Consider the following 57,671-nt stretch of genomic DNA (forward strand, 5'->3'; position numbering starts at 1 on the left):
CTCGCCGAACGCGTCCGGGGCACGATCTCGCTCGCCGACGCCCGGGTGAAGAGCGCGACGGCCGTACCGGAGGAGGAGCGGCGTGGGCGCGACCCCGAGGACATGGAGCGTGAGGCGGCCCGGATCCGTGAGCAGGAGATGGAGCTGACGGCGGCCCTCGAAGCCGCGGAGCACGCCCTGGAGGACACCACCGCGCACCGTGCCGATCTGGAGCGGGAGTTGGCCTCGGAGGAGCGCAGGCTCAGGGACGCGGCCCGTGCCATCGCCGACCGGCGCGAAGGGCTCGCCCGCCTCAACGGACAGGTCAACGCGGCCCGCAGCCGGGCCGGTTCGGCTCAGGCCGAGATCGACCGGCTGGATGCGGCGCGGGACGAGGCGCAGGAGCGCGCGGTCGCGGCCCAGGAGGAGTACGAGCAGCTCAAGGCCGAGGTCGAGGGGCTGGACGCGGGGGACGCGGAGCTGGCGGACCGGCACGAGGCGGCCAAGCGGGAGCTCGCCGGAGCGGAGGCCGACCTGAGCGCGGCGCGCGATGCGCTCACCGGGGCGGAACGCAGCCGCGCGGCGGTCTCCGCACGGCGCGACGCGCTGGCGCTCGGCCTTCGGCGCAAGGACGGCACCGGGGCGCTGCTCGGCGCGGGCGACCGGCTCGCCGGGCTGCTCGGACCGGTCGCGGAGCTTCTGACGGTGGCCCCGGGGCACGAGGTCGCGGTGGCCGCCGCACTGGGCGCGGCCGCCGACGCCGTCGCGGTGACGGATCCCGGCACGGCGGCGGACGCGATCCGCCTGCTGCGCAAGCAGGACGCGGGGCGCGCGGCTCTGGTGACGGGAGGAACAGGGGGCGGGCAGGTACCCGCGCAGGGCACGGAGCCGCAGGCCGAGCCCGGCCGTGGGTCCGCGGGCCAGCTCCCCGGGCAGGCGTCCGGCCGGTCGGCCGGGCAGGTATCAGGACCGGAGCACGGCCCCACGGCCGGCACCGAGCACGGTGCGGCGGCATCCGCGGCCCCGGCCCTCGTCACCGGGGAGTGCACCGCGCCTACCGTCGCCGGCCTGGTGCGGGGCCCCGCCGAACTGATGGTCGCCGTGCGGCGGCTGGTGCGCGACATGGTCGTCGTCGGGACCCTGGAGGACGCCGAGGAGCTGGTCGCCGCCCACCCAGGGCTGGCCGCCGTCACCGCCGACGGCGATGTGCTGGGTGCCCACTTCGCACACGGCGGATCCGCGGGCGCGCCCAGCCTGCTGGAGGTCCAGGCGTCCGTCGACGAGGCCGCCGCCGAACTGGCCGAGCTCGATGTGCGCTGCGAGGAACTCGCATCGGCCCAGCGCGCCGCCGCGGCACGCCGCAGCGAGGGCGCGGCCCTGGTGGAGGAGCTGGGGGAGCGGCGCCGGGCCGGTGAGCGGGAGAAGTCCCAGGTGGCACAGCAGCTCGGGCGGCTGGCCGGGCAGGCCCGCGGCGCCGCAGGGGAGGCCGAGCGGACGACCGCGTCGGCGGCCAGGGCCCAGGAGGCGCTGGAGCGTGCCACCGAGGAGGCCGAGGAGCTCGCGGAACGGCTGCTGGTCGCCGAGGAGACCCCGGTCGACGAGGAGCCCGACACCTCCGTACGCGACCGGCTCGCCGCCGACGGTGCCAACGCACGCCAGACCGAGATGGAGGCCCGCCTCCAGGCGCGTACCCATGAGGAGCGGGTCAAGGCGCTCGCCGGGCGGGCCGACGCACTCGACCGCGGGGCCAGGACCGAGCGCGAGGCGCGCGCCCGCGCCGAGCAGCGCCGCGCCCGGCTTCGCCACGAGGCCGCCGTGGCCACCGCCGTGGCGTCGGGCGCGCGGCAGCTGCTCGCCCACGTCGAGGTCTCGGTCGTACGGGCGGACGAGGAGCGCGGCCGGGCCGAGGCGGCGAAGGCCGAACGCGAGCGGGACCTGACGGCCGAACGCGGACGCGGCCGCGACCTGAAGAGCGAGCTCGACCGGCTCACCGACTCGGTGCACAGGGGCGAGGTGCTCGGGGCCGAGAAGCGGCTGAGGATGGAGCAGGTGGAGGCCAAGGCACTGGAGGAGTTCGGAGTCGAGCCGGCCGGCCTGGCCGCCGAGTACGGTCCGGAACAGCTGGTGCCCCCGTCCCCCGCGGCGGAGGGTGAGGAGCTGCCGACGGATCCCGAGCATCCGCGCAATCAGCCGAAGCCGTTCGTCAGGGGAGAACAGGAGAAGCGGCTGAAGGCGGCCGAACGGGCGTACCAGCAACTCGGGAAGGTGAATCCTCTCGCGCTCGAGGAGTTCTCGGCGCTGGAGGAGCGGCACAAGTTCCTCTCCGAGCAGCTCGAGGACCTGAAGAAGACGCGTGCCGATCTGATGCAGGTGATCAAGGAGGTCGACGAGCGGGTGGAGCAGGTGTTCACGGAGGCCTTCCGGGACACCGCACGCGAGTTCGAGGGCGTGTTCTCCCGGCTCTTCCCGGGCGGCGAGGGCCGTCTCATCCTCACCGACCCGGACAACATGCTGACGACCGGTCTGGACGTCGAGGCCAGGCCGCCGGGCAAGAAGGTCAAGCGGCTCTCCCTGCTGTCCGGCGGCGAGCGATCCCTCACGGCCGTCGCCCTGCTGGTCTCCATCTTCAAGGCCAGGCCGAGTCCCTTCTATGTCATGGACGAGGTGGAGGCTGCGCTCGACGACACCAATCTGCAGCGCCTGATCCGGCTCATGGAGGAGCTCCAGGAGAGCTCCCAGCTCATCGTCATCACGCACCAGAAGCGGACGATGGAGGTCGCCGACGCGCTCTACGGCGTCTCGATGCAGGGCGACGGCGTCTCCAAGGTGATCAGCCAGCGGCTGCGCTGAGCTCCGCGTACCGCGGCTGATGGGTGGTCACACCCGTCCCACCCAGGCTCCGGTCCTCAAGTGGTGGCCGCCGGGAAGTTGTGCGCCACTGGGAGGGCTCATCCCCCACACCTGACGTTGGCGGCCAGGTAACAGGAGTTCATGTGACCAGCACGGCGAACGGACCGGAGTCCGGAGCGCGGGAGGCCCACCCGGACCATCTCGGCCATGTCATCTTCATCACCGCGGCCGCAGCGATGGGCGGTTTTCTCTTCGGCTACGACAGTTCCGTCATCAACGGCGCCGTGGAAGCCATCCGCCACCGCTACGACATCGGGTCGGGGACGCTCGCGCAGGTGATCGCCATCGCACTGATCGGCTGTGCGATCGGTGCGGCCACGGCCGGACGGATCGCCGACCGGATCGGCCGTATCCGCTGCATGCAGATCTCCTCGGTGCTGTTCACCGCCAGCGCCATCGGATCCGCGCTGCCGTTCGCCCTCTGGGACCTCGCCATGTGGCGGATCATCGGCGGCTTCGCGATCGGCATGGCCTCGGTCATCGGCCCGGCCTACATCGCCGAGGTCTCGCCGCCCGCCTACCGAGGCCGGCTCGGCTCCTTCCAGCAGGCTGCCATCGTCATCGGTATCGCCATCTCGCAGCTGGTCAACTACGGGATCCTGCAGATCGCCGACGGCGACCAGCGCGGCAAGATCGCCGGCCTGGAGGCCTGGCAGTGGATGCTCGGCGTGATGGTCCTGCCTGCCATCCTGTACGGGCTGCTGTCCTTCGCGATCCCCGAGTCGCCGCGCTTCCTGCTCTCCATCGGCAAGCGTGAGCGCGCCCGGAAGATCCTCGAAGAGGTCGAGGGCGAGAACGTCGACCTCGACCGGCGCGTGGAAGAGATCGAGACGGCCATGCGCCGTGAGCACAAGTCCAAGTTCAGCGACCTGTTCGGGAGACGCTTCGGCTTCCTGCCGATCGTCTGGGTCGGTATCGGGCTGTCGGTCTTCCAGCAGCTCGTCGGCATCAACGTGGCGTTCTACTACTCGGCGACGCTGTGGCAGTCCGTCGGCATCGACCCGACCGACTCGTTCTTCTACTCGTTCACCACGTCGATCATCAACATCATCGGCACCGTGATCGCCATGGTCCTGGTGGACCGGGTCGGCCGCAGGCCGCTCGCGCTCATCGGATCCACCGGTATGGCCATCGCCCTGGCGTTCGAGGCCTGGGCCTTCTCGGCGGACCTGGTCGACGGCAAACTGCCCACCACCCAGGGCACCGTGGCCCTGATCGCGGCCCATGTCTTCGTGCTCTTCTTCGCCCTGTCGTGGGGTGTCGTGGTCTGGGTCTTCCTCGGCGAGATGTTCCCGAACCGGATCCGGGCCGCCGCGCTGGGTGTCGCCGCATCCGCGCAGTGGATCGCCAACTGGGCCATCACCGCGAGCTTCCCGAGCCTGGCCGACTGGAACCTCTCGGGCACCTACATCATCTACGCCTGCTTCGCCGTGCTCTCCATCCCCTTCGTGATCCTCTTCGTGAAGGAGACCAAGGGCAAGGCGCTGGAGGAGATGGGCTGACGCCCGCCGCCCCGCTGCCTCCCCGTCCGCCGGCACGGGGTCAGAAGCGGGCCGTCGCGCCCGCGGTCCTGTCCGCCGGGCGCGGCAGCACCGCGTACGCCCCGGCGGCGACCAGGATCGTGGCCGCCCAGCCGAGCCCGTGACCCCCGACCCAGGAAGCGGCGAGCGGGCCGGTGAACCACTCGACGTCGGTGAACAGCAGCCCCGTCACGAGTGCCAAGGCCCAGGCGCCCATGGCCGGCCGGCTGAAACCCCGGGTGTACCAGTAGCCGCTGCCGGGAGAGGTGTCCATGAGGGCCGCCGGGTCGTACGTACGGCCCCGGAGCATGTCCACGCCGAAGACCCCGATCCAGGCGGAGAACGTCACCCCGAGCAGGGTCAGGAACGAGAGGAAGGTGCCGATGAAGCTCGTCGCCACCATCATCAGCGTTCCGCCGAGCAGCAGGCTGATCGTCGCGTTCACACCCACGGCCCAGGCACGGGGGATCGCGAAGCCGAGCGTCTGCGCGGTGAAGCCCGCGGAGTACATCGACATCGCGTTGATCAGCACCATGCCGACGACGGCGAGCAGGAGATAGGGCACCGCGATCCACCGGGGGAGCAGGTCGCCGATGAAGGCCACGGGGTCCTTCGTGACAGCCAGGTGGGGTGAGCTCACCGCCATCACCGCCCCCATCATCACCATCGGTAACACCGTGACCAGCGCCCCGCCCACGGCCGCGCCGACCATCGCCCGGCCGGAAGCGGAGCGCGGCAGATAGCGGGCGAAGTCCGGGGCGGAGGGAACCCAGCTGATGCCACCGGCCGCCAGCGGCCCGATCCCCGCGATCATCATCGCCGCCGTACCGGGCGGCCTGCCCAGGACGGTTTCCCACGGGGCCGAGGCGATCAGATCGGCCAGGACCAGGACACTCGCGACCCCGAAGAGCAGGACGGAGATCCGGGAGGACAGCCGCAGCGCCCTGATCCCGATCCCCGACACGAGGAAGCCGGTGGCTACGAAGGCCGTCAGCGTCACCAGGACCAGGGTGTGGGTACGCCGGGCATCGAACAACAGATCGAGTGCCGCCAGCAGTGCGTAGGAGCCGGTGACCGCGTTCACGGTCTCCCAGCCCCAGCGGGCCACCCAGAGCAGGGCTCCGGGGAAGAGATTGCCGCGCTGTCCGAAAACCGCCCTCGACAGCGCCATGCCCGGCGCCCCGCCCCGCCTGCCCGCGATCGACACCAGACCGACCAGTCCGAACGAGACCACGGAGGCCGTTGCCGCCACGACCAGCACCTGCCAGAAATTCAGCCCGTTGAAGACGGTGAGCCCGGCTCCCACGGTCAGCAGCAGCACCGTCATGTTGGCCGTCACCCAGGTGGGGAACAGGGCGCGGACCCTGCCGGTGCGCTCGGCGTCGGGGACGGGTTCCAGGCCGCGGTTCTCCACGGGCAGCAGCGTACCTTTACCCCCAAACGTGGCATACCGACCCAACGGCCGACACCCTCCGCTCTTCGCAGCCGCGCCGGACCTCGGCCGTGGCCGATACTGGACGCGTTATGGAAATCGTCATCCTTGCTGTAGTCATCGCCCTGGTCGCGGTCGGCCTGATCAGCGGGCTCGTGGTCAGCAGCCGCAAGAAGAAGCAGCTGCCGCCCGAGGCCCCGTCGAGCACGCCGACCCTCACTCCTCCCGCCGAGCCCCACGTCGGCGAGGAGGCCGAGACGCCGCGCGACGAAGCGCGGCGCACCATCGAGGAGGTCGGTCTCCCCGGCGAGGGGACTCCCGTCGGGGAGACCCCCGTCGTCATCGAGCCGGAGATCCCCGAGCTCGAAGTCCCCGAACCCACCGCGGGCCGCTTGGTGCGGCTCCGCGCGCGGCTCGCCCGTTCACAGAACTCCCTGGGCAAGGGGCTGCTCACGCTCCTGTCCCGAGACAACCTCGACGAGGACACCTGGGAGGAGATCGAGGACACCCTCCTCACCGCCGATGTCGGCGTCGCCCCCACCCAGGAGCTGGTGGAGCGGCTCAGGGAGCGGGTCCGTGTACTCGGCACCCGTACGCCCGACGAGCTGCGCACCCTGCTCCGCGAGGAACTCGTCACCCTGCTCGGCCCCGACTTCGACCGCACGGTCAGGACGGAGGGCGGCGAGGAGACGCCCGGCGTCGTGATGGTCGTCGGGGTCAACGGCACCGGCAAGACGACCACGACGGGCAAGCTCGCCCGGGTGCTCGTCGCCGACGGCCGCAGTGTCCTGCTCGGCGCGGCGGACACCTTCCGCGCCGCCGCCGCCGACCAGCTCCAGACCTGGGGCGAGCGCGTCGGCGCGCGTACGGTGCGCGGTCCCGAGGGCGGCGACCCCGCGTCGATCGCCTTCGACGCGGTGAAGGAGGGCATCGCCGAGGGCGCCGACGTGGTGCTCATCGACACCGCCGGCCGGCTGCACACCAAGACCGGGCTGATGGACGAGCTCGGCAAGGTCAAGCGGGTCGTCGAGAAGCACGGGCCGCTCGACGAGGTCCTGCTCGTCCTCGACGCCACGACCGGACAGAACGGTCTCGTCCAGGCCAGGGTCTTCGCCGAGGTGGTCGACATCACCGGCATCGTCCTCACCAAGCTGGACGGCACGGCCAAGGGCGGCATCGTGGTCGCGGTCCAGCGCGAGCTGGGCGTCCCCGTGAAGCTCATCGGCCTCGGAGAGGGGCCGGACGACCTGGCCCCGTTCGAGCCGGGCGCCTTCGTCGACGCACTGATCGGCGACTGACCGCCGGCTGACCGGCGCTCCGGCCCGGCTCAGGCGTGAAGGGCGGTGGACCCCCGAGGGGGTTCACCGCCCTTCGGCGTTCACCACCGGTGGCATATGTAGGCGAGGGTGCCCAGCAGCAGCCGCGCCTGCGGGGGAGCGGCGGCGGTGTCCGGCACCGGCGCGCGGAGCCAGCGCACCGGGCCGAGGCCCCCGAGGTCCGACGGCGGGGCGGTGACGTAACCCCCGCGGCCCAGGGCCCGCAGATCCAGGTGCGCGTCGTCCCAGCCCATCCGGTAGAGCAGCCCCGGCAGCCCCGCAGCGGCGCCGGGTGCGACGAAGAACTGTGTACGGCCGGACGGCGTCACCGTCACAGGCCCCAGAGGCAGCCCCATCCGCTCCATCCGCACCAGCGCGCGACGGCCGGCGGCCTCGGCGACGTCCAGCACGTCGAAGGAGCGGCCGGTGGGGAGCAGCATCGAGGCGCCCGGCACCTCGGCCCAGGCGTCGGCGGCCGTGCCGAGCGTGGCGCCGGGCGGCACCTCGCGGGCGAAGTCCAGCGGATGGGCGCCGGGGGCGGCGCACCCGGTGTCGCCGCACGAGCAGACGCCTGCCGCGGCACGCGCGCCCGGAGCCACCGCCCAGCCCCAGAGTCCTGTGTATTCGGCCACCGCGGTCGCCCCGGCCGTGCGCCCGCGGCGCCGCGTGCCTGACCGCATCTCCCGGATGCCGCCGATCGTGAAGCCCATGCCCCCTCCAACGGGTCCGACTCACCGGTGGTTACGACCCCGAGCACCGGTACGCCCTCCGTGCGCCGCGGATCCGCCGGCGCACGGGGTGGCGACGCAGGGGGTACACGGTGAACCGCACGCCCCTGAATGCTTCAGTCCGCCTGCTGCCGATCACGGCCTGTCAAGTGAATCGCGCACTGCGCCGAACGGGTTCATCCGAAGGGGTGGCGAATGGTGGCGTTTCCGCAATGGCCCTCGCCGCGACGGTGATCGTAGGATTACCGTGGGTACCCGAAGCTGCAATTGCACCTGCAGTTGAGTATGCCTCGGGCAAACCGCCGATCTGTTCGATGGTGCACAACGCGGGTACGGGCAGCGGCGGGGCACGGCATTCTGATAGAGGTTCGCGCGACAGATTTCAGAGGGATGGGGGGCGTTCCAGTGAGTGGCAGCGGCGCAGGCGAGACGAATGCCGGGAAGCGCCCCAACGGGCAACTGGGTTCGTGGTTCGTGCGGAGCGGCTGGTCCAAGGGCGAGCTCGCCCGCCAGGTGAACCGGCGCGCCCGCCAGCTGGGTGCCCACCACATCAGCACCGACACCTCCCGGGTGCGCCGTTGGCTCGACGGCGAACAGCCCCGCGAACCCATCCCGCGCATCCTGTCCGAGCTGCTCTCCGAGCGCTTCGGTACCGTCGTCTCCGTCGAGGACCTCGGACTGCGCACCGCTCACCAGGCGCCTTCGGTGGCGGGGGTCGACCTGCCCTGGGCGGGCCCGCAGACCGTCGCGCTGCTCAGCGAGTTCTCCCGCAGCGACCTCATGCTCGCCCGGCGCGGCTTCCTCGGCAGCTCCCTCGCCCTGGCCGCAGGACCCACCCTCATCGAGCCCATGCAGCGCTGGCTGGTGCCCGTCGCCCGCCCGGGGGAGCCGGAAAGCGCGCTGCCGGCCGCAGGCAGCCGCTCCTCGCGGCTCTCGGGGCCCGAGCTCGACCTGCTGGAGTCCACCACCGCCATGTTCCGCCAGTGGGACGCCCAGTGCGGCGGCGGGCTGCGCCGCAAGGCCGTCGTCGGCCAGCTCCACGAGGTCACCGACCTGCTGCAGGAGCCGCAGACCAGGGCCACCGCCGGGCGGTTGTTCCGCTGCGCGGCCGAACTGGCCGAGCTGGCGGGCTGGATGAGCTACGACGTGGGGCTCCAGCCCACCGCCCAGAAGTACTTCGTGCTCGCCCTGCACGCCTCCAAGGAGGCCGGCGACAAGCCGCTGGGTTCGTACATCCTGTCCAGCATGAGCCGACAGATGATCCACCTCGGCCGGCCCGACGACGCGCTCGAACTCATCCATCTCGCCCAGTACGGCAGTCGTGACTGCGCCACCTCCCGGACCCAGGCCATGCTGTATGCGATGGAGGCGCGCGCCTACGCCAACATGGGCCAGCCGAGCAAGTGCAAGCGAGCGGTCCGGATGGCCGAGGACACCTTCGCCGACGCCCTCGTCGACGACGAGCCCGAGCCCGACTGGATCCGCTTCTTCTCCCATGCCGAGCTGCACGGCGAGAACGCCCACTCCTACCGTGACCTGGCCTATGTCGCGGGCCGCAGCCCCACCTACGCCTCGCTCGCCGAGCCCGTCATGGCCCGCGCGGTCGAGTTGTTCGGCGAGGACGAGGAGCACCAGAGGTCCTACGCGCTCAATCTGATCGGCATGGCCACGGTGCACCTCATCAAGCGTGAGCCCGAGGAGTCGACGGTTCTCGCCACCAGCGCCCTGAAGATCGCCAAGAAGGTCAGGTCGGAGCGCGTCAACACCAGGCTCCGCAAGACCGTCGACACCGCAGCCAGGGACTTCGGGGACGTTCCCGAGGTCGCCCAGCTCACCGACCTGCTCTCCGAGCAGCTCCCGGAGACCGCCGAAGCGGTCTGACCGGCACCTTCCGCCACCGGCCACGACGGCCGCCCCGTACCACCCGACTCGGCTCCCCCATCGCCAGGTCAGCGGGTCGCTGTCGTGGCCGGTTCACGTCCTCGGACGCTCCGGCCGCACCGTATGCGGCGCAGGCAGCATGGTAGGCAGCCCACCGGGTCCGACACCCGTGGTTCATGGCGACGTAACACGTACAGCTCCTTCGTCACTGCGGTGAAACATCGTGCGGCATCCGTGGAAACCGCGCTGCGGGAATCTCATGGCGCATAACCGGCCCGCACCTTTTCACCGTGGTCCCGCACCCCCGCACGTGGCCGCACCGACGACGAGGAGACGCCGATGCCCCCAGGCATCACGACGCTTGCCGCAGACGCCCCGCAGCTGTCTGCCGCCAACACAGGGTTCATGCTCATCTGCTCCGCGCTGGTGATGCTCATGACCCCGGGCCTGGCCTTCTTCTACGGGGGCATGGTCCGCGTCAAGAGCACTCTGAACATGCTGATGATGAGCTTCGTCAGCCTCGGGATCGTCACGATCCTGTGGGTGCTCTACGGATTCAGCCTCGCCTTCGGCACCGATGCCGGTTCCGTCATAGGCTGGAGCTCGGACTTCGTCGGTCTCAGCGGGATCGGCGTCACCGAGCTCTGGGACGGCACCACCATCCCGGTGTACGTCTTCGCGGTCTTCCAGCTGATGTTCGCCGTGCTCACCCCGGCCCTCATCAGCGGCGCACTCGCCGACCGCGTCAAGTTCACCTCCTGGGCCCTGTTCATCACCCTCTGGGTCACCGTCGTCTACTTCCCGGTCGCGCACTGGGTCTGGGGCGCGGGCGGCTGGCTCTACGAGCTGGGTGTCATCGACTTCGCCGGCGGTACGGCCGTCCACATCAACGCCGGTGCCGCTGCCCTCGGCGTGATCCTCGTCATCGGCAAGCGGATCGGCTTCAAGAAGGACCCGATGCGGCCGCACAGCCTGCCGCTCGTCATGCTCGGCGCCGCCCTCCTGTGGTTCGGCTGGTTCGGCTTCAACGCCGGCTCCTGGCTCGGCAACGACGACGGCGTCGGCGCCGTCATGTTCCTCAACACGCAGGTCGCCACCGGTGCCGCGGTCCTCGGCTGGCTCGCCTACGAGAAGATCCGCCACGGCTCCTTCACCACCCTCGGTGCCGCGTCCGGCGCCGTCGCGGGGCTCGTCGCCATCACCCCCGCGGGCGGCTCGGTCAGCCCGCTCGGCGCCATCGCCGTCGGTGTGATCGCCGGTGTACTCTGCGCCATGGCCGTCGGCCTCAAGTACAGGTTCGGCTACGACGACTCCCTGGACGTCGTCGGCGTCCACCTCGTCGGCGGTGTCATCGGCTCCCTCCTCGTCGGCTTCTTCGCCACCGGCGGTGTGCAGTCCGACGCCAAGGGTCTGTTCTACGGCGGCGGGCTCGACCAGCTCGGCAAGCAGGCCGTCGGTGTCTTCGCGGTACTCGCCTACTCCCTGGTGGTCTCCGCGGCACTCGCGTTCATCCTCGACAGGACGATCGGGATGCGGGTCAGCGAGGACGACGAGATCTCCGGCATCGACCAGGTCGAACACGCCGAGACGGCGTACGACTTCAGCGGCGCCGGCGGCGGCTCCGCCCCCCGCACCACGGCCCAGGCCGCAGGCTCGGCAGCGGCGACGACGAACAAGAAGGTGGACGCATGAAGCTCATCACCGCAGTCGTGAAGCCACACAGGCTGGACGAGATCAAGGAGGCCCTCCAGGCCTTCGGCGTCCAGGGCCTCACGGTCACGGAAGCCAGCGGTTACGGGCGTCAGCGCGGACACACCGAGGTCTACCGTGGTGCCGAGTACACCGTCGACCTCGTACCGAAGATCCGTATCGAGGTCCTCGTCGAGGACGAGGACGCCGAACAGCTCATCGACGTGGTCGTCAAGGCCGCCAGGACCGGCAAGATCGGCGACGGGAAGGTCTGGAGCGTCCCGGTCGAGACCGCGATCCGCGTACGGACCGGCGAGCGCGGCCCGGACGCACTCTGACCGGGCGGTTCCCGTGAACGGAAAGGCAGCTGGGTGACGAGCACCGAAGTGACCACAGATCCCGGGGACTCGGGACCCAGCTGCTATGCGGCGGCCCGGCTGCGTCTCCTCCAGGACGAGACGCAGTCCGGGCCGCCGCGCCGTGCCGCTCTGGCCCGGCTCACCGACGACTGGCTCACCGGGCTGTTCACCGCCGCCGCCGAGCACGCGGGGGTGCGCGGCGCGGCCCTCGTCGCCGTCGGCGGATACGGGCGGGGCGAGCTCTCCCCGCGCAGCGACCTCGACCTCGTGCTCCTGCACGACGGGACCGCGGACGCCGGAGCCGTCGCCACCCTCGCCGACCGCGTCTGGTACCCGGTCTGGGACCTCGGCCTCGCCCTCGACCACTCCGTACGCACCCCCGGCGAAGCCCGCAGGACGGCGGGGGAGGACCTCAAGGTCCAGCTCGGACTGCTCGACGCGCGCCCCGTCGCCGGAGACCTCGGCCTCGTCGCCGGGCTGCGGACCGCGATCCTCGCCGACTGGCGCAACCAGGCCCCCAAGCGCCTCCCCGCCCTCGACGAGCTCTGCCGCGAGCGGGTCGAACGCATGGGCGAGCTCCAGTTCCTCCTGGAACCCGACCTCAAGGAGGCCCGCGGCGGCCTCCGTGACGCCGGCGCCCTGCGCGCCGTCGCCGCCTCCTGGGTCGCGGACGCACCCCGCGAAGGCCTCGCCGAGGCCCGTCGTACGCTCCTCGACGCGCGCGACGCGCTCCACCTCACCACCGGCCGTGCCACCGACCGCCTGGCCCTCCAGGAACAGGACCAGGTCGCCGGGGCGCTCGGCCTCCTGGACGCCGACGCCCTGTTGCGCCAGGTGTACGAGGCCGCCAGGACCGTCTCCTACGCCACCGACGTCACCTGGCGGGAGGTCAACCGCGTCCTGCGGGCCCGCTCCGCACGGCCACGGCTGCGGACGATCCTCGGCGGCACCAAGACCGCACCGGAACGCACCCCGCTCGCCGAGGGCGTCGTCGAGGCCGACGGCGAGGTCGTCCTCGCGCGCACCGCCCGCCCCGAACGCGACCCCGTGCTCACCCTCAGGGCCGCAGCTGCGGCGGCCGAGGCAGGACTGCCGCTCTCCCGTCATCTCGTACGGCATCTGGGCACCGCGGCCCAGCCGCTCCCCGTGCCGTGGCCCGCCCAGGCCCGCGAGGAGCTCATCACCCTGCTCGGCGCGGGCGAGTCCACCGTCGGTGTGTGGGAGGCGCTCGAATCGGAAGGCATCGTCACCCGCCTGCTGCCCGACTGGGAGCGGGTCCACTGCCGGCCGCAGCGCAACCCCGTGCACACCTGGACCGTCGACCGGCATCTCGTCGAGACGGCCGTCCGCGCCTCCCACCTCACGCGCCGCGTCGGCCGCCCCGACCTTCTCCTGATCGCCGCGCTGCTCCACGACATCGGCAAGGGATGGCCGGGGGACCACTCCGTCGCCGGCGAGGTCATCGCCCGCGACATGGCCGCCCGCATCGGCTTCGACAAGCAGGACGTGGGCGTCGTCGCCACGCTCGTACGCCACCACCTGCTGCTCGTCGAGACCGCCACCCGGCGCGACCTCGACGACCCCGCGACCGTCCGCTCCGTCGCCACCGCCGTGGGCAGCGCCTCCACCCTGGAGCTCCTGCACGCGCTCACCGAGGCCGACGCGCTGGCCACCGGACCCGCCGCGTGGAGCGCCTGGCGGGCCTCCCTCGTCGCCGACCTGGTCAAACGCGTCGTCGCGCTGCTGGCGGGCGAGGAACCACCGGCGCCGGAACCGCTCGCGCCCAGCGCCGAGCAGGAGCGCCTCGCCGTCGAGGCCCTGCGCACCGGCGAACCCGTCCTGTCCCTGCACACCAGGACCGAGCCGGCCGCCGAGGACGGCGGACCCGAACCCGTCGGTGTCGAACTCCTCATCGCGCTGCCCGACCGCCCCGGCGTCCTGCCCGCCGCCGCCGGAGTGCTCGCGCTGCACCGCCTCACCGTGCGCGCCGCCGATCTGCGCGCCGTCGAGCTCCCCACCGAGCTCGGCGAATCGGCAGGTCTGCTGGTGCTCAGCTGGCGGGTCGCGGCCGAGTACGGCTCGCTCCCGCAGGCCGCCCGGCTGCGCGCCGACCTCGTACGCGCCCTGGACGGCTCCCTCGACATCCGGGCCAGGCTCGCCGAACGCGAGGCGGCCTATCCACGGCGGCGCGGGGTGAAGGCCCCGCCCCCCAGGGTGAGCGTCGCCGCGGCCGGCTCCCGCCTGGCCACCGTGATCGAGGTACGCGCCCAGGACGCCCCCGGGCTGCTGCACCGGATCGGCCGGGCGCTGGAGCAGAGCGCGGTACGCGTGCGCAGCGCCCATGTCTCCACGCTCGGGGCGAACGCGGTGGACGCCTTCTACGTCACGGACCGCGCCGGTGGACCACTGGCTCCGGAGCGGGCCGCCGAGGTGGCCGGGGAGGTCGAGAGGGCGTTGGGCTGAGCCCCTTCCCCCGGCCCGTTCGTCACGAGAATCGGGCGAGGGCTTTGTGTTCTCCGGGGTCCGGATACCCTGGAGAGCGACTGACCTGCCACGCCCCCGACCCTGAGGACCGACGAGCGCCGTGTTCGATACTCTCTCCGACCGCCTTAGCGCGACTTTCAAAAACCTCAGGGGCAAGGGCCGCTTGTCCGAGGCGGACATCGACGCCACGGCTCGCGAGATCCGTATCGCCCTCCTCGAGGCCGATGTCGCCCTCCCCGTCGTCCGCGCGTTCATCGCCAACATCAAGGAGCGGGCGCGCGGCGCCGAGGTCTCCCAGGCGCTGAACCCCGCCCAGCAAGTCGTCAAGATCGTCAACGAGGAGCTCGTCGGCATCCTCGGTGGCGAGACCCGGCGGCTCAGGTTCGCCAAGAACCCGCCCACCGTGATCATGCTCGCGGGCCTGCAGGGTGCGGGTAAGACGACCCTCGCCGGAAAGCTCGGCCTCTGGCTCAAGAGCCAGGGCCACTCCCCGCTGCTCGTCGCCTGTGACCTCCAGCGCCCCAACGCCGTCAACCAGCTGAGCGTCGTCGCCGACCGCGCGGGTGTCGCGGTGTACGCGCCGGAGCCGGGCAACGGCGTGGGTGACCCGGTCGCGGTCGCCAAGGACTCCATCGAGTTCGCCAGGTCCAAGGTCCACGACATCGTGATCGTCGACACCGCCGGGCGTCTCGGCATCGACGAGGAGCTGATGCGGCAGGCCGCGGACATCCGCGACGCCGTCAGCCCCGACGAGATCCTCTTCGTCGTCGACGCGATGATCGGTCAGGACGCGGTCAACACCGCCGAGGCCTTCCGCGACGGCGTCGGTTTCGACGGCGTGGTGCTCTCCAAGCTCGACGGTGACGCCCGTGGTGGTGCCGCCCTGTCGATCGCCCACGTCACGGGCAAGCAGATCATGTTCGCGTCGAACGGTGAGAAGCTCGAGGACTTCGACGCCTTCCACCCCGACCGCATGGCCTCCCGCATCCTCGACATGGGTGACCTGCTCACCCTGATCGAGCAGGCGGAGAAGACCTTCAGCCAGGAAGAGGCCGCCAAAATGGCCTCCAAGCTGGCGTCGAGCAAGGGCAAGGACTTCACGCTCGACGACTTCCTGGCGCAGATGGAGCAGGTCCGCAAGATGGGCTCCATCTCCAAGCTGCTCGGGATGCTGCCCGGCATGGGGCAGATCAAGGACCAGATCAACAACATCGACGAGCGCGACGTCGACCGCATGGCCGCGATCATCAAGTCGATGACGCCCAAGGAGCGCGCCGAGCCGACGATCATCAACGGCTCGCGCCGGGCCCGTATCGCCAAGGGCTCAGGGTCCGAGGTCTCCGCGGTCAAGGGCCTCGTCGAGCGGTTCTTCGAGGCCCGCAAGATGATGTCCAAGATGGCGCAGGGCGGCGGCATGCCCGGGATGCCGGGGATGCCCGGCTCGGGCGGCGGCCCCGGCCGTCAGAAGAAGCAGGTCAAGCAGGCCAAGGGCAAGCGCAAGAGCGGCAACCCGATGAAGCGCAAGGCCGAGGAGCAGGCAGCCGCGGCCCGCCGCGAGCAGGCGGCGCAGGGCGGCGCGTTCAACCTGCCCGCCCAGGACGAGAAGAACTTCGAGCTGCCGGACGAGTTCAAGAAGTTCATGGGCTGACAGGCCTGCGAGCAGACGGACGAAAGGGCGCCCCGCCGGGGCGCCCTTTCGTCGTCCCGGTGGGCGTCACGTCACGCACACCAGGTAGCGGAAGACATTCGGCATCCAGACCGTGCCGTCGGGCCGTAGGTGCGGATGGAGGGCCTCCGCGACCTCCTTCTCCACCTGGGCGCGGTCCGTCGCACGTATCGCCGTGTCGAACAGGCCGGTCGACAGCAGGCCGCGCACCGCGCTGTCCACGTCCGCGTAACCGAAGGGGCAGGACACCCGGCCCGAGCCGTCCGGCTTGAGCCCGGCCCGCGCCGCGACCTCCTCCAGTTCGTCCCGGGGCGTGGGCCGCCAGCCGCTCCCGGAACGCGGGGTGCGCGCCGACTCCGTGAGCCGGGCGGCCACCCTCAGCACCGGAGCCGTGGCGCACCGCTCCGGCGGCCCCCAGCCGGCCAGCACCACGGTGGCCCCCCGCACGGCCAGCGGCACGGCGGAGGCCAGTGCGCGCGCGAGCCCGTCGGAGTCCCCGGCGGCGCAGCCGATCGGCTGGAAGGCGGTCAGCAGGTTGTACGGAGCCTCGCCCTCGGGGGAGGCCGCCGCGACACTGCCGAAGAGCCTCGCCCGCGGATCCGTTCGGCAGGGGTCCGATTCCCCGTCGGCGTCGGCGTCGGCGCACAGGCGCGCGCGGGCCAGGGCGAGCCGTTCGTGGTCGGTGTCGACGCCGGTGACGCGCGCCCCGCGTGAGGCCGCGATCAGCAACGCGAGCCCGGAACCGCAGCCGAGGGAGAGCATTCGCGTACCGCCTGCGACTTCGAGGCGCTCGTACACCGCCTCGTACAGCGGTGCCAGCATGCGCTCCTGGATCTCGGCCCAGTCGCGGGCGCGGGAACCGGCCTCCACCGGGGCGGACGGATCCGCCTGCCTGTGGTGCCGGACGAGCGTAGGTGTCATGGAATGCGCCCCAATCCGCCGTGAGGTCGGTCGTGCCCGAGCCAGGTCCCCCATGTCCTTGTGCTGTGTGTGCGCCCACAGCCCCCGTATGTCAGAGAACTCCGCATCGGCGGTCCCGTCCAGAGGCCGGACAGGGTGGGACGGTATTGCGTGCGTGCTCCGGTTCGCCCGCCCCCGGCGTCGTGTGCGCGGAGCGGACGCCGGGAACAGCACGCCTGCTGCTCGCTTCCTCACAGTCTTACCCGACACGCGGGGCGCAGCATGTCGAGCGCCCCGGGCGGGGCCAGGACCGGTGCGAGGCCGCCGCCCCGTGCCGGGTACTGTCGCTCGCGGGGTGGCCGTCCACGCCGGTGCGTACGGGTTGCTACGTACCACCTTGGTGCGAGCTGTGAGACTTCTCCGCTGATCTGCGCACCCGCCCTCGTCCGGACGCATCAACGGCAACTGACTGGTACGTGCAAATTATTTGGGATGCCCCGGAATAGGAACACCAGGGCACTCAGGCTCGTTGACACGACGTGAGCACGACACCACCTGTACTTGCCGCAGAGCTGGCACAGGCGTGGGCCGACATTCAGCGGTACCACCCCGAGCTGCCCGATCTTGCCGCGCCAGAGTCCCTGATCGGAGAGTCCTCGTCCGCCTGTGGCGCCGAGCTCTCCTTCGAACGGCTGCTCCATGAGGCAGTCCACGGCATCGCCGCCGCGAGAGGTGTCCGGGACACCTCACGCGCCGGCCGCTACCACAACCGACGCTTCCTCGCGATCGCCGAGGAGCTGGGCCTCGATCATGCCGAGGAGCCCCACCCCAGCAGCGGATTCTCGCTGGTGACGCTGAATCCCGAGGCCAAACGCAGATACCGCCCGACGACGGAACGGCTGCAGCGGGCGCTCAAGGCGCACACCGTGGCCACCGCGGCGGACACCAAGCGGTCGTTCCGGGGTCCCGCCGCCCGGCACGGCTCCTCCGGAGGAGGGGTGCGGGTGAAGGCCGTCTGCGACTGCGGGCGCAACGTCCGCGTCGTTCCCTCGGTCCTCGCTCAGGCGCCGATCGTCTGCGGCGGATGCGGAAAGCCCTTCCGTATCCCGGAAGGGGCGGTCGTGGTGGGGTGACACGGTGTGGTGTGGCACAATGGTCAGCTGTACTCGACAGTCGCACAGGACCCCTCTCTCCTCCGGCTGACGCGTCCGTCGGGCACCCGAGTACCGCAACCCCACGTGGCATCTTTTGTGCCCAACCACGTCATAGACCAGGAGACACCACTCCCGTGGCAGTCAAGATCAAGCTGAAGCGTCTGGGCAAGATCCGTTCGCCTCACTACCGCATCATCGTCGCCGACTCCCGTGTCCGCCGTGACGGCCGGGCCATCGAGGAGATCGGCCTGTACCACCCGGTGCAGAACCCCTCGCGCATCGAGGTCAACGCGGAGCGCGCGCAGTACTGGCTGTCCGTCGGCGCCCAGCCGACCGAGCCGGTCCTCGCGATCCTGAAGCTCACCGGTGACTGGCAGGCCCACAAGGGCCTCCCGGCCCCGGCGCCGCTTCTGCAGCCGGAGCCCAAGGCTGACAAGCGCGCCCTGTTCGAGGCCCTGGCCACGGACGGCGACGAGGCCAAGGGTGAGGCCATCACCCAGAAGGCCAAGAAGTCGGACAAGAAGGCGGACGAGGCGGCTGACGCTGCCGCGTCCACCGAGTCGACCGAGGCCTGAGCGTGCTCGAGGAGGCTCTTGAGCACCTCGTGAAGGGCATCGTCGACAACCCCGACGATGTGCAGGTCGCCTCGCGTGACCTGCGCCGTGGGCGCGTGCTCGAGGTTCGGGTCCATCCCGACGACCTCGGTAAGGTGATCGGCCGCAACGGCCGCACCGCGCGCGCTCTGCGTACCGTCGTGGGTGCCATCGGCGGTCGTGGGATCCGTGTCGACCTCGTCGATGTGGACCAGGTTCGCTGAAGAGTTGAACACCGGCCGGGGCCGGGGAGGGCTTTCGAGCCGTCCCCGGCCTTTGTCGTCCGTACATGACAGCCCGCAGGGGCTGACAGCCTCCTCAAGTCGAAGATCACCGGGAGAAGTAGCGTGCAGTTGGTAGTTGCGCGGATCGGTCGCGCCCATGGCATCAAGGGCGAGGTCACCGTCGAGGTGCGCACCGACGAGCCCGAACTCAGGCTCGGGCCCGGGGCCGTGCTGGCCACCGAGCCCGCCCACACCGGGCCGCTGACGATCGAGACCGGCCGGGTGCACAGCGGCAGGCTGCTGCTGCGGTTCGAGGGCGTACGTGACCGTACGGGCGCCGAGGCGCTGCGCAACACCCTGCTGATCGCCGAGGTCGACCCGGCGGAGCTGCCCGAGGATCCCGAGGAGTTCTACGACCACCAGCTGATGGACCTCGATGTCGTCCTCGCCGACGGCACGGAGATCGGCCGGATCACCGAGATCACGCATCTGCCGTCGCAGGACCTGTTCATCGTGGAACGGCCGGACGGCAGCGAGGTGATGATCCCGTTCGTCGAGGAGATCGTCCACGAGATCGACCTGGAGGAGCAGCGGGCCGTCATCACGCCGCCGCCTGGCCTGATCGACGAGAGCGAGGCCGTGGTGGCCTCCACGCGGGACTCCGCCGACGCCGACGCCGACGCCGACGCCGACGCCGACGCCGACGCCGATGTCGATGCCGGCGACGGTGGGAAGGGCGAGGCGTGATGCGGCTCGACGTCGTCACGATCTTCCCCGAATACCTGGAGCCCCTGAACGTCTCGCTCGTCGGCAAGGCGCGCGCCCGGGGCCGTCTCGACGTGCGTGTCCACGATCTGCGGGACTGGACGCACGACCGGCACAACACGGTGGACGACACCCCGTACGGCGGTGGCCCCGGCATGGTCATGAAGACCGAGCCCTGGGGCGAGGCGCTGGACGACGCGCTGGCCGACGGTTACGAGGCCGGGGCGGGCTCCCCGGTGCTGGTGGTGCCCACGCCCAGTGGCCGGCCCTTCACCCAGGAGCTGGCCGTGGAGCTCTCGGAACAGCCCTGGCTGATTTTCACCCCCGCCCGTTACGAGGGCATCGACCGCAGGGTGACCGATGAGTACGCGACCCGGATGCCGGTCATCGAGGTGTCCATCGGCGACTACGTCCTCGCGGGCGGGGAAGCCGCCGTACTGGTGATCACCGAGGCCGTGGCGCGACTGCTGCCCGGCGTGCTCGGCAACGCCGAGTCGCACCGCGACGACTCCTTCGCGCCCGGGGCCATGGCCGACCTGCTGGAGGGCCCGGTCTACACGAAGCCCCCCGAGTGGCGTGGGCGCGGCATTCCCGAGGTGCTGCTCAGCGGCCACCACGGCCGGATCGCGCGCTGGCGACGGGACGAGGCCTTCCGCCGTACCGCTCTGCACAGGCCCGATCTCATCGAGCGCTGCGAGGCGTCGGGGTTCGACAAGAAGGACCGCGAGATGCTCTCCATCCTCGGCTGGTCCCCGGCGCCCGACGGGCGATTTTGGCGCAGGCCCGAGGCCGTGGAAGAATAGGGTCGCTGTACGTCCGGCGCGCGCCCCTGCCACAGGGGGAAAGCCGCCCGCCCGAGGTGACCAGCATCCGAACTTCGAACTTCACTCCCGTCGATGACCTGTGGCATCGGCGAAGAAAGCAGACAAGATGACTTCCCTGCTCGATGGCGTCAACGCCGCCTCGCTCCGTACCGACCTCCCGGCGTTCCGCCCCGGTGACACCGTCAACGTCCACGTGCGCGTGATCGAGGGCAACCGCTCCCGTATCCAGCAGTTCAAGGGCATCGTCATCCGCCGCCAGGGCTCGGGCGTCAGCGAGACCTTCACGGTCCGCAAGGTCTCCTTCAGCGTCGGCGTCGAGCGCACCTTCCCGGTGCACAGCCCGATCTTCGAGAAGATCGAGCTCGTCACCCGCGGTGACGTCCGTCGCGCCAAGCTGTACTTCCTCCGTGAGCTCCGCGGCAAGGCCGCGAAGATCAAGGAGAAGCGCGACCGCTGAGTCACCTCCGGCGTCCATGACATGGCCGGATAGGATTCGGCCCCGATGGACACGGAAGCACAGCACACGGAGCGCGATCGTTCCTCCGGCCCCGCAGACGGGGCGGAGGAGGGGTCGCGCTCCACGCATGTCCGAGACCGGCTGTCCGCGGCGGGCCCCTGGGGGCGGGCCGCCCTCCTGGGCGTGCTCTGCACCGTCGCGCTGCTGCTCCTCAGCGCCTTCGTGCTGCAGCCCTTCCTCATTCCCAGTGGCTCGATGCGGCCCACTCTGCGGGTCGGGGACCGGGTCCTCGTCAACAAACTGGCGTACCGTTTCGGCTCGGAGCCCCGGCGCGGCGACGTGGTGGTCTTCGACGGCACCGGATCCTTCGTGCAGGAGACGGGGCCCGAGGAGAACGCCGTCGGCGCGCTGCTGCACGGAGTGGCCGCGTCCCTGGGACTGGCCGACCCCGCCGGGTCCGACTTCGTGAAGCGGGTGGTGGGCGTGGGGGGAGACCGTGTGGTCTGCTGCGACAAGCGGGGGAGGCTCGAGGTGAACGGCGCTCCGGTGGACGAGGAGTATCTGTACCCGGGGGATCATCCGTCCGAAGTGGCCTTCGACATCGTGGTGCCCGAGGGCAGGCTGTGGGTGATGGGCGACCACCGGAGCAGCTCGCGGGACTCCCGGGACCACCTGGGACAGCCCGGGGGCGGCATGGTGCCCGTCGAACGGGTCGTCGGACGGGTCGACTGGCTGGGCTGGCCGCTCGGCCGGATCGGCTCCCTGGAGGGTACCGACGCCTTCACCGGCATACGGCCGGCGGACGCGGACCATGGGTAACCGGGGGCGCAGGCGGGGAGTACCGGACTCCGACCCGCCGCAGCCCAACGGGCCGGGGCCGGCCACGAGCCGCTCACTGCCCACGCGGGCGGAGCGCCGCAAACTGGCCCGCAAGGTGAAACGCCGCAGGCGCCGGTCAGCGATCAAGGAAATACCCCTCCTCGTCCTGGTCGCGCTGCTGATCGCGCTCGTACTCAAGACCTTCCTCGTCCAGGCCTTCGTGATTCCCTCCGGGTCGATGGAGCAGACCATCCGGATCGGTGACCGGGTGCTGGTGGACAAGCTGACCCCCTGGTTCGGGTCCGAGCCGCAGCGCGGCGACGTCGTCGTCTTCAAGGACCCGGGCGGCTGGCTCCAGCAGGAGACCGGCGACACCGACGACCCGCCGGCCGGCGTCAAACAGGTCAAGGAACTGCTGACCTTCATCGGACTGCTGCCCTCGGCGGACGAGCAGGATCTGATCAAGCGTGTGGTGGCCGTCGGAGGCGACACCGTGAAGTGCTGCGGCACCGACGGCAGGATCACGGTCAACGGCGTGGCGCTCGACGAGCCGTATCTGAATTCCGGCGATGTGCCCTCCACTCTCAAATTCGAGGTAAAGGTTCCGCAGGGCCGCATCTTCGTGATGGGCGACCACAGGTCGAATTCCGCGGACTCCCGCTTCCATCTCGACAAGCCGGGAAAGGGCACGGTGTCGGTGGACGAGGTCGTGGGGCGGGCTGTGGTGATCGCCTGGCCGTTCGACCATTGGACCAGGCTGAAGGAGCCCGGAACGTATGCCTCCGTTCCCGCGGGGAGCGTCGGGGCGACAGCTGCGGAAGCCCCGTCGAATAGTGTGTCCTCCCAGGATCTCAACGGAATGGTCCTGCTCCCGACCCCTGCGGAACTCCCGCTCGTTATGGGAGTGGTGGGCCTGCGCCGAATCGGTCGCAGGCGGTGGCACGGAGTGAGGAGTGGATGTGGGGGATTTGGCGGTCGGCGCACGATCCGGACACGAGGAACCCGAGGACCGGCCTTCGAGCGACGAGGTTCCGGTGGAGGCGGAGAGTGACGGCGAGTCCCCGGACGGTGGCAGTACAGCGGTGAAGAAGCCACGTTCCTTCTGGAAGGAGCTGCCGCTCCTCATCGGTATCGCGCTCATTCTCGCGCTGCTGATCAAGACGTTCCTTGTACAGGCCTTCTCGATCCCGTCGGACTCCATGCAGAACACCCTGCAGCGGGGTGACCGGGTCCTGGTCGACAAGCTGACACCGTGGTTCGGCTCGGAGCCGGAGCGCGGAGAGGTCGTGGTCTTCCATGACCCGGGCGGCTGGCTTGAGGACACCGCGACGCCCGACCCCAACGCGGTGCAGAAGTTCCTGAGCTTCATCGGGCTGATGCCGTCCGCCGAGGAGAAGGACCTGATCAAGAGGGTCATCGCGGTCGGCGGCGACACCGTCGAGTGCAAGAAGAACGGCCCGGTCATGGTCAACGGCAAGGCCCTGGACGACAAGTCGTTCATCTTCGAGGGCAACAGCGCCTGCGACGACGAGCCGTTCGGACCGATCCATGTGCCCGAGGGCCGGATCTGGGTGATGGGCGACCACCGGCAGAATTCGCTGGACTCCCGTTACCACCAGGAGCTGCCCGGCCAGGGCACCGTGTCCACCGACGAGGTGGTCGGACGGGCCGTGGTCGTGGTCTGGCCCGTCAACCGCTGGGCGACCCTTCCGGTGCCGGGCACGTTCGACCAGTCCGGTCTGAACGCCGCCGCCACGGCCGCAGTGCCGGGAGCACTGGGTGTAGCCGGCGCGCTGCCCCTCGTGTTCTGGCGTCGCCGCAGGCTGACCCGCGGGCATACCGCCGGGTAGGGTGCCGCTCGGATCAGCGATTGTCGATCTCCGATGGGGGAGCGCTGGGATGAGTGGATCAGGACGTCATGACGGCAGCGGCCGGCTCGGCACGAAGCTGTCGAACCTGGCCGTGGCCGTCGGCTGTGTGCTCTTCCTCGGCGGATTCGCCTGGGGAGCGGTGGTGTACAAGCCGTACACCGTGCCGACCGACTCGATGACGCCGACGGTGAACGCCGGTGACCGGGTCCTCGCGGAGCGGATGACCGGCGACGACGTGCGGCGTGGAGACGTGGTCGTCTTCACCGACTCGGCATGGGGCGATGTGCCCATGGTGAAGCGGGTCGTCGGAGTGGGCGGCGACAAGGTCGCCTGCTGCGACAAGGAGGGCAGGCTCACCGTCAACGGCAAGCCCATCGAGGAACCGTATCTGCGGGCGGACGGCGCGTCGCCGTTCGCCTCGATGGACGGCGGGTCCACGGCCTCCGTCCAGAAGTTCACGGCCGATGTACCGGGGGGCCAGCTCTTCCTCCTCGGGGACGAGCGCAGCACCTCCATGGACTCCCGCGTCCATCTGGAGGACCCGGGGCAGGGCTCGGTGCCCCGCAGCGCCGTCCAGGCGCGGGTGGACGCCATCGCCTGGCCCATGAACGGCATGATCGGCCGGCCCGACGCCTTCGCGTCGCTGCCGGGCGGCGTGTCGTCCGAAGGGCCGCTGCCGCTCCAGATCGGGGCCCTCGTGGTGGGAGTGGTGCTCATCGTGGGCGGAGCTGCCTACGGACCGCTGGCGGCACGCTCCGCGCGGCGGGGCAGTCAGGGGCGCAAGGGGCAGAAGGCGGCCGCCGGTGTCCGCTGAGATGCCCGGGGCGACCGGGGCGACCGGGGCGACCGGGGCCACCGAGACCCGCAAGGTCGCTCGTGTGGTGCTCCTGGACCCGGACGACCGGATCCTCCTGCTGCACGGCTTCGAGCCCGAGGACCCGGCCGAGAGCTGGTGGTTCACCCCGGGCGGGGGCCTGGAGGGCGACGAGACCCGGGAGGAGGCCGCCCTGCGTGAGCTCGCCGAGGAAACCGGGATCACGGACGTCTCGCTCGGTCCACTGCTGTGGACCAGGATCTGCTCCTTCCCGTTCGACGGGCGGCGCTGGGACCAGGACGAGTGGTACTTCCTGGCCCGTACCTCGCAGACGGCGACCGATCAGAAAGGCCTCACCGAGCTGGAGCTGCGCAGTGTCGCCGGTCTGAGGTGGTGGACTTCCGCCGAACTTCTCGCCACGCGTGAGACGGTGTATCCGACCAGGCTCGCCGGGCTGCTGCGCACGCTGCTCGACGAGGGTCCCCCGAGTGCGCCGCTGGTTCTCGCCCCCGAAATCGTCTAATCGGCCAGGGGTCGGTGGGGCTGACGCACAATAGGGGGACGCACGGCTGAAGGGGAACATGCCATGAGTGCCGAGGACCTCGAGAAGTACGAGACCGAGATGGAGCTGAAGCTCTACCGGGAGTACCGCGATGTCGTCGGTCTGTTCAAATATGTGATCGAGACCGAACGGCGCTTCTACCTCACCAACGACTACGAGATGCAGGTGCACTCGGTCCAGGGTGAGGTATTTTTCGAGGTTTCCATGGCGGACGCGTGGGTCTGGGACATGTACAGGCCCGCTCGGTTCGTCAAGCAGGTCCGTGTGTTGACGTTCAAGGACGTGAACATCGAAGAGCTCAACAAGAGTGATCTCGAACTCCCGGGCGGCTGATTCCCAGGCGGTTGATTCCCGCGCGGCTGATTCCCGGGCGGCCGATCCCCGGCCCGGCCCCCGACGCTTCGGGTCACTCGTCCGGGTGGCCGGGATGTTCACATCGGCCTGGTTGTCCACCAAGATCCAATAGATCGGCCGGAGCGCGTCACAGTCGGTGCCGGAGGTGGTGCCGATATGAACGCACGGGGGGCACTCGGGCGGTACGGCGAGGATCTGGCGGCACGGCTGCTGGCCGAAGCCGGAATGACTGTGCTGGAGCGCAACTGGCGGTGCCGCGCAGGAGAGGTCGACATCGTCGCGCGGGACGGCGACGCACTGGTCGTCTGTGAGGTGAAGACGCGCAGGGCGGGCGCCTTCGAACATCCCATGGAGGCCGTCACGCCGGCCAAGGCGGACCGGCTGCGCAGACTCGCCGAGATCTGGCTCGACCAGCACGGTGGGCCGCCGCCCGGCGGGGTCCGGATCGATCTCATCGGCGTGATCATGCCCAGGCGCGGCGCACCGGTCGCCGAACATGTGCGGGGCGTGGCCTGATGGGGTTCGCACGGGCGTGCTCGGTGGCGCTGGTCGGCGTCGAAGGTGTGGTGGTGGAGGTCCAGGCCGATCTGGAGCCGGGCGTGGCCGCGTTCACGCTGGTCGGCCTGCCGGACAAGAGCCTGGTGGAGAGCCGGGACCGGGTCAGGGCCGCGGTCGTCAATTCCGGCGCGGAGTGGCCGCAGAAGAAGCTCACGGTGGGACTGTCCCCCGCCTCCGTGCCCAAGAGCGGTTCGGGCTTCGACCTCGCCGTGGCGTGCGCGGTGCTCGGCGCTGCGGAGCGGATCGACCCGGCCGCCATCGCGGATGTGGTGATGATCGGGGAGCTCGGCCTCGACGGCAGGGTCCGGCCGGTGCGCGGGGTGCTGCCCGCGGTGCTCGCGGCGGCGGAGGCGGGATACCGCCAGGTCGTCGTCCCGGAGCAGACCGCGGGGGAGGCCGCCCTCGTACCGGGCGTATCGGTCCTTGGCGTGCGCAGCCTGCGCCAGCTGATCGCCGTCCTCGGCGACGAACCCGTGCCCGAGGAGCCGCCCGCCGGGCTGGGCCGCCCCGATGCGATGCTCGCCGGACTCATGGTGCCCGGAGCGGGCCTCGGCACGGGTCTGGCCCCGCTGTCGGCCGACGGCACGGCGCAGCGGCTCGATCTGGCCGATGTCGCGGGCCAGGGCCGGGCGCGCAAGGCCCTGGAGGTGGCCGCGGCAGGGGGGCACCATCTGCTGCTGTCCGGGCCGCCGGGGGCGGGGAAGACCATGCTGGCCGAGCGGATCACCGCGATCCTGCCGCCGCTCTCGCGGCAGGAGTCCCTCGAAGTGACGGCGGTGCACTCGGTCGCGGGCATCCTCCCGCCGGGCGAACCCCTGATCAGCAGCGCGCCGTACTGCGCGCCGCACCACTCGGCGACGATGCAGTCGCTCGTGGGCGGGGGCAACGGCCTGCCGAGGCCGGGAGCGGTGTCCCTGGCGCACCGGGGCATCCTCTTCCTCGACGAGGCCCCGGAGTTCTCCGGGCGGGCCCTCGACGCGCTGCGCCAGCCCCTGGAGTCCGGACATGTGGTGGTCGCTCGCGCGGCCGGGGTCGTCCGGCTGCCCGCGCGCTTCCTGATGGTCCTGGCCGCGAACCCCTGCCCGTGCGGGCGGCACACCCTGGCGGGTGCGGGCTGCGAATGTCCGCCGTCGGCGGTCCGCCGCTACCAGGCGCGGCTGTCGGGGCCGTTGCTCGACCGGGTGGATCTGCGGGTCGAGGTCGAGCCGGTCGCGCGGGCCGACCTGATGGGCGGCGGCCGAGGGGAGTCGTCGGCCGAGGTCGCCGCCCGGGTGCGGGAGGCCAGGAAGCGTGCGGCCGAGAGGCTCGCGGGCACCCCCTGGACGACCAACAGCGAAGTCCCCGGGCATGAGCTGCGGACCAGGCTGGTCGCCGCTCCTGGGGCGCTGATGGCGGCCGAGCGGGACATGGAGCGGGGGATTCTCACGGCCCGCGGTCTCGACCGGGTCCTGCGCGTGGCGTGGACCGTGGCGGACCTGAGGGCCGCCGACCGCCCGGACGCCTCGGACATCGCGACGGCGCTGGAGCTGCGCACGGGCATCCCGCGGGGGGTCCCGATGCAGGCGGGTGCCCGGTGACCGCCCCGCCGCCCCACACCGAGCGGGAGCGGCTGGCGCGCGCCGCCCTGACCCGGGTGTTCGAGCCCGGGGACGAGCGCGGTGGCCGGTGGATCCGTGAGCTCGGGCCCGTCGAGCTGATGAGGCGTCTCACCGGCGCGGACGGACCCGCGCGGATGCTCAGCGGAATGACGGCGGCCCGGCTCGCCGGATACCGGCTGCGGGCGTCGAGCGCGGCCCCCGCGAGAGATCTGGCGGACATGGCCGCGATCGGCGGACGGTTCGTCTGCCCCGGTGACCGGGAGTGGCCGAGCCAGCTCGACGACCTGGGTGACGGCCGGCCCATCGGGCTCTGGGCGCGCGGCCGGTCCGACCTGCGCCTGTGGGCGCTGCGCTCGGTGGCCCTGGTCGGCGCCCGGGCCTGCACGCCCTACGGGGCGCACATGGCGGCGACGCTCGCCGGCGGGCTGGCCGAGCGGGGCTGGGTGGTGGTCTCCGGTGCGGCGTTCGGTGTGGACGGAGCCGCCCATCGTGGGGCGTTGGCCGCGGGCGGGGCGACCATGGCGGTGCTGGCCTGCGGGGTGGATGTGGCCTATCCGCGGGGGCACGCGGAGCTGATCGGGCGCATCGCGGAACAGGGCGTGGTCGTGGGCGAGCTGCCGCCGTCGGACCACCCGACGCGCAGCAGATTCATCCTGCGGAACCGGGTGATCGCGGCCCTCACGCGGGGCACCGTGGTGGTGGAGGCCGAATACCGCAGCGGCTCGCTGGTCACCGCGAGGAGCGCGCAGCGGCTGGGCCGCTTCACGATGGGGGTGCCGGGCCCCGCCACCAGCGGGCTGTCGGCCGGGGTCCATGAACTCCTGCGCGGTGAGGGGGTCCTGGTCACCGACGCCGCCGAGATCTGCGAACTGGTGGGGGAGATGGGCGAGCTCGCCCCGACCAGAAGCGGCCCGGTCCTGCCCAGGGACCTCCTCGACGCCGGTGCCGCGCGGGTGCTGGACGCGCTGCCGGGGACGGGCGTCATGGACGGTCGTGACGTGGCCCGGAGCGCCGGAGCGTCGACGGATGAAGCGCTCGGGCGGTTGTACGAACTCCACTCACTGGGGTTCGTCGAACGCGAGGGCGACGGATGGCGGTTGACGCCGGGACGGACACGCAATGGGGACGCGCGGCGAGGCGGTACTTGACCCGGAGCATTCGGGTGAAAAGGTGATGCGGAAGACCCCGGCGGTACCCGGCCAGGCCTTCGGGGACGCTGCGAGCGGTGACGGTCGTCCCCGTCGGCTCCCTCCGACGGCGGGGAAACGACTAGAGATTTGGAGCGAAACAGCACCGCACGGTTCCCTTGTCCTGAGCGCACCGCGACACCGCAGTCACGCTACGCTCACAAGGATTCCGCCCGAGAGACACGTCCCAGCACTTCACAGCAGAACGGCTCAAGGCACCACATGCCCCAGCACACCTCCGGGTCTGACCGCGCGGCAGTACCACCGGCTGCGCGTGGCACTGTGCGTCCTCCCGCCCCCTCCTCGCTCGACGAGTTGTGGCGTTCGTACAAGACCACCGGTGACGGGAGGCTGCGGGAGCAACTGATCCTGCACTACTCGCCCCTGGTGAAGTACGTCGCCGGCCGGGTCAGCGTGGGGCTGCCGTCCAACGTGGAGCAGGCGGACTTCGTCTCGTCCGGGGTCTTCGGGCTGATCGACGCCATCGAGAAGTTCGACATCGAGCGGGCCATCAAGTTCGAGACCTACGCGATCACCAGGATCCGCGGCGCGATGATCGACGAACTCCGGGCGCTGGACTGGATCCCGCGCTCCGTGCGGCAGAAGGCGCGCAACGTCGAGCGCGCCTACGCCACGCTGGAGGCGCAGCTGCGGCGTACACCTTCGGAGGCCGAGGTCGCCGCGGAGATGGGCGTGGCCCTGGAGGAACTGCACGCTGTTTTCAGCCAGTTGTCGCTGGCCAACGTGGTGGCGCTGGAGGAGCTGCTGCATGTCGGCGGTGAGGGCGGCGACCGGCTGAGCCTGATGGACACGCTGGAGGACACCGCGGCCGACAACCCGGTCGAGGTCGCCGAGGACCGCGAGCTCAGACGGCTGCTGGCCCGTGCCATCAACACCCTCCCCGATCGGGAGAAGACCGTGGTCACGCTCTACTACTACGAGGGCCTCACCCTCGCCGAGATCGGCAATGTCCTCGGTGTCACCGAGAGCAGGGTCAGCCAGATCCACACCAAGTCGGTGCTGCAGCTGCGGGCGAAGCTGGCCGACGCCGGACGCTGAGCCGGAGCGGCTTCGGCCACTCGGACGCGGACGCGGGCCTTCCTTCGGACCGGCGCCGCCGTAGAGTGGAGGGGTGCCCAGGATTCGAGCGGCCTCCGTGGCCGAGCACCGGACCATGCAGCGCGGCGCCCTCCTGGACGCCGCGCGCTCCCTGCTGTCCGAGGGTGGTACGGAGGCGTTGACCTTCCCCGCCCTCGCCGAGCGCACGGGCCTCGCCAGGTCCTCCGTCTATGAGTACTTCCGCTCTCGCGCGGCCGTCGTCGAGGAGCTCTGCGCCGTCGACTTCCCCGTCTGGGCCGCCGAGGTCGAGAACGCGATGCAACGTGCCGGTACGCCCGAGGCGAAGATCGAGGCCTATGTCCGCCGGCAGCTCGACCTGGTCGGCGACCGGCGGCACCGCGCGGTCGTGGCGATCTCCGCGAGCGAGCTGGACGCGGGCGCCCGGGAGAAGATCCGCGCCGCGCACGGCGGTCTGATCGCCATGATCGTCGAGGCCCTTGTCGATCTGGGCCACAGCGAGCCGAGGCTGGCGGCCATGCTGCTGCAGGGCTCCGTCGACGCGGCGGTCCGAAGGATCGAGCTGGGCGCGGCCGAGGAGCCGGGCATCGTGGCGGACACAGCCGTGGCCATGATCCTGCGCGGCGTGCGGGGCTGAGTCCGCCTCCCTTCCGCATCGGGGAGCGGCACACCGAACACCGGCAGCAGCCTGGAGGGGCCCCGTCGCAGCAGTGACGGAGGAAGCAGTGACAGCGGATCCAGATAGACGTCCCCGCGCCGCAGTCCCCAGTGCAGACAGCCCGAGGCGCAGTGGGACGGCCCGGGTTCGGTCACACCCACGATCTCCCCCGCGGCCACCTTCTCGCCCTGGGTGACCCGCGCCCGCACCGGCTCGTACGTGAAGCGCAGTGGCGGATCCCCGCTCCCCGCCACATCGACGGAGAGCACCCCGCGCCCGGCCACCGGTCCCGCGAAGGCGACCCGGCCGGGGGCGGCCGCCCGCACCGGGGTGCCCGGCGGCGCGGAGAGGTCGACCCCGCGGTGGCCAGGACCGTAGGGACCTTCGGGCGGCTCCCAGCCCCGTACGACCAGGGGCCGGCCCGCGAGCGGCCAGACGCGGTCACCGCCGGGCGCACTCCACGGCGGAGCTCCCGTCGCCGCCCGGGCGGAGGCCGCTCCCAACAGGATCGCGAGCAGGACGGCCAGCGGCACGGCGAGGAGCACGGCGCTCGGCAGTACGGGGGGCGGCAGCACAGCGGCCGGCACTAAAGCGGGCGGCAGCACAGCGGCCGGCTGCACGGTGGTCATTCCAGGTGGGCGGCGCATGGCGCAACGATCTCCCCGGAGGCCCGTTCCGCGGGGATCATGGTCCGGATCTGTGGACGACGGACGGGTTGTGGACATCGCCGTCACCCTGCACCTTGCGGGTCCCGTACACTTCTTCTGGCGATCCGGGTCACCGGGTCGACTTCGCACGCCCCGCCACCACCCTCTCTGCGGACGGTGGCCGCGCTCCTCGGTCCCTTGTGGCACGGCGCGTCGGGGCGTCAGGCGCGACAGCAATCCTGCGGTCGCGACAACCGAGCACCTCAAGGAGTACGGCCATGGCCGTCGTCACGATGCGGGAGCTGCTGGAAAGCGGCGTCCACTTCGGTCACCAGACCCGTCGCTGGAACCCGAAGATGAAGCGCTTCATCTTCACCGAGCGCAACGGCATCTACATCATCGACCTGCTCCAGTCGCTGTCGTACATCGACCGCGCCTACGAGTTCGTCAAGGAGACCGTCGCCCACGGCGGCTCCATCATGTTCGTGGGTACGAAGAAGCAGGCTCAGGAGGCCATCGCCGAGCAGGCGACGCGCGTCGGCATGCCGTACGTCAACCAGCGTTGGCTCGGTGGCATGCTCACCAACTTCTCCACCGTCTACAAGCGCCTTCAGCGTCTGAAGGAGCTCGAGCTCATCGACTTCGAGGACGTGGCCGCCTCCGGCCTCACCAAGAAGGAGCTCCTGGTCCTCTCGCGCGAGAAGGCCAAGCTGGAGAAGACCCTCGGTGGTATCCGCGAGATGCAGAAGGTGCCGAGCGCCGTCTGGATCGTCGACACCAAGAAGGAGCACATCGCCGTCGGTGAGGCGCGCAAGCTCCACATCCCGGTCGTCGCGATCCTCGACACCAACTGCGACCCCGACGAGGTCGACTACAAGATTCCGGGCAACGACGACGCGATCCGCTCCGTCACCCTGCTCACCCGCGTGATCGCCGACGCCGTCGCCGAGGGCCTCATCGCCCGTTCCGGTGCGGCCACCGGTGACTCGAAGCCGGGCGAGAAGGCCGCCGGCGAGCCCCTCGCCGAGTGGGAGCGTGACCTGCTCGCGGGCGACAAGAAGGCGGACGCCGAGGGCGCCGCCGAGGTCCAGTCCTCGGTCGAGACCGAGAAGGACGCCGACGAGGACGCCAAGCCGGACGCCGTCGCCGCCGAGCAGGCCGAGGCACCCGCCGCCGAGGCCCCCGCCGCCGAGGAGGCCACCCCGGCCGCCGAGGCCCCGGCCACGGACGAGCAGGCCTGACACCCGTCAGTCACGGCTGAATGACGGCGGGGGCCGGTGCACGGCACCGCCCCCGCCGTTCACCCGTAGATCTTTCAGACTTCGAGAGAGAAACAGACTCATGGCGAACTACACCGCCGCTGACGTCAAGAAGCTCCGCGAGCTCACCGGCGCCGGCATGATGGACTGCAAGAAGGCGCTCGACGAGGCCGACGGCAACGTCGACGGCGCCGTCGAGGCGCTCCGTATCAAGGGCCAGAAGGGCGTCGCCAAGCGCGAGGGCCGTTCCGCCGAGAACGGTGCCGTCGTCTCCCTCATCTCCGACGACAAGACGTCCGGCGTCCTGGTCGAGCTGAAGTGCGAGACGGACTTCGTCGCCAAGGGCGAGAAGTTCCAGAACGTCGCCAACACGCTCGCCGCGCACGTCGCCGCGACCTCCCCGGCCGACCTGGAGGCGCTCCTCGCCTCGGAGATCGAGTCCGGCAAGACCGTCCAGGCGTACGTGGACGAGGCCAACGCCAACCTCGGCGAGAAGATCGTCCTGGACCGCTTCGCGCAGTTCACCGGCGGTTACGTGGCCGCGTACATGCACCGCACCATGCCCGACCTCCCGCCGCAGGTCGGCGTCCTCGTCCAGCTGGACAAGGAGAACGCCGAGGTCGCCAAGGACGTCGCGCAGCACATCGCCGCCTTCGCCCCGAAGTACCTCAACCGCGACGAGGTCCCGGCCGAGACGGTCGAGAACGAGCGCCGCGTCGCCGAGGCCACCTCGCGCGAGGAGGGCAAGCCCGAGGCCGCCCTCCCGAAGATCGTCGAGGGTCGCGTCAACGGTTTCTTCAAGGACATCGTCGTGCTCGAGCAGGCCTTCGCGAAGGACAGCAAGAAGTCCGTCCAGAAGGTCCTGGACGAGGCCGGTGTCAGCCTGACGCGCTTCGCGCGTATCAAGGTCGGCATCTGAGTCCGTCCGCGAACAACGGTGGACCCCGATAGGGTCTGGTGCAGTCGACGGCCGCACTCAGCCGGACGACCGCAGATCTGACGAGGAGGCCATTGCCGCTGAGGGACAGCAGACCCACCGGCAATGGCCTTCTTCGTATGTGCACGAGGAGAATCTCCATGAACAAGGGCGCGGACGCCACACAGGGTGACCACAAGCGCGACGACGGTACGATTTCCGGCCGTTTCATGCTGAAGCTTTCCGGCGAGGCCTTCGCCGGTGGCGGAGGCCTCGGAGTCGACCCCGATGTCGTGCACGCCATCGCGCGCGAGATCGCCGCGGTCGTACGCGACGGAGCGGAGATCGCGATCGTCATCGGCGGCGGTAACTTCTTCCGTGGCGCCGAGCTCCAGCAGCGCGGCATGGACCGGGCGCGGTCCGACTACATGGGCATGCTCGGCACCGTCATGAACTGCCTGGCGCTGCAGGACTTCCTGGAGAAGGAAGGCATCGACTCACGCGTCCAGACAGCCATCACCATGGGCCAGGTCGCGGAGCCGTACATCCCGCTCCGTGCCGTGCGGCACCTGGAGAAGGGGCGCGTCGTGATCTTCGGTGCCGGCATGGGGATGCCGTACTTCTCCACCGACACGACCGCGGCCCAGCGCGCCCTGGAGATCGACGCCGAGGCGCTGCTGATGGGGAAGAACGGAGTGGACGGGGTCTACGACTCCGACCCGAAGGCCAACCCCGACGCGGTGAAGTTCGACGCCCTGGAGTACGGCGAGGTGATCGCCAGGGACCTCAAGGTCGCCGACGCCACCGCCATCACGCTCTGCCGTGACAACCAGCTCCCCATCCTCGTCTTCGAACTGACCCTGGAGGGCAATATCGCCCGCGCGGTCAAGGGTGAGAAGATCGGCACACTGGTGAGTGACCGGAGCACCCGGGCCTGACGGCCCAGAAGATGGACAACGGCCTGCCGGTCGGACACCGTGCAGGTGAGGACGCGACGCAGGATCCGCAGGACCCGACGATTCCGGGTCCGCTCAAGACGCACAGGAGCACGTGGTGATCGAAGAAATCCTCCTCGAGGCCGAGGAGAAGATGGAGAAGGCCGTCGTGGTCGCGAAAGAGGACTTCGCCGCGATCCGTACCGGCCGTGCGCACCCGGCGATGTTCAACAAGATCGTCGCCGACTACTACGGCGCGCTGACCCCGATCAACCAGCTCGCCTCGTTCTCGGTTCCCGAGCCGCGCATGGCGGTGGTGACCCCGTTCGACAAGACCGCGCTGCGCAACATCGAGCAGGCGATCCGTGACTCCGACCTCGGCGTCAACCCGAGCAACGACGGCAACATCATCCGTGTGACGTTCCCGGAGCTCACGCAGGACCGTCGCAAGGAGTACATCAAGGTCGCCAAGGCCAAGGCCGAGGACTCCAAGATCTCGATCCGCTCCATCCGCCGCAAGGCCAAGGAGTCGCTCGACAAGCTCGTCAAGGACAAGGAGTCCGGCGAGGACGAGGTCCGCCGTGCGGAGAAGGAGCTCGACGACACCACCGCGAAGTACGTCGCGCAGGTGGACGAGCTGCTCAAGCACAAGGAAGCCGAGCTGCTCGAAGTCTGATGAACGACTCTTCCTGGGGCGCCCCGCAGGGAACCGGCTACGGGGGCGCACCCGAGATGGGGCGCGCTCCGGCGGGTCCTGCATACGATGTGCACGGCGCCCAGCAGACTCGGCCCATGCCCATCGTGCCGGACGCTCCCGACGCAGGTAGAGACGCTGACGACCGCGACGACCGGAGGGGGGACGCCGCGCGCGTCAGCGGCCCCCTGTTCCGTGACGAGAAGCCGCAGGAGCCCATGTCCACCCCGCTGCCGTCCACACCGCCGCCCAAGAAGCGCGCCGGGCGTGACCTGCGCGCCGCCATAGGGGTCGGTGTCGGCCTCGGCGCTCTCGTCGTCGGCTCCCTCTTCATCGTCAAGGCCGTCTTCGTCGGTGTGATCGTGCTGGCGGTGGTGGTCGGTCTGTGGGAGCTCACCTCCCGGCTCAAGGAGCGCAAGGGCATCAACGCCCCGCTGGTGCCCCTCGCCGTCGGTGGTGCCGCGATGGTGGTCGCCGGCTATGTGCGGGAGGCCGAGGGGGCCTGGGTCGCCATGGCGCTGACGGCCCTCGCGGTGCTCGTCTGGCGGATGACGGAGCCCCCGGAGGGCTACCTCAAGGACGTCACGGCGGGTGTCTTCGCCGTGTTCTACGTCCCGTTCCTGGCCACGTTCGTCGCGATGATGCTCACCGCCGACGACGGTGCCTGGCGTGTGCTGACCTTCCTCCTGCTGACCGTGGTCAGCGACACAGGCGCCTACGCCGTCGGCTGGCGCTTCGGGACGCACAAGCTGGCACCCCGCATCAGCCCCGGGAAGACCCGCGAGGGCCTGATCGGCGCGGTCGCCTTCGCGATGGTCGCCGGCGCCCTGTGCATGGAGTTCCTGATCGACGACGGGAGCTGGTGGCAGGGTCTGCTGATGGGCCTCGCCGTCGCCGCCAGCGCCACGCTGGGGGACCTCGGCGAGTCCATGATCAAGCGGGACCTCGGGATCAAGGACATGGGCACGCTGCTGCCCGGCCACGGCGGCATCATGGACCGGCTCGACTCGCTCCTGCCGAGCGCCCCGGTCGTATGGCTGCTGCTCGTGCTGTTCGTCGGATCCGGCTGATCACGCCCGCGGGGTAGCCGCTGAGGTGCCCGGTCGGGCTTGCTCGTACGTCTGCGACACTGGAAGAACCATGCCTAAGCCCGGAGAACTCCAGTTTGTCGCGCCCCGTGGAGCCAAGCGGCCGCCGCGGCACCTCGCCGACCTCACACCCGACGAGCGCAAGGAAGCAGTCGCCGCGACCGGCGAGAAGCCCTTCCGTGCCAAGCAGCTGTCACAGCACTACTTCACGCGGTACGCCCACGACCCGGCGGAGTGGACCAACATTCCGGCCGCGTCGCGGGACAAGCTCGCCGAGGCGATGTTCCCCGACCTGATGTCGGTGATGCGCCACATCAGCTGCGACGACGACACCACCCGTAAGACGCTGTGGAAGCTGCACGACGGCACGCTCGTCGAGTCCGTCCTCATGCGGTATCCGGACCGGGTGACCATGTGCATCTCGTCCCAGGCGGGCTGCGGGATGAACTGCCCGTTCTGCGCGACCGGGCAGGCGGGACTCGACCGCAACCTGTCGACCGCCGAGATCGTGCACCAGATCGTGGACGGCATGCGTGCCCTGCGCGACGGTGAGGTGCCTGGCGGGCCCGCGCGGCTGTCCAACATCGTCTTCATGGGCATGGGCGAGCCGCTGGCCAACTACAAGCGCGTGGTCGGGGCCATCCGCCGGCTGACGGACCCCGAGCCGGACGGCCTGGGGCTCTCGCAGCGCGGGATCACGGTGTCCACGGTGGGTCTGGTGCCGGCGATGCTGCGCTTCGCCGACGAGGGCTTCAAGTGCCGTCTCGCGGTCTCGCTGCACGCCCCGGACGACGAGCTGCGCGACACCCTCGTTCCCGTGAACACCCGCTGGAAGGTCCGCGAGGTCCTGGACGCCGCGTGGGAGTACTCGGAGAAGTCCGGTCGCCGTATCTCCATCGAGTACGCGCTGATCCGCGACATCAACGACCAGGCCTGGCGGGGCGACCGGCTCGGCCGGCTGCTCAAGGGCAAGCGGGTACACGTCAACCTCATCCCGCTGAACCCGACCCCCGGCTCCAAGTGGACCGCTTCGCGGCCCGAGGACGAGAAGGCGTTCGTGGAGGCCATCGCCGCCCATGGTGTGCCGGTCACCGTCCGGGACACCCGCGGCCAGGAGATCGACGGGGCCTGCGGGCAGCTGGCGGCGTCCGAGCGCTGAGGCGGTCCGGGCGTACGTGATCCGGCCGGTCCGGCGTGATCCGGCCGGTGTAGCCTGGCCCGGAAATCAACTTCATATTCCGACAGGGGAGCGCCACAGCGCTGAGAGTGCGGCACCGAGTACAGGTCGGCCGCAGACCCTCTGAACCTCGCCCGGGTCATTCCGGGTAGGAAGTTCGGACCTTACTCAAGCTGTTGCGCCCTGCCCGCTCACCGAGCGGGCGGGGCCGCGTCTCTTCCTGGTCACCTCCAGGAGGAAATCATCATGAACACCACGACGAAGTACGCGGCGACGGCGCTCGCCGCCGCTCTCGGCGTCAGCACACTCGCGGGCTGCGGCGGCTCCGACGACAAGGCTTCCGGCAACACGGGGGCCGGCTCCAAGACTGTCACGCTTGTCAGCCATGACTCGTTCAACGCCTCGGACGCCGTCCTGAAGGCGTTCACGAAGGAGACCGGTTACACGGTCAAGGTGCTCAAGAGCGGGGACGCCGGAGCGGCGCTCAACCAGGAGATCCTGACCAAGGGATCCCCGCGCGGCGATGTGTTCTTCGGCGCCGACAACACCCTGCTCTCCCGCGCCCTGGACAACGACCTGTTCACGCCGTACGAGGCGAAGGGTCTTGACCGGGTCGACGCCGACACCCGGCTCGACGCGGACAAGCACCGGGTCACGCCCGTCGACACCGGCGACATCTGCGTCAACTACGACAAGAAGTACTTCGACGACAAGAAGCTCGACCCGCCGAAGACCTTCGACGACCTGCTGAAGCCCGCGTACAAGAACCTCCTGGTCACCGAGAACGCCGCGACGTCGTCGCCCGGACTCGCCTTCCTCCTCGGCACGGTCGCCACCCAGGGCGAGAGCGGCTACCAGGACTACTGGAAGAAGCTGAAGAGCAACGGCGTCAAGGTCGTCGACGGCTGGGAGCAGGCCTACAACGAGGAGTTCTCCGGTTCCGCGGGCGGCAGGAAGGCCAAGGCCGACCGGCCGCTCGTCGTCTCCTACGCCTCCAGCCCGCCCGTCGAGGTGGAGTACGCCGATCCGAAGCCGACCGAGGCCCCGACCGGCGTCGCCACCGGCACCTGCTTCCGCCAGATCGAGTTCGCCGGCCTGCTGGACGGCGCGAAGAACGAGGCGGGTGGAAAGGCGCTGCTGGACTTCCTGATCAGCAAGCGTTTCCAGGAGGACATGCCGCTGAACATGTTCGTGAACCCGGTGGTGAAGGACGCGAAGCTGCCGAAGCTCTTCACGGAGTACGGAGCGACCATCGACAAGCCGGCGACCGTGGCCCCCGAGAAGATCGCCAAGAACCGTGAGCAGTGGGTCCAGTCGTGGTCCTCGCTCGTCGTGAAGTAGCCGCGCGGCCCGCTCGCCGGGGAAACGCGGGGCGCGGGAACGCACGCGGGAACGCGGTGCGGCTCGGCCTCATGGCCGTGCCCGTCGCGTTCTTCGGCCTGTTCTTCGCCTACCCGGTCGTCTCGATCATCGGCCGGGGGCTGAAGGCCGACGGAGACTGGCAGTTCGGCCGGATCGGCGCGGTGCTGGGCCGGTCCGACATCCTCGGCGTCCTCTGGTTCACCACCTGGCAGGCCCTCGCCTCGACCGCGCTCACCCTGTTGATCGCACTGCCCGGCGCCTATGTGTTCGCCCGCTTCGAATTCCCCGGCAAACAGCTGCTGCGGGCCGTCGTGACCGTGCCGTTCGTCCTGCCGACCGTCGTCGTGGGTACGGCGTTCCTGGCGCTGCTGGGACGCGGCGGGTTCCTCGACGAGCTCTGGGGGGTCAGGCTCGACACGAGCGTGTGGGCGATCCTGCTCGCCCATGTGTTCTTCAACTACGCGGTCGTCGTACGGACCGTCGGCGGCCTCTGGTCCCAGCTCGACCCCCGCCAGGAGGAAGCCGCCCGGATGCTCGGGGCCGGCCGCATCGCCGCCTGGCGGCGAGTGACGCTGCCCGCGCTGGCGCCGGCCGTCGCCGCGGCGGGGCTCATGGTCTTCCTCTTCACCTTCACCTCCTTCGGTGTCGTCCAGATCCTCGGCGGCCCGGCCTACTCCACGCTGGAGGTGGAGATCTACCGGCAGACCGCCCAGCTGCTCGATCTGCCGACGGCCGCCGTGCTGACGCTGGTGCAGTTCGCGGCGGTCGGCGGGATCCTCGCCGTCCACGCCTGGACCGTACGGCGACGGGAGACGGCCCTGAAGCTCGTCGACCCGGCGCAGACCGCACGGCCGCCCCGCGGAGCCGGCCAGCGGGCGCTGCTCGGCGGCGTACTGCTGAGCGTGCTGCTCCTCATCCTGCTGCCGCTCGGTGTGCTGGTGGAACGCTCGCTGGACACCCCGGGCGGCTACGGACTCGACTTCTACCGCGCGCTGCGGTCCGCAGGTGCCAACGGTTCCACCTTCCTGGTCCCGCCGCTCGACGCCATCGGCAACTCCCTGCGCTACGCGCTGGTCGCGACCCTCATCGCCCTGGTGATCGGGGGCCTCGCGGCCGCCGCGCTGACCCGGCGGGCCGGCAGGCTGGTGAGGGGCTTCGACGCCCTGCTGATGCTGCCGCTCGGGGTGTCGGCGGTCACCGTCGGCTTCGGCTTCCTCATCACGCTGGACAAGCCTCCGCTCGACCTGCGTACGTCATGGATCCTCGTGCCGCTCGCACAGGCACTGGTGGGCGTCCCCTTCGTCGTACGGACCATGCTTCCCGTCCTGCGCGCGGTCGACGAACGGCTGCGCGAGGCCGCGACGGTGCTCGGGGCCTCGCCACTGCGGGCCTGGCGGGAGGTCGATCTCCCGCTGGTGCGGCGGGCGCTGCTGGTGGCCGCCGGATTCGCCTTCGCCGTGTCGCTCGGTGAGTTCGGCGCGACCGTGTTCATCGCACGCCCCGACAACCCCACCCTGCCGGTCGCCGTCGCCAGGCTGCTGGGGCGTTCCGGTGAGCTCAACTACGGCCAGGCGATGGCCCTCAGCACGATTCTGATGCTCGTCTGCGCGGTGTCGCTGCTCGTGCTCGAACGTATCCGCACCGACCGATCCGGGGAGTTCTAGAGATGCTGGCAGTGGAGTCGGCGACGGTCAGGTTCGGGAAGCGGACCGCGCTGGACGCGGTGGACCTGGACGTCGAGGACCACGAGATCGTGTGTGTGCTGGGGCCGAGCGGCAGCGGTAAGTCGACGCTGCTGCGGGCCGTGGCCGGGCTCCAGCCCCTGGACGGCGGGCGGGTGCTCCTGGACGGCGCCGACCAGGCGTCCCTGCCCGTGCACCGGCGCGGGCTCGGCCTGATGTTCCAGGACCACCAGCTGTTCCCGCATCGGGACGTCGGCGCCAATGTCGCCTTCGGACTGCGGATGCACGGCGTCCCGCGCGCCGAGCGCGACCGCAGGGCCGGTGAACTCCTGGACCTGGTCGGTCTGCCGGGGGCGGAGCGGCGGGCCGTCGCGGCCCTGTCCGGCGGCGAACAGCAGCGGGTCGCGCTCGCCCGCGCCCTGGCACCCCGTCCCAAGCTGCTGATGCTGGACGAACCCCTGGGCCAGCTGGACCGCAGCCTGCGCGAGCGGCTCGTCGTCGAACTGCGCACGCTCTTCGGCCGGCTGGGTACGACGGTGCTGGCCGTCACCCATGACCAGGGTGAGGCCTTCGCGCTCGCCGACCGGGTCGTGGTCATGCGGGACGGCCGCATCGCCCAGGCCGGCACCCCGCTGGAGGTCTGGCAGCAGCCAGCTTCGGCGTTCGTCGCCCGCTTCCTCGGCTTCGACAACCTGGTGGACGCCACGGTGACGGGCACGGCCGCCGACACCGTCTGGGGCAAGGTGCCGGTGCCCGACGACTCTCCCCAGGGCGCGTGCGAGCTGCTGGTGCGGCCGGGCGGCGTCCGGATCGGCGGCCCGAAGGACGGCCTGCGCTGCACCGTGGGCGTACGCACCTTCCGCGGCCACCATGTCACCGTCATCCTGCACCCGGTCGACGCGCCGCCCCTGGAGGCGGAGTGCGGTCTGCGGGACACCCCGGAGGAGGGGGCCGCCGTCGGTGTGACGTTCGACCCGGCCGAGACGGTGGTCCTCCCGCCGGTCCTGCCCTGACGGTCCTGCCCTGACGGTCCTGCCCTGACGGTCCTGCCCTGACCGTCCCGCCGCTACCGCCGGGGCCGTGACAGCACCGTCGGCGCTGCCCCGGCTGTGACAGCATCGCCGGTTCTGCCCCGGCCGGACGACCTCCTCAGCGCCGGTGGTTCTCCCGGCCCGCGACCACCAGGCCCAGCTCGTACGCCAGGATCACCGCCTGCGCCCTGTCCCGGAGCCCCATCTTCGCGAAGAGCCGGTTGATGTGGGTCTTGACCGTGTGATCCGTGATGGCGAGACGTTCCGCGATATCGGTGTTCGACAGTCCGCGGGCGATAAGGACGAGCACCTCCGCCTCGCGGGCGGTGAGCCCCTCCACACCGGGGTGCGGTCCCGTCCCGGGCCGGTGCCGCACGAACTCCGCGATCAGCCGTTGCGTCACCTCGGGAGCCAGCAGCGCACGGCCGTCCGCCACGACCCGCACGGCGTGCAGCAGTTCGGCGAACGTCGCGTCCTTGAGGAGGAACCCGCCGGCCCCGGCCGCGAGGGCGTCGTAGACGTACTCGTCGAGATCGAACGTCGTCAGCATCAGCGCCCTGGTGCCCCCGCCGGATGCCGCGACGATCTCGCGCGCCGCCTCGATGCCGTTGACCCCGGGCATCCGTATGTCCAGCAGCACCAGGTCGGGTGAGAGCTCGGCCGCTCTGCGGATGGCCTCGGCGCCGTCCTCCGCCTCGGCCACCACCTCGATGTCGGGCTGGGTGTTGAGCAGTCCGACGAAACCGGTCCGCACGACCGCCTGGTCGTCGGCGACGAGCACCCTGATCACCAAGGGAGTTCCGCCTCCACGAGAAAGCCACCTGCCGGGCCCCGCCCCGCCGTGAGTCTGCCGCCCAGCAGCGCGGCCCGTTCGCCCATGCCCACCAGTCCGTGGCTGCGGCCGTCCGGCTCGGTCTCCGACGGCCCGGGACCGTCGTCACTGACCCGGACCGACAGGACGCCCGGCCGGTAGTCGATCTCCACCACGGTGTGCGCGCCGGGGGCGTGACGGCGCGCGTTGGTCAGCGCCTCCTGGACGATCCGGTACGCCGACAGCTCCCAGGACGCGGGGAGTTCCGTCCGCTCGCCGATGACACGCAGCTCTGCGGAGCCTCCCACCGCGCGGTGCTGCTCCACGAGATCCTCAAGACCAGCCAGCGACGGCTGCGGACTCCGCAGCGCCGCCGCCGAGGTGCCCGCCCGCAGCACGCCGAGCAGCCGGCGCAGCTCCGCCATCGAGGAACGGGCGGTGCCGGCTATCTGCTGGAAGGCGTCGCGGGCCGGTTCTGGGAGCTCCGCCGTCGTATACGTGGCGCTCTCGGCCTGCACCGCGATCATGGACACCGAGTGGGCGATCATGTCGTGCAACTCCCTGGCGATGGTCGCCCTTTCCGTCTCGGCCGCCTGGCGGCGCTCCATCATGAGGAGCCTGGACTGCGCTGCCGCCCGCTCGTGGCGGGTCTCCTCCCGGGAACGCACCGCGTCCCCCATGCTCACCGCGCCCAGTATCACCACGGTCAGCACCAGCGTCTCCGCGTAGAGCCCCAGGGTGAAGCGGTCGCTGCCCTGGAGCACGGGCAGACCCGGCGACCCGTCCCGCGTCCAGCGGTCGATGTGCACGAGATTCACGGTGAGCGACGCGAGCGCCCCGCAGATCACCAGCAGCGCGGGGTGCTGCACCCGGTGGCGCCCCAGGGTGTAGCTGCCCATGAGTGTGCCGACGACCGTCGCGTACGCCATGTTGCCGTCGGTCGCGAAGCTGAGCAGCGCCGCACCGACGGTCAGGAAGCCGACGGCGGGGTGGGCGCGGCGCCACATCAGGGACAGGGTGCACACCAGCACGCCGAGCGCCGTGCTCACCGCACCCGGCACGAGGACCAGCTCCACGACGGCGACCGCGGTCAGGACGCCGCCCGTCAGCCGGGGATACGCGGGCGCGGCCGTCCAGCGGCGCAGTCGCCACCGCACGCGTCCGGTCAGGGTGGGCCCGGGGTCGGGGGTCGTGCTGTTCATGGGGGCGATTCTTCTGCAGGAGGGGCCGCGATCGCATCGGAGCGCGGGTGGATATCCCGCAGCGGTGTCATGCCACGGGTTGAGGGAGAGGACCCAATCCTGGTGTGACGCGCTGTGACCTGGGGCTTTCTAGCCTCGCTTCCATGAGCAGACCAGCGGTTCTCAGTGAGCCCGTGTGTCCCGTCAGGGAACGTACCCGGGCGGAGACGGGCACCGCCGTCGGTGGTGCGTGGTGGTGGACGGTCTGCGCGCTCGCGGCCCTCGCGCTCGCGTGCCTCTCCACGCTCACCCCGCACCGTGTGTGGGGCGCGTCGGCGGCGGTCGGATACACGGCGGCGGCGCTGCTGTCCGCGAGGGGCGGCGGAGCCCGTAATTCGACGGCGCGTGCGGTGGCGGCGGCCGGAGCCGTGGCGTTGCCCCTGCTGGTCCTTCTCATCGCGGGCCGGGCGCAGTTGGAGGTCGATGTGATCTCGCGCTCCGCCTCTCTGCTGCTGTCCACCGGCAGCCCGTATCTGCCTCGTCCCGTCGGGAGCGCGGACTTCAACCCGTACCTGCCGGGCATGTCCGTCTTCGGAATCCCTGACGCCCTGTCGGGCGGCAGCCCGTTCACCGACCCCCGGCTGTGGACGGGCGCGGCGTTCCTCGGCGCGCTGGCACTCTCCGCACGCCGGCTGCCGCTCCTGTGCATCGCGGCCTGCCCCGTCGTCGCGCTGCCGCTCGCCGTCGGCGGGGTCGACCTGCCCGTGGTCGGTCTGATGTGCCTGGGGCTGGCGGCCGCGGGCCGTGGTGAGACGGGCCGCGCGGGGCTCGTACTCGGCCTCGCGGCGGCACTCAAATGGACGGCGTGGCCGGCGCTCCCGGTGGCCCTGGCCCTGCTGGTGGTCCTGAACCGCAGGAAGGGGGAGCCTCTCCGCCTCGGCACACGGGCCGCGCTGCGGTGCGGTGCGACGGCCCTGGGGGCAGCGGTGGCGCTGGTCCTGCCGGCCGTCCTGTGGGACGCGGGGGCCTTTGCCACCCATGCCGTGGCCTTTCCTCTCGGTCTGACCGACACCGTGTCCGCAGCGGCGAGTCCCTTCCCCGGCCACCTCATCGCGGAGCATCTGCCCGGTGGCCGTGGTGTGGCGCTCGTCCTGCTCGCGGCGGGCGCGCTCGCGATGGTCGTGTCCCTGTTCGTGCGGCCTCCGGCGACCGCGTCCGCCGCCGCGCTGCGGCTCGCGCTCGGACTGCTCGTGGCCATCGGGTTCATACCCGCCAGCCGGTTCGGTTACCTCGTGTACCCGCTGGTCCTCGCGGTGTGGGCGGCACATACGGCGCCCGGCAGGGCCGCGGCGAAGGAGGTCTCCCGATGACCCGCACCCTTGTCATCACGAACGACTTCCCGCCGCGCCGGGGAGGCATCGAGACCTTCGTCCACGCGATGACCAGCCGCTTCCCCGCCGACTCCGTCGTCGTGTACACCTCCGCCGAGCCGGGGTCCGCCGGCCACGACGCGACCCTGCCCTACCCCGTGATCCGAGACCCGGCCGGGACTCTGCTGCCGACTGCGCGCGTCGCCGCACGGGCTGTGGCGCTCGCCCGCCACCACCGCTGCGACAGCGTGTGGTTCGGGGCCGCCGCACCGCTCGGGCTGATGGCGGACCGGCTGCGCCGGGAGGCGGGGGCGCGCCGGATCGTCGCCACCACGCACGGACATGAGGTGTGGTGGGCCAGAACACCGGGCACCCGCGCGCTCCTTCGCCGGATCGGGGACAGAACCGACACCGTCACCTACCTCGGCGCGGCCACGCGCGCGCCGATCGCCGCCGCGCTCGGACCGGCGGCGGCGAGCCGCATGGTGCGTCTGGTACCGGGCGTCGACAGCGACGCGTTCCGTGTCCCGCCCGGACCCGGAGGTGACCCCGGAGGCGTCCGGGCGCGGTACGGGCTCGGCGAGCGGCCCGTGATCCTCTGTGCCGCCAGGCTCGTCCCCCGCAAGGGGCAGGACGTGCTGATCCGTGCGCTGCCCGCGGTGCGCCGCGCCGTACCAGGGGCGGTGCTCCTGCTGGTCGGGGACGGCCCCCACGAACGCACCCTGCGACGCCTGGCCGGGGCCACCGGTGCCGGGGGCTCCGTGATCCTCGCGGGCGGGCAGCCGCATGCCGCCATGCCCGGATTCTTCGCGGCGGCCGACGTCTTCGCGATGCCGTGCCGCACCCGAAGGGCGGGCCTGGAGGTGGAGGGGCTCGGCATCGTCTTCCTGGAGGCGGCCGCCGCCGGACTGCCCGTCGTCGCCGGGGACTCGGGCGGGGCGCCCGACGCCGTACGCGACGGGGAGACGGGCCGCGTCGTCGACGGCCGGGACGTGCCCGCGATCGCCTCGCTGCTCGTCGGACTCCTGAGGGACGGCGCGAGCGCCGCGGCCATGGGCGAGCGGGGACGGGAGTGGGTGCGTGCCCGGTGGGGCTGGGACGGGACGTACGACCGGCTGGCGGCACTTCTCGGTAGGTGATCAGCTCTCGGCGCGTGGGCCGTTCTCGACGCGTGCACCGCTCTCGGCGGGTGCACCGCTCCGACGGGTGAACCACTCTCGGCACCTGCACCGCCGAGGGCTGTCACCCCGTCAGAGGCAGCGCCGCCAGCTCGGCGATGGCCCAGGTCAACGGTGCGAAGACGGCCAGCAGCACCAGCGCCCGCAGGGCGGCCGCGCGGCGCAGCGCGGAGGCCGGGGCGCCGAGCCGCAGGAGAGTTCCAGCCGTACGCGCGCGAGCCTGCCTGGCCTCCAGCGCGGTGGTCAGCAGGGTCGCCGTGGTGCAGCCGAGTACGAGTACGGCGCCGAGCGCGGTGAGCGGGCCGAAGGGGCGCTCACCGCCGGTGTAGAGCACGGAGCCCGCGAGCACCCCGGAGAGCACCGCGCACACGATGCCCAGCGGGCGGCCGATCCGGCACGCCTCGTCCATCAGGACCCGGCCCGCCAGCAGCCGTACGGCCCCGGGGCGCATCGCCTGGAGCAGCCGTCCGCACAGATGGGTGAGGCCGGGCCCCGCCATGGCCAGGCCGATCGCGGTGAGGGTCCAGCCCACGAGCACGGCGCCCGGGGTGGAGTCGAGCCGGCCGGGCAGCGGGAACGGGTCGCCCGCCGAGCCCCGGCTCGTGTACGCCTCGACCGCGAGTCCGGCCGCGGTGAGCGCGACGCCCCAGGGCAGCCCCTTCGGTACCGGGGCGGGCGCGAGGTCCTCCTCCGACTCCTGGGTCTCGGACGGTGCGACCGGCCTGGAGCGCAGCGCGAGTCCGCCGGCCGCGGAGGAGGCCAGCGGCGCCACGGCCAGCAGCGTGAGCGCCGCGGCGAGGGGCAGCGGGGTGCCCGCGCCCAGGAACTCGGCCCCTTCGCCGTCGAACGGCAGCCCGGTCAGATCGCCGCGCAGATGCAGGAAGAAGAGCAGCGCCACCACCGAGCCCAGCGTGGTGGACACCGCCGTCGAGATCGCCGCCAGAGCGGAGAGACGGGCGGGGCCGAGGCCGGCGGCGAACAGCCCGGGCCGCGGGCGGGTGCTCGGATCCGTACGCGCGACCGCCACCGCGAACTGGACGGTCGCGGCGAGCGGGACGGCGCACCACAGCAGCCGCAGCACGGACTCCGACGCCCGCGCCGGGTGCCCGGAGGCGTACCCCAGCGTGCACAGGAGCAGGAAGCCGACCCCCGCCGACGCGGCGGCGAGCAGCAGACGCCGCATCAGGACCAGGGGGTGCGAGCCGCGGGTCAGACGGAGAGCGAGCACGCCGAGCGGCCTTCCGTATCGGACGCGGCGGGCAGGGAGACGGTGGTGACACGGCGGCCGTCCAGCATGCCGATCACACGGTCGGCGAGTGCGGCGACCTCCGCGTCGTGGGTGGCGAGCACCACGGTGATGCCGTGGGACCTGGCCGCCGTGGTGAGGGTGCGCAGGAGCTGTGTGCGCTCGGCGTGGCGCAGCGTCGCGGTCGGCTCGTCGGCGAAGATCACGGAGGGCGAGGCGGCCAGCGCACGGGCCACGGAGATCCGCTGGCGCTGGGCCTGGAGCAGGGTGTGCGGCCGCTTCTGGGCGAGCGGGCCGATGTCCAGGCGCTCCAGCCACTCGGTGGCGGCCTTCTTCGCCACCCGGTGCGAGACGCCGCGCAGCAGCAGTGGCAGGGCGGCGTTCTCCCAGGTGCTGAGCTCGGGCACGAGCTGCGGCTCGGCCGCGATCCAGCCGAATCTGTCCCGGCGGAGCTGCTCGCGCAGGCGGGGGCCCATGGTGTGCACAGGCACGCTGTTGAACCAGACCTCGCCCTGCTCGGGCACCAGCTGGCCGGACAGGCAGTGCAGCAGCGTCGTCTTCCCGCTCCCGCGGGGGCCGGTCACGGCGAGGATCTCGCCGTCGCGGACACCGAGGGAGACACCGCCGAGCCCCGGCGATCCGTTGTGGGAGTGGTGCAGGGAACGTGCCCAGATCACGTCGTTGTCGGGCGGGGCCACCATGGCGTACACCTCGGTTCGGATCAGTTTTCCTGTCCCCCGCTCGGGGGGACGGATACAACGAAAAAGAGGCTGATCGGTCACTCGGCACGCTAGGCAGCTGGAGCGGGGTGTCGGGACAGTACGCGGCCCGGATGCTCCCTTCTCACTCGAACGGGTGCATCCGGGTCATGTGGAGCGTATGAAATGACTGCCGGGCCCTGTCAGCGGCAGCCGGCGGCAGTCGGCGGGGTCGGGGGCCTGTCAGAGCTTCGCCCAGGCCTCGGTGAGGACACGGCGCAGAATGCCCTCGATCTCGTCGAAGGTGGACTGGTCGGAGATGAGCGGCGGTGCGAGCTGGACGACCGGGTCGCCGCGGTCGTCGGCCCGGCAGTAGAGGCCGTTCTCGTACAGCGCCCCCGAGAGGAAGCCGTACAGGACGCGCTCGGTCTCCTCGTCGGTGAAGGTCTCCTTGGTGGCCTTGTCCTTCACCAGCTCGATGCCGTAGAAGAAGCCGTTGCCGCGTACGTCGCCGACGATCGGCAGGTCGTGCAGCTTCTGCAGCGTCGTCAGGAACGCGTTCTCGTTGTCCAGGACGTGCTGGTTGAGGCCTTCGCGCTCGAAGATGTCGAGGTTGGCGAGAGCGACCGCGGCGGAGACCGGGTGGCCGCCGAAGGTGTAGCCGTGCAGGAAGGTGTTGTCACCCTCGTAGAACGGCTCGGCCAGCCGGTCGGAGACGACGCAGGCGCCGATGGGGGAGTAGCCCGATGTCATGCCCTTGGCGCAGGTGATCATGTCCGGTACGTAGCCGAACTTGTCGCAGGCGAACATCGTGCCGAGGCGGCCGAACGCGCAGATGACCTCGTCGGAGACGAGCAGCACGTCGTGCCGGTCGCAGATCTCGCGCACGCGCTGGAAGTAGCCGGGCGGCGGCGGGAAGCAGCCGCCGGCGTTCTGCACCGGCTCCAGGAAGACCGCGGCGACGGTGTCCGCGCCCTCGAAGAGGATCTCCTGCTCGATCTGGTCGGCGGCCCAGCGGCCGAAGGCCTCGGGGTCGTCACCGTGGAGGGGGGCGCGGTAGATGTTGGTGTTCGGCACCTTGTGCGCGCCGGGGACCAGCGGCTCGAAGGGCGCCTTGAGAGCCGGCAGGCCGGTGATGGACAGCGCGCCCTGGGGGGTGCCGTGATACGCGACGGCGCGTGAGATGACCTTGTACTTGGTCGGCTTGCCCGTGAGCTTGAAGTACTGCTTGGCCAGCTTCCAGGCCGTCTCCACGGCCTCGCCGCCGCCGGTGGTGAAGAAGACCTTGTTGAGGTCGCCCGGAGCGTGGTGGGCGAGGCGCTCGGCGAGTTCGATCGCGTTGGGGTGGGCGTAGGACCACACCGGGAAGAACGCCAGCTGCTGCGCCTGCTTGTACGCCGTCTCGGCCAGCTCGTGACGGCCGTGTCCGGCGTTGACGACGAACAGTCCTGAGAGGCCGTCGAGGTAGCGCTTGCCCTGGTCGTCGTAGATGTAGGTGCCCTCGCCACGCACGATGGTGGGAACGGGCGCGTTCTCGTAGTCCGACATGCGGGTGAAGTGCATCCACAGGTGGTCGTACGCGGTGCGGCTGAGGTCCTTGCTCACGGCTATCGGGTTCCCCACATATAGGTCTGCTTCTTGAGCTTGAGGTAGACGAAGCTTTCGGTGGAGCGCACTCCGGGAATGGCCCGGATGCGTTTGTTGATCGTCTCCAGCAGGTGGTCGTCGTCCTCGCAGACGATCTCCACCATGAGGTCGAAGGAGCCCGCGGTCATCACCACGTACTCGCACTCGTCCATGGCCGACAGGGCCTCGGCCACGGGGTCGAGGTCGCCCTCGACGTTGATGCCGACCATCGCCTGGCGCCGCAGTCCCACGGTGAGCGGGTCGGTGACGGCGACGATCTGCATCACGCCCTGGTCGAGCAGCTTCTGGACGCGCTGGCGCACGGCGGCTTCGGAAAGGCCCACGGCCTTTCCGATCGCTGCGTACGGCCGGCGGCCGTCCTCCTGGAGCTGCTCGATGATTGCGAGGGAGACGGCATCGACCGCTGGTGCCGATCCGTTCCCGGTCCTGGAGTCTGCGCTACGACTGGCCACGCCCCCACTCTGCACCGCGCCTCGACTGTCTGGCAAGCTTGAATCGATGAAATTCGTTGTCTGGACGTCTCGATCTCACTGAATCCGAAGTTCTCGGCGGGTGGGTATGTCGAAAGCGTCACCCGACGGGCTAGTGTGGGTGTCTCACCCATCGGACAGCTGACAGGAGGGGTGGTTGTGACCACCGAGGTGCGCCGTCTGCGCAACTACATCGACGGAGAGTTCCGGGACGCCGCGGACGGGCGGACCATCGATGTGGTCAACCCGGTGACGGAAGAGGTCTACGCGACCTCCCCGCTCTCCGGGCAGGCCGATGTCGACGCCGCCATGGAGGCCGCGGCCGCCGCGTTCCCCGGCTGGCGCGACATCACGCCGGCCGAGCGCCAGAAGGCGCTGCTGAAGATCGCGGACGCCTTCGAGGAGCGGGCCGAGGACCTGATCGCGGCGGAGTCCGAGAACACCGGCAAGCCGCTGGGGCTCACCCGCACCGAGGAGATCCCGCCCGCGGTGGACCAGATCCGCTTCTTCGCGGGTGCCGCCCGGCTGCTCGAAGGCCGCTCGGCCGGCGAGTACATGGAGGGCCTCACCTCCATCGTCCGTCGCGAGCCGGTGGGCGTCTGCGCCCAGGTCGCGCCGTGGAACTACCCGCTGATGATGGCCGTGTGGAAGTTCGCCCCGGCGCTCGCCGCGGGCAACACCGTCGTCATCAAGCCGTCCGACACCACTCCGGCGTCGACCGTGCTCATCGCCGAGATCATCGGGCAGATCCTGCCCAAGGGCGTGTTCAACGTCCTGTGCGGCGACCGCGAGACGGGCCGAGCGATGGTCGAGCACCCCACCCCGGCGATGGCCTCCATCACCGGTTCGGTGCGGGCGGGCACACAGGTCGCCGCGTCCGCGGCCAAGGACCTCAAGCGGGTCCACCTGGAGCTCGGCGGCAAGGCCCCCGTCGTGGTGTTCGAGGACACCGACATCGCCAAGGCCGTCGAGGGCATCTCCGTCGCGGGCTACTTCAACGCCGGCCAGGACTGTACGGCCGCGACCCGCGTGCTGGTCCACGAGTCCGTCCACGACGAGTTCGTCACCGCGCTCGCCAAGGCGGCGGCCGACACGAAGACCGGCCTGCCGGACGACGAGGACGTGCTGTACGGCCCGCTCAACAACGCCGCCCAGCTGGCGCAGGTCAGCGGCTTCATCGAGCGGCTCCCCGCGCACGCCAAGGTCGAGGCGGGCGGTCACCGGGTCGGTGACAAGGGCTACTTCTACGCACCGACCGTCGTCTCGGGGCTGCGGCAGGACGACGAGATCGTCCAGCACGAGGTCTTCGGGCCCGTCATCACCGTCCAGTCCTTCACGGACGAGGCCCAGGCCGTCGAGTACGCCAACGGCGTCGAGTACGCCCTGGCCTCGTCGGTGTGGACCAAGAACCACTCCCGCGCGATGCGGATGTCCAAGAAGCTCGACTTCGGCTGTGTGTGGATCAACACCCACATCCCGCTCGTCGCCGAGATGCCGCACGGCGGGTTCAAGAAGTCCGGCTACGGCAAGGACCTCTCCGCGTACGGCTTCGAGGACTACACCCGGATCAAGCACGTCATGACCTCGCTCGACGACTGAACCGGGCACAGCGGTGACCGCGGCCCCGGGATCCCCCCGGGGCCGTTCCGCGTCCCCGGGCGCCGTGCGCGCGACAGGGTGTGCGGGCCGGGTCGCCCACGCTGGACGGTTGGTCCATTGTCCGCCGACGCGGCGGACCGGCATCCTGCGCGGGTGCGCTCGGTCCAGGACCACCTCATGTCCCGTCGTTCCCTGCTACGTGCCCTCTGCGCGGGAGCGGCCGGTGCCGCCCTGGCCGGCTGCGGTGTCCCCGCCGCCTATGTGCGGCCCGGGGACCGCTCCGGCCCCGACCGCTCGGACAGTGACCGCTCCCTGCACTTCGCCAACTGGCCGCTCTACATCGACACGGGCGACGAGGACGAGTCGAAGCGGCCCACACTCGACGCGTTCACGCGCCGTACCGGAATCTCCGTCACGTACACCGAGGAGATCAACGACAACGACGAGTTCTTCGGGAAGATCAGCCCAGCGTTGATGAACCATCAGTCGACGGGCCGGGACCTCGTCGTCATCAGCGACTGGATGGCCGCCCGCTTCGTACGGCTCGGCTGGGTGCAGGAGATGGACCGGTCCAGGCAGCCCCATGTCGCCGAGCACCTCGACCCGCAACTGCGTTCACCCGCCTTCGACGAGGGCCGGCTGTGCAGTGTGCCCTGGCAGTCCGGGATCACCGGCATCGCGTACAACCGCGCGAAGCTCGGCCGGGAGATCCGGCACACCGGCGAGCTCTGGGCCGACGACCTGCGCGGCAGGGTGACGTTGCTGTCCGGGCTCGACGAGGCGTTCGCACTGCTGATGCAGGGCGACGGGGCCGACGTCACCCGCTGGACGGCCGACGACTTCCACCGGATGTGCGAGCAGGTGGAGAAGCGGGTGAGGTCGCACCACATCCGCCGCTTCACCGGCAACGACTACGTCAAGGACCTCGCCAACGGCGATGTGCTCGCCTGCCAGGCCTACTCCGGGGACGTCGTCCAGCTCCGGGCCGACAACCCGGACATCGAGTTCGTGGTGCCCGAGGAGGGCGCCGAGCTCTGGTCGGAATCGCTCATGATCCCCAACCTCGCGGGCCACAAACGGAATGCCGAGAAGCTCGTCGACTACTACTACGAGCCCGAGGTGGCCGCCGAACTGGCCACCTGGGTCAACTACGTCTGCCCGGTGCCGGCCGCCCGCGAGATCCTCGCCTCCTCCAAGGACAAGGAGACCGCTGCGCTCGCCGACGACCCGCTGATCTTCCCCGACGACGCCATGCGTAAGCGGCTGGCGATCGCCCGCGACATCACCGCCGACGAGCGCACCGGGTTCGCCAAGAGGTGGAACTCCGTCGTCGGCCTGTGAGGTCCCGCCCCTGACGCCGATGGCCAGGGCTTTCGCCCGGCACGCCGCCCCACCCGGCCCCGGCTCCCTACCACTTGATTGTTTCGCAGCGCTGTCAAAGATTTGCATTATTCGCGCGACATCTTGTGTTCATGTGGTCGCGATGCTTCAGTGTCAGCGCTTCCCTTTCCTCCCACCTCCCCCACCGGGAAGCGCGGTCCTACAAGAACTGGAGTGTCATGCGCACGTCATCTGCCACGCGCAGTTCGTACATCCTTGCCGTCGCGGTCGCCCTCGTGGGCACGGTCGTCGGCGTCACCGGTCAGGCCTCCGCCCAGCAGCCCCAGCAGACCCAACAGGCCTCGCAGTCGAGAGCGGCGGTCGCGGCAGGAGCCACGCTTCCCTTCAGCTCCACCGAGGCGGAGTCCGCCTCCACCACAGGACAGAAGATCGGCCCCGACCACACCCAGGGCACCCTCGCCTCCGAGGCATCGGGCCGGCAGGCGGTGCGCCTGGACAGCGGGCAGAGTGTGGAGTTCACCCTCGACGAGGCTGCCAACGCCGTGAACGTCGCCTACAACGTGCCCGACGGGCAGAGCGGTTCACTCGCCGTCTACGTCAACGGCACGAAGCTCGACGAGTCCCTGGCCGTCACCTCCGAGTACAGCTACGTCGACACCCCCTGGATCGCAGGGGCCGAGACCCATCACCTCTTCGACAACGCACGCCTCCTCCTCGGCCAGGACCTGGCCGCGGGCGACACGGTGAAGCTGGAGGCCGCCTCCACCGAGGTCACCGTCGACGTCGCCGACTTCGAGCAGGTCGACGCGCCCGCCACCGAGCCCTCGGGTGCGGTCTCCGTCGTCGACAAGGGCGCCGACCCCACCGGACAGCAGGACTCCACGCAGGCCTTCCGCGACGCGATCACCGAGGCCAAGGCCGTCGGCGGCACGGTGTGGATCCCGGCAGGCGACTTCGCCGTGAACTCCGAGCTCAGCGGTGTCGAGAACGTGACGATCCAGGGCGCGGGCAGCTGGCACTCGGTCGTGCACGCCTCACGCTTCATCAACCAGACCGGCACCGCGGGCAAGGCCGTCATCAAGGACTTCGCGGTCATCGGCGAGGTCACCGAGCGCGTCGACAGCAACCCGGACAACTTCGTCAACGGATCGCTGGGCCCCGACTCCCAGGTCAGCGGCATGTGGTTGCAGCACCTCAAGGTCGGTCTCTGGCTCACCGGCAACAACGACAACCTGATCGTCGAGAACAACCGGATCCTCGACACCACGGCGGACGGCCTGAACCTCAACGGCAACGCCCAGGGCGTACAGGTGCGCAACAACTTCCTGCGCAACCAGGGTGACGACTCACTCGCCATGTGGTCGCTGAACGCCGCCGACACCGACTCCACGTTCGCGAACAACACCATCTCCCAGCCCAACCTGGCGAACGGCATCGCGATCTACGGCGGCAGCGACATCACCGTCAAGGACAACCTGATCAGCGACACCAACGCACTCGGCAGCGGCATCGCGATCTCCAACCAGAAGTTCGCCGACCCGTTCTTCCCGCTCGGCGGCACCATCACGGTGTCCGGCAACACGCTCGTACGCACCGGGGCCGTCAACCCCAACTGGGACCACCCGATGGGTGCGCTGCGTGTGGACGCGTACGACAGCGCCATCGAGGCGAAGGTGGAGATCACCGACACCACCGTCAAGGACAGCCCCTACAGCGTCTTCGAGTTCGTCTCGGGCGGCGGCACCGGCCAGGCCGTCGAGAACGTCACCGTCGACGGGGCCACGGTCGACGGGGTCGGCACGGTCGTCGTGCAGGCCGAGACACCCGGCGAGGTGACGGTGTCGAACGTCACCGCCACCGAGGCCGGTGCGGCAGGCGTCTACAACTGCCCCTTCCCCGAGGGCTCGGGCACCTTCACGCTCACCGACGGCGGCGGCAACTCCGGCTGGGACAGCACCTGGGACGACTGCACCGCCTGGCCCGAGCCGGAGGGCAGGAGCTAGCAGCAACTCGTACGCACACTCCCCACCATTCCCCACACCGAGAGGAACGCTGTGACAAGGAGAGACCGGAGCCGGCGGGGCATCGCCGTCACGCTCGGCGCCGCACTGACGGCCGCCTGGCTGCTGCCGACCGCCGCACACGCCGCACCGGCGGCGCCCGAGACATCCGTCGCCGCGGCCGACCGGGGCGCCGCGACCCCGTACACCGAGTACGAGGCGGAGGACGGCACCTACGACGGCACCCTGCTGGAGTCGGACGCCACACGCACCTTCGGGCACACCAACTTCGCCACCGAGTCCTCGGGCCGCAAGTCGGTACGCCTCGACTCCACCGGCCAGTACGTGGAGTTCACCTCGACCGGCAGCACCAACTCCATCGTCGTCCGCAACTCCATACCCGACGCGCCGGGCGGAGGCGGCCAGGAGAAGACGCTGAGCCTCTACGCCGACGGCACGTTCGTACAGAAGCTGGACCTGTCGTCCAAGCACAGCTGGCTCTACGGCAGCACGGACGATCCGGAAGGCCTGACGAACACCCCCGGCGGTGACGCGCGGCGCCTGTTCGACGAGTCGCACGCGCTGCTCGACGAGACCTACCCCGAGGGCACCACCTTCCGGCTCCAGCAGGACGCCGGTGACGACGCCGAGTACTACGTCGTCGACCTGGTCGACCTGGAGCAGGTCGCGCCGCCGGCGAGCAAGCCCGACGAGTGCACCTCGATCACCGAGTACGGCGCGGTCCCCGATGACGGGAAGGACGATACGGACGCGATCCAGGAGGCCGTCACCGCCGATCAGAACGGCGAGATCGACTGTGTGTGGATCCCGGCCGGGCAGTGGCGCCAGGAGCAGAAGATCCTCACCGACGACCCGCAGGACCGCGGGGAGTACAACCAGGTCGGTATCAGCGATGTCACGGTCCGCGGCGCCGGCATGTGGCACTCGCAGCTGTACTCCCTGACTCCGCCGCAGGACGCGGGCGGCATCAACCACCCGCACGAGGGCAACTTCGGCTTCGACGTCGACGACAACACCCAGATCTCGGACATCGCGATCTTCGGCTCCGGCACCATCCGGGGCGGCGACGGGAACGCCGAGGGCGGAGTCGGTCTCAACGGCCGCTTCGGCGAGAACACCAGGATCAGCAACGTCTGGATCGAGCACGCCAACGTCGGCACCTGGGTCGGCCGCGACTACAGCAACATCCCGGAGCTGTGGGGACCCGGTGACGGACTCGAATTCAGCGGGATGCGCATCCGCAACACCTACGCGGACGGCATCAACTTCACCAACGGCACCCGCAACTCCTCCGTCACCGACTCGTCCTTCCGTAACACCGGGGACGACTCGCTGGCGGTGTGGGCCAGCAAGTACGTCAAGGACCCCGCGGTGGACGTCGGTCACGACAACGTCTTCAGCAACAACACGATCCAGCTGCCCTGGCGGGCCAACGGCATCGCGGTGTACGGCGGTTACGGCAACAAGATCGAGAACAACCTGGTGTCCGACACCATGAACTACCCCGGCATCATGCTGGCCACCGATCACGACCCGGTGCCCTTCTCCGGGGAGACGCTGATCGCGAACAACGGGCTGTCCCGCACCGGCGGGGCGTTCTGGAACGAGGACCAGGAGTTCGGCGCGATCACCCTGTTCGCGCAGGGCTCCGACATCCCCGGCGTCACGATCCGTGACACGGACATCCAGGACTCCACGTACGACGGCATCCAGTTCAAGACCGGCGGGGGTGAGATCCCGGACGTCGACATCAGCGATGTGACGATCTCCGGGTCGCCCAACGGGTCCGGCATCCTCGCCATGGGCGGCGCGCGGGGCAGCGCGACGCTCACCGGTGTGACGATCAGCGGCTCGCGCGACGGGGACGTCCTGGTCGAGCCCGGATCGCAGTTCGTGATCAATCAGTAGGGACGGCAGAGCCTGGCTCCTGACGCTTCTGCCGCTCCTGGCTTCTGCCACTTCGCCGGGCCGCCCGGATCCGTGTCCCGGATCCGGGCGGCCCTCGTATTCCGCTCCTCAGCGTTTGTGGCCCACCGCCCCGAACTGGGCCACCTCGGGCGTCCTGCTCGCCGCCGCGCCCGCCCGCCAGCGGGAGCAGGACACGATGCCCGGCTCCAGGATGTCCAGCCCGTCGAGGAACGAAGCGAACTCGGAACGGCTGCGCGCGGTGATCGGCGGGGTGGCGTTCTCGTTCCAGAAGCGCATCGCGGCCTCGTTGCCCTCGCCGCCCAGTTCGAGCGTGGGATGCGTGAGCACCAGATGGCTGCCGGAGGGCAGGGCGTCCATCAGCTTCGTCACGATGCTCCGCGCCTCGTCCGTGTCCAGGACGAAGTTGAGGATCCCCAGCATCATCACCGCGACCGGGCGCCCCAGGTCCAGGGTCCTTCCGGCCGCGCGCAGGATCCGCTCAGGATGGCGGGCGTCGGCCTCGATGTACTCGGTGGCGCCCTCCGGCGAGCTGGTCAGCAGCGAACGGGCGTGGGCCAGGACGATCGGGTCGTTGTCGACGTAGACGACCCGCGCGTCGGGCGCCGTGTGCTGGGCGACCTCGTGGGTGTTCTCCGCGGTCGGCAGTCCGGTGCCTATGTCCAGGAACTGCCCGATGCCCGCGTCACCGGCCAGATGACGCACCACCCGGCCCAGGAACGCCCTGTCCGCCCGGGCCACTTCGCCGATGCTCGGATACATGCCGGTGACCCGGTCGCCCACCACACGATCGACGGGATAGTGGTCGCCGCCGCCCAGCCAGTAGTTCCACACCCGGGCGTTGTGGGCGATGTCGGCACGGACACGGGCGGGTGCGGTACGGGGACCGGGCTCGGTCACGTCTGCTCCTGGGATCACGGACGGTACGGACCGCCCATGATGCCGGAAGGATCAACGGGCGCCCACGGACGGGGAGTTCACCAACTGGGCTCGGAGCGCGTCGATCCGGTTGG

At 70.6% G+C, this 57,671-nt stretch carries 51 protein-coding genes, 1 pseudogene and 1 riboswitch (2 of these 53 cut by a window edge); of the genes and pseudogenes, 40 read left to right on the forward strand and 12 right to left on the reverse strand.

From position 1 onward, the window contains the following. Both AB0C75_RS16585 and AB0C75_RS16590 read left to right on the forward strand, forming a co-directional pair. Positions 1-2,829: the 3' portion of an AAA family ATPase gene (locus AB0C75_RS16585; RefSeq protein WP_362891293.1), read on the forward strand. It extends 885 nt beyond the left edge of the window; only the last 2,829 of its 3,714 coding nucleotides appear in the window; its start codon lies beyond the left edge, outside the window; its stop codon occupies positions 2,827-2,829. A 143-nt stretch (positions 2,830-2,972) separates the two neighbouring features. Beyond that, positions 2,973-4,391 carry a sugar porter family MFS transporter gene (locus AB0C75_RS16590; RefSeq protein ID WP_362891295.1) on the forward strand — a complete coding sequence of 473 codons (1,419 nt, stop codon included), beginning with the start codon at positions 2,973-2,975 and terminating at the stop codon, positions 4,389-4,391. Positions 4,392-4,431: 40 nt separating this feature from the next. On the opposite strand, the gene AB0C75_RS16595 is transcribed toward AB0C75_RS16590, so the two are convergent. Next, positions 4,432-5,823 carry a cytosine permease gene (locus AB0C75_RS16595; RefSeq protein WP_362891297.1) on the reverse strand — a complete coding sequence of 464 codons (1,392 nt, stop codon included), beginning with the start codon at positions 5,821-5,823 and terminating at the stop codon, positions 4,432-4,434. 110 nt (positions 5,824-5,933) lie between these two features. Here AB0C75_RS16595 and ftsY point away from each other — a divergent pair, with 110 nt between their 5' ends. Then, positions 5,934-7,139, forward strand: a complete 1,206-nt coding sequence (gene ftsY / locus AB0C75_RS16600) for a signal recognition particle-docking protein FtsY (protein ID WP_362891299.1) — start codon at positions 5,934-5,936, stop codon at positions 7,137-7,139. An 80-nt stretch (positions 7,140-7,219) separates the two neighbouring features. On the opposite strand, the gene AB0C75_RS16605 is transcribed toward ftsY, so the two are convergent. Further along, positions 7,220-7,867, reverse strand: coding sequence for a bifunctional DNA primase/polymerase (locus AB0C75_RS16605; protein WP_362891301.1), 648 nt, complete (start codon positions 7,865-7,867; stop codon positions 7,220-7,222). A gap of 423 nt (positions 7,868-8,290) precedes the next feature. Here AB0C75_RS16605 and AB0C75_RS16610 point away from each other — a divergent pair, with 423 nt between their 5' ends. The 5 genes from AB0C75_RS16610 (at position 8,291) to ffh (ending at position 15,946) form a co-directional block, all read left to right on the forward strand. Next, positions 8,291-9,766, forward strand: a complete 1,476-nt coding sequence (locus AB0C75_RS16610) for a hypothetical protein (RefSeq protein WP_362891303.1) — start codon at positions 8,291-8,293, stop codon at positions 9,764-9,766. Between the two features lie 339 nt (positions 9,767-10,105). Continuing rightward, entirely contained in the window at positions 10,106-11,458 is a 1,353-nt protein-coding gene (locus AB0C75_RS16615) for an ammonium transporter (protein ID WP_362891304.1), read from the forward strand. Further along, positions 11,455-11,793, forward strand: coding sequence for a P-II family nitrogen regulator (locus tag AB0C75_RS16620; RefSeq protein ID WP_014048583.1), 339 nt, complete (start codon positions 11,455-11,457; stop codon positions 11,791-11,793). Before AB0C75_RS16615 ends, AB0C75_RS16620 begins: the two co-directional genes overlap by 4 nt. 33 nt (positions 11,794-11,826) lie before the next feature. Continuing rightward, entirely contained in the window at positions 11,827-14,277 is a 2,451-nt protein-coding gene (locus AB0C75_RS16625) for a [protein-PII] uridylyltransferase (RefSeq protein WP_362891306.1), read from the forward strand. Between the two features lie 121 nt (positions 14,278-14,398). Continuing rightward, positions 14,399-15,946 (forward strand): signal recognition particle protein, encoded by a 1,548-nt coding sequence (gene ffh, locus AB0C75_RS16630; RefSeq protein ID WP_362891308.1) that lies wholly within the window; start codon positions 14,399-14,401, stop codon positions 15,944-15,946. 66 nt (positions 15,947-16,012) lie between these two features. On the opposite strand, the gene AB0C75_RS16635 is transcribed toward ffh, so the two are convergent. Then, positions 16,013-16,885 carry a methyltransferase domain-containing protein gene (locus tag AB0C75_RS16635; protein WP_362891310.1) on the reverse strand — a complete coding sequence of 291 codons (873 nt, stop codon included), beginning with the start codon at positions 16,883-16,885 and terminating at the stop codon, positions 16,013-16,015. Positions 16,886-17,403: 518 nt separating this feature from the next. Between AB0C75_RS16635 and AB0C75_RS16640 the strand changes: the two genes are divergently transcribed. The 17 genes from AB0C75_RS16640 to AB0C75_RS16720 all read left to right on the forward strand — a co-directional run bounded on the left by AB0C75_RS16640 (position 17,404) and on the right by AB0C75_RS16720 (position 30,358). Beyond that, complete coding sequence (locus tag AB0C75_RS16640) at positions 17,404-17,997, forward strand: hypothetical protein (RefSeq protein WP_362891312.1); 594 nt, start codon at positions 17,404-17,406, stop codon at positions 17,995-17,997. Between the two features lie 155 nt (positions 17,998-18,152). Continuing rightward, on the forward strand, positions 18,153-18,593 hold the full coding sequence (gene rpsP / locus AB0C75_RS16645) for a 30S ribosomal protein S16 (protein ID WP_362891314.1): 441 nt from the start codon (positions 18,153-18,155) through the stop codon (positions 18,591-18,593). A 2-nt stretch (positions 18,594-18,595) separates the two neighbouring features. Further along, positions 18,596-18,835: an RNA-binding protein gene (locus tag AB0C75_RS16650; protein ID WP_014153811.1), complete on the forward strand. Its 240-nt coding sequence runs from the start codon at positions 18,596-18,598 to the stop codon at positions 18,833-18,835. A gap of 123 nt (positions 18,836-18,958) precedes the next feature. After that, complete coding sequence (gene rimM / locus AB0C75_RS16655; protein WP_362891316.1) at positions 18,959-19,582, forward strand: ribosome maturation factor RimM; 624 nt, start codon at positions 18,959-18,961, stop codon at positions 19,580-19,582. Next, on the forward strand, positions 19,582-20,403 hold the full coding sequence (trmD, locus tag AB0C75_RS16660; protein ID WP_362891318.1) for a tRNA (guanosine(37)-N1)-methyltransferase TrmD: 822 nt from the start codon (positions 19,582-19,584) through the stop codon (positions 20,401-20,403). The genes rimM and trmD overlap by 1 nt, the downstream gene beginning before the upstream one ends. 127 nt (positions 20,404-20,530) lie before the next feature. Further along, positions 20,531-20,881, forward strand: a complete 351-nt coding sequence (gene rplS, locus AB0C75_RS16665; protein WP_069170461.1) for a 50S ribosomal protein L19 — start codon at positions 20,531-20,533, stop codon at positions 20,879-20,881. A 45-nt stretch (positions 20,882-20,926) separates the two neighbouring features. Next, positions 20,927-21,700, forward strand: a complete 774-nt coding sequence (lepB, locus tag AB0C75_RS16670; protein WP_362891320.1) for a signal peptidase I — start codon at positions 20,927-20,929, stop codon at positions 21,698-21,700. Then, entirely contained in the window at positions 21,693-22,751 is a 1,059-nt protein-coding gene (gene lepB, locus AB0C75_RS16675; protein WP_362891321.1) for a signal peptidase I, read from the forward strand. The genes lepB (AB0C75_RS16670) and lepB (AB0C75_RS16675) overlap by 8 nt, the downstream gene beginning before the upstream one ends. Further along, complete coding sequence (gene lepB, locus AB0C75_RS16680; protein ID WP_362891521.1) at positions 22,669-23,550, forward strand: signal peptidase I; 882 nt, start codon at positions 22,669-22,671, stop codon at positions 23,548-23,550. The genes lepB (AB0C75_RS16675) and lepB (AB0C75_RS16680) overlap by 83 nt, the downstream gene beginning before the upstream one ends. 49 nt (positions 23,551-23,599) lie before the next feature. Beyond that, on the forward strand, positions 23,600-24,385 hold the full coding sequence (gene lepB, locus AB0C75_RS16685; RefSeq protein WP_362891323.1) for a signal peptidase I: 786 nt from the start codon (positions 23,600-23,602) through the stop codon (positions 24,383-24,385). Between the two features lies 1 nt (position 24,386). Beyond that, positions 24,387-24,908 (forward strand): NUDIX hydrolase, encoded by a 522-nt coding sequence (locus AB0C75_RS16690; protein ID WP_362891523.1) that lies wholly within the window; start codon positions 24,387-24,389, stop codon positions 24,906-24,908. Positions 24,909-24,971: 63 nt separating this feature from the next. After that, a complete protein-coding gene (locus tag AB0C75_RS16695) occupies positions 24,972-25,280 on the forward strand; it encodes a DUF2469 domain-containing protein (RefSeq protein WP_003965949.1) in 309 nt (102 codons plus the stop codon). Positions 25,281-25,457: 177 nt separating this feature from the next. After that, positions 25,458-25,817: a YraN family protein gene (locus tag AB0C75_RS16700; protein WP_362891325.1), complete on the forward strand. Its 360-nt coding sequence runs from the start codon at positions 25,458-25,460 to the stop codon at positions 25,815-25,817. Next, complete coding sequence (locus tag AB0C75_RS16705) at positions 25,817-27,436, forward strand: YifB family Mg chelatase-like AAA ATPase (protein WP_362891327.1); 1,620 nt, start codon at positions 25,817-25,819, stop codon at positions 27,434-27,436. The genes AB0C75_RS16700 and AB0C75_RS16705 overlap by 1 nt, the downstream gene beginning before the upstream one ends. Further along, positions 27,433-28,605 (forward strand): DNA-processing protein DprA, encoded by a 1,173-nt coding sequence (gene dprA, locus AB0C75_RS16710; protein WP_362891329.1) that lies wholly within the window; start codon positions 27,433-27,435, stop codon positions 28,603-28,605. Before AB0C75_RS16705 ends, dprA begins: the two co-directional genes overlap by 4 nt. 261 nt (positions 28,606-28,866) lie before the next feature. Further along, complete coding sequence (gene whiG, locus AB0C75_RS16715; RefSeq protein WP_362891331.1) at positions 28,867-29,703, forward strand: RNA polymerase sigma factor WhiG; 837 nt, start codon at positions 28,867-28,869, stop codon at positions 29,701-29,703. Between the two features lie 97 nt (positions 29,704-29,800). Then, the gene (locus tag AB0C75_RS16720; protein WP_362891525.1) at positions 29,801-30,358 is read left to right on the forward strand and encodes a helix-turn-helix domain-containing protein; all 558 of its coding nucleotides are present in this window, start codon (positions 29,801-29,803) and stop codon (positions 30,356-30,358) included. Between the two features lie 14 nt (positions 30,359-30,372). Here the strand turns inward: AB0C75_RS16720 and AB0C75_RS16725 are convergent. Beyond that, positions 30,373-30,825, reverse strand: a pseudogene (locus tag AB0C75_RS16725) (M23 family metallopeptidase); the annotation flags it as partial. 479 nt (positions 30,826-31,304) lie between these two features. Between AB0C75_RS16725 and rpsB the strand changes: the two are divergent. From rpsB to AB0C75_RS16770, 9 genes are all read left to right on the forward strand, one after another. Continuing rightward, on the forward strand, positions 31,305-32,267 hold the full coding sequence (gene rpsB, locus AB0C75_RS16730) for a 30S ribosomal protein S2 (RefSeq protein ID WP_362891333.1): 963 nt from the start codon (positions 31,305-31,307) through the stop codon (positions 32,265-32,267). Positions 32,268-32,367: 100 nt separating this feature from the next. Then, positions 32,368-33,204: a translation elongation factor Ts gene (tsf, locus tag AB0C75_RS16735; RefSeq protein WP_362891335.1), complete on the forward strand. Its 837-nt coding sequence runs from the start codon at positions 32,368-32,370 to the stop codon at positions 33,202-33,204. A gap of 158 nt (positions 33,205-33,362) precedes the next feature. Continuing rightward, entirely contained in the window at positions 33,363-34,139 is a 777-nt protein-coding gene (gene pyrH / locus AB0C75_RS16740; protein ID WP_362891337.1) for a UMP kinase, read from the forward strand. 115 nt (positions 34,140-34,254) lie between these two features. Beyond that, a complete protein-coding gene (frr, locus tag AB0C75_RS16745) occupies positions 34,255-34,812 on the forward strand; it encodes a ribosome recycling factor (RefSeq protein WP_362891339.1) in 558 nt (185 codons plus the stop codon). Then, the gene (locus AB0C75_RS16750; RefSeq protein WP_362891341.1) at positions 34,812-35,900 is read left to right on the forward strand and encodes a phosphatidate cytidylyltransferase; all 1,089 of its coding nucleotides are present in this window, start codon (positions 34,812-34,814) and stop codon (positions 35,898-35,900) included. The genes frr and AB0C75_RS16750 overlap by 1 nt, the downstream gene beginning before the upstream one ends. Positions 35,901-35,970: 70 nt before the next feature. Beyond that, the gene (gene rlmN, locus AB0C75_RS16755) at positions 35,971-37,077 is read left to right on the forward strand and encodes a 23S rRNA (adenine(2503)-C(2))-methyltransferase RlmN (RefSeq protein WP_362891343.1); all 1,107 of its coding nucleotides are present in this window, start codon (positions 35,971-35,973) and stop codon (positions 37,075-37,077) included. 74 nt (positions 37,078-37,151) lie between these two features. Next, positions 37,152-37,268: riboswitch (TPP riboswitch) on the forward strand. 73 nt (positions 37,269-37,341) lie between these two features. Next, the gene (locus AB0C75_RS16760; protein ID WP_362891345.1) at positions 37,342-38,436 is read left to right on the forward strand and encodes a thiamine ABC transporter substrate-binding protein; all 1,095 of its coding nucleotides are present in this window, start codon (positions 37,342-37,344) and stop codon (positions 38,434-38,436) included. A gap of 71 nt (positions 38,437-38,507) precedes the next feature. Next, positions 38,508-40,121, forward strand: coding sequence for an iron ABC transporter permease (locus AB0C75_RS16765; RefSeq protein WP_362891347.1), 1,614 nt, complete (start codon positions 38,508-38,510; stop codon positions 40,119-40,121). A 2-nt stretch (positions 40,122-40,123) separates the two neighbouring features. Beyond that, a complete protein-coding gene (locus tag AB0C75_RS16770; protein ID WP_362891349.1) occupies positions 40,124-41,152 on the forward strand; it encodes an ABC transporter ATP-binding protein in 1,029 nt (342 codons plus the stop codon). Positions 41,153-41,288: 136 nt separating this feature from the next. On the opposite strand, the gene AB0C75_RS16775 is transcribed toward AB0C75_RS16770, so the two are convergent. Together AB0C75_RS16775 and AB0C75_RS16780 are read right to left on the reverse strand one after the other, a co-directional pair. Then, a complete protein-coding gene (locus AB0C75_RS16775) occupies positions 41,289-41,963 on the reverse strand; it encodes a response regulator transcription factor (protein WP_362891351.1) in 675 nt (224 codons plus the stop codon). Then, positions 41,957-43,183: a sensor histidine kinase gene (locus AB0C75_RS16780; protein ID WP_362891353.1), complete on the reverse strand. Its 1,227-nt coding sequence runs from the start codon at positions 43,181-43,183 to the stop codon at positions 41,957-41,959. The genes AB0C75_RS16775 and AB0C75_RS16780 overlap by 7 nt, the downstream gene beginning before the upstream one ends. A gap of 143 nt (positions 43,184-43,326) precedes the next feature. On the opposite strand from AB0C75_RS16780, the gene AB0C75_RS16785 reads away from it, so the two are divergent. After that, a complete protein-coding gene (locus AB0C75_RS16785) occupies positions 43,327-44,532 on the forward strand; it encodes a glycosyltransferase 87 family protein (RefSeq protein WP_362891355.1) in 1,206 nt (401 codons plus the stop codon). Then, positions 44,529-45,671, forward strand: coding sequence for a glycosyltransferase family 4 protein (locus AB0C75_RS16790; protein ID WP_362891357.1), 1,143 nt, complete (start codon positions 44,529-44,531; stop codon positions 45,669-45,671). The genes AB0C75_RS16785 and AB0C75_RS16790 overlap by 4 nt, the downstream gene beginning before the upstream one ends. A 103-nt stretch (positions 45,672-45,774) precedes the next feature. On the opposite strand, the gene AB0C75_RS16795 is transcribed toward AB0C75_RS16790, so the two are convergent. The 4 genes from AB0C75_RS16795 to AB0C75_RS16810 form a co-directional block, all read right to left on the reverse strand. Continuing rightward, a complete protein-coding gene (locus AB0C75_RS16795) occupies positions 45,775-46,938 on the reverse strand; it encodes a hypothetical protein (protein WP_362891359.1) in 1,164 nt (387 codons plus the stop codon). Further along, a complete protein-coding gene (locus AB0C75_RS16800) occupies positions 46,920-47,657 on the reverse strand; it encodes an ABC transporter ATP-binding protein (protein WP_362891361.1) in 738 nt (245 codons plus the stop codon). The genes AB0C75_RS16795 and AB0C75_RS16800 overlap by 19 nt, the downstream gene beginning before the upstream one ends. 240 nt (positions 47,658-47,897) lie before the next feature. After that, the gene (locus AB0C75_RS16805; RefSeq protein ID WP_362891363.1) at positions 47,898-49,277 is read right to left on the reverse strand and encodes an aspartate aminotransferase family protein; all 1,380 of its coding nucleotides are present in this window, start codon (positions 49,275-49,277) and stop codon (positions 47,898-47,900) included. Further along, positions 49,262-49,753 (reverse strand): Lrp/AsnC family transcriptional regulator, encoded by a 492-nt coding sequence (locus tag AB0C75_RS16810; RefSeq protein WP_362891365.1) that lies wholly within the window; start codon positions 49,751-49,753, stop codon positions 49,262-49,264. The genes AB0C75_RS16805 and AB0C75_RS16810 overlap by 16 nt, the downstream gene beginning before the upstream one ends. Positions 49,754-49,930: 177 nt before the next feature. Here AB0C75_RS16810 and AB0C75_RS16815 point away from each other — a divergent pair, with 177 nt between their 5' ends. The 4 genes from AB0C75_RS16815 (at position 49,931) to AB0C75_RS16830 (ending at position 56,640) form a co-directional block, all read left to right on the forward strand. Further along, positions 49,931-51,370: a gamma-aminobutyraldehyde dehydrogenase gene (locus AB0C75_RS16815; protein WP_362891367.1), complete on the forward strand. Its 1,440-nt coding sequence runs from the start codon at positions 49,931-49,933 to the stop codon at positions 51,368-51,370. A 177-nt stretch (positions 51,371-51,547) separates the two neighbouring features. Then, on the forward strand, positions 51,548-52,711 hold the full coding sequence (locus AB0C75_RS16820) for a spermidine/putrescine ABC transporter substrate-binding protein (protein WP_362891369.1): 1,164 nt from the start codon (positions 51,548-51,550) through the stop codon (positions 52,709-52,711). A 218-nt stretch (positions 52,712-52,929) separates the two neighbouring features. Continuing rightward, complete coding sequence (locus AB0C75_RS16825) at positions 52,930-54,714, forward strand: glycosyl hydrolase family 28-related protein (protein WP_362891371.1); 1,785 nt, start codon at positions 52,930-52,932, stop codon at positions 54,712-54,714. A 51-nt stretch (positions 54,715-54,765) separates the two neighbouring features. Next, complete coding sequence (locus tag AB0C75_RS16830) at positions 54,766-56,640, forward strand: glycosyl hydrolase family 28-related protein (RefSeq protein ID WP_362891373.1); 1,875 nt, start codon at positions 54,766-54,768, stop codon at positions 56,638-56,640. Between the two features lie 108 nt (positions 56,641-56,748). On the opposite strand, the gene AB0C75_RS16835 is transcribed toward AB0C75_RS16830, so the two are convergent. Together AB0C75_RS16835 and AB0C75_RS16840 are read right to left on the reverse strand one after the other, a co-directional pair. Beyond that, a complete protein-coding gene (locus AB0C75_RS16835) occupies positions 56,749-57,558 on the reverse strand; it encodes an SAM-dependent methyltransferase (protein ID WP_362891375.1) in 810 nt (269 codons plus the stop codon). Between the two features lie 51 nt (positions 57,559-57,609). Then, a protein-coding gene (locus AB0C75_RS16840; RefSeq protein ID WP_362891377.1) for a glycerophosphodiester phosphodiesterase crosses the window boundary here: on the reverse strand, positions 57,610-57,671 show its 3' portion. It continues 643 nt past the right edge of the window; the window shows 62 of its 705 coding nt (coding positions 644-705); its start codon lies off the right edge, out of view — the gene reads right to left on this strand; it ends in the stop codon at positions 57,610-57,612.

Source organism: Streptomyces sp. NPDC048565, assembly GCF_040650935.1.
Classification (GTDB): Bacteria; Actinomycetota; Actinomycetes; order Streptomycetales; family Streptomycetaceae; genus Streptomyces.

What these genes read in the sequence shown, in the direction of transcription:
- ftsY (WP_362891299.1), top strand. Translation starts at nt 5,934, where the DNA reads ATGGAAATCGTCATCCTTGCTGTAGTCATCGCCCTGGTCGCGGTCGGC.
- AB0C75_RS16605 (WP_362891301.1), bottom strand. Translation starts at nt 7,867, where the DNA reads ATGGGCTTCACGATCGGCGGCATCCGGGAGATGCGGTCAGGCACGCGG.
- AB0C75_RS16615 (WP_362891304.1), top strand. Translation starts at nt 10,106, where the DNA reads ATGCCCCCAGGCATCACGACGCTTGCCGCAGACGCCCCGCAGCTGTCT.
- AB0C75_RS16620 (WP_014048583.1), top strand. Translation starts at nt 11,455, where the DNA reads ATGAAGCTCATCACCGCAGTCGTGAAGCCACACAGGCTGGACGAGATC.
- AB0C75_RS16635 (WP_362891310.1), bottom strand. Translation starts at nt 16,885, where the DNA reads ATGACACCTACGCTCGTCCGGCACCACAGGCAGGCGGATCCGTCCGCC.
- trmD (WP_362891318.1), top strand. Translation starts at nt 19,582, where the DNA reads ATGCGGCTCGACGTCGTCACGATCTTCCCCGAATACCTGGAGCCCCTG.
- rplS (WP_069170461.1), top strand. Translation starts at nt 20,531, where the DNA reads ATGACTTCCCTGCTCGATGGCGTCAACGCCGCCTCGCTCCGTACCGAC.
- lepB (WP_362891320.1), top strand. Translation starts at nt 20,927, where the DNA reads ATGGACACGGAAGCACAGCACACGGAGCGCGATCGTTCCTCCGGCCCC.
- lepB (WP_362891321.1), top strand. Translation starts at nt 21,693, where the DNA reads ATGGGTAACCGGGGGCGCAGGCGGGGAGTACCGGACTCCGACCCGCCG.
- lepB (WP_362891323.1), top strand. Translation starts at nt 23,600, where the DNA reads ATGAGTGGATCAGGACGTCATGACGGCAGCGGCCGGCTCGGCACGAAG.
- AB0C75_RS16690 (WP_362891523.1), top strand. Translation starts at nt 24,387, where the DNA reads ATGCCCGGGGCGACCGGGGCGACCGGGGCGACCGGGGCCACCGAGACC.
- AB0C75_RS16695 (WP_003965949.1), top strand. Translation starts at nt 24,972, where the DNA reads ATGAGTGCCGAGGACCTCGAGAAGTACGAGACCGAGATGGAGCTGAAG.
- AB0C75_RS16700 (WP_362891325.1), top strand. Translation starts at nt 25,458, where the DNA reads ATGAACGCACGGGGGGCACTCGGGCGGTACGGCGAGGATCTGGCGGCA.
- AB0C75_RS16705 (WP_362891327.1), top strand. Translation starts at nt 25,817, where the DNA reads ATGGGGTTCGCACGGGCGTGCTCGGTGGCGCTGGTCGGCGTCGAAGGT.
- whiG (WP_362891331.1), top strand. Translation starts at nt 28,867, where the DNA reads ATGCCCCAGCACACCTCCGGGTCTGACCGCGCGGCAGTACCACCGGCT.
- rpsB (WP_362891333.1), top strand. Translation starts at nt 31,305, where the DNA reads ATGGCCGTCGTCACGATGCGGGAGCTGCTGGAAAGCGGCGTCCACTTC.
- tsf (WP_362891335.1), top strand. Translation starts at nt 32,368, where the DNA reads ATGGCGAACTACACCGCCGCTGACGTCAAGAAGCTCCGCGAGCTCACC.
- pyrH (WP_362891337.1), top strand. Translation starts at nt 33,363, where the DNA reads ATGAACAAGGGCGCGGACGCCACACAGGGTGACCACAAGCGCGACGAC.
- AB0C75_RS16750 (WP_362891341.1), top strand. Translation starts at nt 34,812, where the DNA reads ATGAACGACTCTTCCTGGGGCGCCCCGCAGGGAACCGGCTACGGGGGC.
- rlmN (WP_362891343.1), top strand. Translation starts at nt 35,971, where the DNA reads ATGCCTAAGCCCGGAGAACTCCAGTTTGTCGCGCCCCGTGGAGCCAAG.
- AB0C75_RS16760 (WP_362891345.1), top strand. Translation starts at nt 37,342, where the DNA reads ATGAACACCACGACGAAGTACGCGGCGACGGCGCTCGCCGCCGCTCTC.
- AB0C75_RS16765 (WP_362891347.1), top strand. Translation starts at nt 38,508, where the DNA reads ATGGCCGTGCCCGTCGCGTTCTTCGGCCTGTTCTTCGCCTACCCGGTC.
- AB0C75_RS16770 (WP_362891349.1), top strand. Translation starts at nt 40,124, where the DNA reads ATGCTGGCAGTGGAGTCGGCGACGGTCAGGTTCGGGAAGCGGACCGCG.
- AB0C75_RS16780 (WP_362891353.1), bottom strand. Translation starts at nt 43,183, where the DNA reads ATGAACAGCACGACCCCCGACCCCGGGCCCACCCTGACCGGACGCGTG.
- AB0C75_RS16785 (WP_362891355.1), top strand. Translation starts at nt 43,327, where the DNA reads ATGAGCAGACCAGCGGTTCTCAGTGAGCCCGTGTGTCCCGTCAGGGAA.
- AB0C75_RS16790 (WP_362891357.1), top strand. Translation starts at nt 44,529, where the DNA reads ATGACCCGCACCCTTGTCATCACGAACGACTTCCCGCCGCGCCGGGGA.
- AB0C75_RS16800 (WP_362891361.1), bottom strand. Translation starts at nt 47,657, where the DNA reads ATGGTGGCCCCGCCCGACAACGACGTGATCTGGGCACGTTCCCTGCAC.
- AB0C75_RS16820 (WP_362891369.1), top strand. Translation starts at nt 51,548, where the DNA reads ATGTCCCGTCGTTCCCTGCTACGTGCCCTCTGCGCGGGAGCGGCCGGT.
- AB0C75_RS16825 (WP_362891371.1), top strand. Translation starts at nt 52,930, where the DNA reads ATGCGCACGTCATCTGCCACGCGCAGTTCGTACATCCTTGCCGTCGCG.